49 protein-coding genes, 2 tRNA genes and 1 riboswitch (2 of these 52 cut by a window edge) are annotated in these 55,939 nt (G+C 67.7%); of the genes, 18 read left to right on the top strand and 33 right to left on the bottom strand.

Annotated elements, in window-relative coordinates; translation table 11 throughout:
• A protein-coding gene (locus C722_RS0124135) for a serine hydrolase (RefSeq protein ID WP_026084077.1) crosses the window boundary here: on the top strand, positions 1-931 show its 3' portion. The gene continues 266 nt to the left of window position 1, outside the view; only the last 931 of its 1,197 coding nucleotides appear in the window; the start codon falls outside the window, past its left edge; its stop codon occupies positions 929-931.
• Positions 932-1,076: 145 nt separating this feature from the next.
• Here C722_RS0124135 and C722_RS0124130 read toward each other — a convergent pair whose 3' ends face one another.
• The gene (locus C722_RS0124130) at positions 1,077-2,015 is read right to left on the bottom strand and encodes a class I SAM-dependent methyltransferase (RefSeq protein ID WP_017642958.1); all 939 of its coding nucleotides are present in this window, start codon (positions 2,013-2,015) and stop codon (positions 1,077-1,079) included.
• A gap of 245 nt (positions 2,016-2,260) precedes the next feature.
• On the opposite strand from C722_RS0124130, the gene C722_RS0124125 reads away from it, so the two are divergent.
• Positions 2,261-4,387 carry a TonB-dependent siderophore receptor gene (locus C722_RS0124125; RefSeq protein WP_017642957.1) on the top strand — a complete coding sequence of 709 codons (2,127 nt, stop codon included), beginning with the start codon at positions 2,261-2,263 and terminating at the stop codon, positions 4,385-4,387.
• 25 nt (positions 4,388-4,412) lie between these two features.
• Here the strand turns inward: C722_RS0124125 and C722_RS0124120 are convergent, their stop codons facing one another.
• From C722_RS0124120 to C722_RS0124100, 5 genes are all read right to left on the bottom strand, one after another.
• On the bottom strand, positions 4,413-5,210 hold the full coding sequence (locus C722_RS0124120) for an ABC transporter ATP-binding protein (protein ID WP_017642956.1): 798 nt from the start codon (positions 5,208-5,210) through the stop codon (positions 4,413-4,415).
• Positions 5,207-6,265 carry an iron ABC transporter permease gene (locus C722_RS0124115; protein ID WP_017642955.1) on the bottom strand — a complete coding sequence of 353 codons (1,059 nt, stop codon included), beginning with the start codon at positions 6,263-6,265 and terminating at the stop codon, positions 5,207-5,209. The genes C722_RS0124120 and C722_RS0124115 overlap by 4 nt, the downstream gene beginning before the upstream one ends.
• Positions 6,262-7,380, bottom strand: coding sequence for an ABC transporter substrate-binding protein (locus C722_RS0124110; RefSeq protein WP_017642954.1), 1,119 nt, complete (start codon positions 7,378-7,380; stop codon positions 6,262-6,264). The genes C722_RS0124115 and C722_RS0124110 overlap by 4 nt, the downstream gene beginning before the upstream one ends.
• A gap of 124 nt (positions 7,381-7,504) precedes the next feature.
• The gene (locus tag C722_RS0124105; RefSeq protein ID WP_017642953.1) at positions 7,505-8,881 is read right to left on the bottom strand and encodes an MFS transporter; all 1,377 of its coding nucleotides are present in this window, start codon (positions 8,879-8,881) and stop codon (positions 7,505-7,507) included.
• 118 nt (positions 8,882-8,999) lie between these two features.
• Complete coding sequence (locus C722_RS0124100) at positions 9,000-9,854, bottom strand: IclR family transcriptional regulator C-terminal domain-containing protein (RefSeq protein ID WP_017642952.1); 855 nt, start codon at positions 9,852-9,854, stop codon at positions 9,000-9,002.
• Positions 9,855-9,997: 143 nt separating this feature from the next.
• Here C722_RS0124100 and C722_RS0124095 point away from each other — a divergent pair, with 143 nt between their 5' ends.
• Positions 9,998-10,516, top strand: coding sequence for a DUF962 domain-containing protein (locus C722_RS0124095; RefSeq protein ID WP_017642951.1), 519 nt, complete (start codon positions 9,998-10,000; stop codon positions 10,514-10,516).
• Here C722_RS0124095 and C722_RS0124090 read toward each other — a convergent pair.
• From C722_RS0124090 to cobG, 7 genes are all read right to left on the bottom strand, one after another.
• Positions 10,501-11,265 (bottom strand): ABC transporter ATP-binding protein, encoded by a 765-nt coding sequence (locus C722_RS0124090; protein WP_017642950.1) that lies wholly within the window; start codon positions 11,263-11,265, stop codon positions 10,501-10,503. The genes C722_RS0124095 and C722_RS0124090 overlap by 16 nt on opposite strands.
• Positions 11,262-12,296, bottom strand: a complete 1,035-nt coding sequence (locus tag C722_RS0124085) for an iron ABC transporter permease (RefSeq protein ID WP_017642949.1) — start codon at positions 12,294-12,296, stop codon at positions 11,262-11,264. Before C722_RS0124085 ends, C722_RS0124090 begins: the two co-directional genes overlap by 4 nt.
• Positions 12,293-13,309 (bottom strand): ABC transporter substrate-binding protein, encoded by a 1,017-nt coding sequence (locus C722_RS0124080; protein WP_017642948.1) that lies wholly within the window; start codon positions 13,307-13,309, stop codon positions 12,293-12,295. The genes C722_RS0124085 and C722_RS0124080 overlap by 4 nt, the downstream gene beginning before the upstream one ends.
• A gap of 30 nt (positions 13,310-13,339) precedes the next feature.
• Positions 13,340-13,487, bottom strand: a riboswitch (cobalamin riboswitch).
• Between the two features lie 6 nt (positions 13,488-13,493).
• Positions 13,494-15,164 carry a precorrin-3B C(17)-methyltransferase gene (gene cobJ / locus C722_RS0124075; protein WP_026084074.1) on the bottom strand — a complete coding sequence of 557 codons (1,671 nt, stop codon included), beginning with the start codon at positions 15,162-15,164 and terminating at the stop codon, positions 13,494-13,496.
• A complete protein-coding gene (locus tag C722_RS0124070; protein ID WP_017642946.1) occupies positions 15,152-15,892 on the bottom strand; it encodes a precorrin-2 C(20)-methyltransferase in 741 nt (246 codons plus the stop codon). Before C722_RS0124070 ends, cobJ begins: the two co-directional genes overlap by 13 nt.
• A complete protein-coding gene (locus tag C722_RS0124065) occupies positions 15,892-16,518 on the bottom strand; it encodes a precorrin-8X methylmutase (RefSeq protein ID WP_017642945.1) in 627 nt (208 codons plus the stop codon). Before C722_RS0124065 ends, C722_RS0124070 begins: the two co-directional genes overlap by 1 nt.
• Positions 16,511-17,797: a precorrin-3B synthase gene (gene cobG / locus C722_RS0124060; RefSeq protein WP_026084073.1), complete on the bottom strand. Its 1,287-nt coding sequence runs from the start codon at positions 17,795-17,797 to the stop codon at positions 16,511-16,513. Before cobG ends, C722_RS0124065 begins: the two co-directional genes overlap by 8 nt.
• 98 nt (positions 17,798-17,895) lie before the next feature.
• Between cobG and C722_RS0124055 the strand changes: the two genes are divergently transcribed.
• The 3 genes from C722_RS0124055 to cobM all read left to right on the top strand — a co-directional run bounded on the left by C722_RS0124055 (position 17,896) and on the right by cobM (position 20,801).
• The gene (locus C722_RS0124055; RefSeq protein WP_017642943.1) at positions 17,896-19,098 is read left to right on the top strand and encodes a bifunctional cobalt-precorrin-7 (C(5))-methyltransferase/cobalt-precorrin-6B (C(15))-methyltransferase; all 1,203 of its coding nucleotides are present in this window, start codon (positions 17,896-17,898) and stop codon (positions 19,096-19,098) included.
• Positions 19,099-19,350: 252 nt separating this feature from the next.
• Positions 19,351-20,073, top strand: coding sequence for a cobalt-precorrin-6A reductase (locus C722_RS0124050; protein WP_017642942.1), 723 nt, complete (start codon positions 19,351-19,353; stop codon positions 20,071-20,073).
• On the top strand, positions 20,070-20,801 hold the full coding sequence (cobM, locus tag C722_RS0124045) for a precorrin-4 C(11)-methyltransferase (protein WP_017642941.1): 732 nt from the start codon (positions 20,070-20,072) through the stop codon (positions 20,799-20,801). The genes C722_RS0124050 and cobM overlap by 4 nt, the downstream gene beginning before the upstream one ends.
• Before the next feature lie 100 nt (positions 20,802-20,901).
• Here the strand turns inward: cobM and deoC are convergent, their stop codons facing one another.
• Positions 20,902-21,579, bottom strand: coding sequence for a deoxyribose-phosphate aldolase (deoC, locus tag C722_RS0124040; RefSeq protein WP_017642940.1), 678 nt, complete (start codon positions 21,577-21,579; stop codon positions 20,902-20,904).
• A 94-nt stretch (positions 21,580-21,673) separates the two neighbouring features.
• Between deoC and deoR the strand changes: the two genes are divergently transcribed.
• Positions 21,674-22,438, top strand: coding sequence for a DNA-binding transcriptional repressor DeoR (gene deoR, locus C722_RS0124035; RefSeq protein WP_017642939.1), 765 nt, complete (start codon positions 21,674-21,676; stop codon positions 22,436-22,438).
• Here deoR and C722_RS0124030 read toward each other — a convergent pair.
• The 4 genes from C722_RS0124030 to C722_RS0124015 all read right to left on the bottom strand — a co-directional run bounded on the left by C722_RS0124030 (position 22,431) and on the right by C722_RS0124015 (position 27,402).
• The gene (locus C722_RS0124030; protein WP_017642938.1) at positions 22,431-23,516 is read right to left on the bottom strand and encodes an aldose 1-epimerase family protein; all 1,086 of its coding nucleotides are present in this window, start codon (positions 23,514-23,516) and stop codon (positions 22,431-22,433) included. The two genes, deoR and C722_RS0124030, sit on opposite strands and share 8 nt — an antisense overlap.
• 13 nt (positions 23,517-23,529) lie before the next feature.
• Positions 23,530-24,861: an L-fucose:H+ symporter permease gene (gene fucP / locus C722_RS0124025; RefSeq protein ID WP_017642937.1), complete on the bottom strand. Its 1,332-nt coding sequence runs from the start codon at positions 24,859-24,861 to the stop codon at positions 23,530-23,532.
• Between the two features lie 47 nt (positions 24,862-24,908).
• Positions 24,909-25,835, bottom strand: a complete 927-nt coding sequence (gene rbsK / locus C722_RS0124020; protein WP_017642936.1) for a ribokinase — start codon at positions 25,833-25,835, stop codon at positions 24,909-24,911.
• 241 nt (positions 25,836-26,076) lie between these two features.
• Positions 26,077-27,402, bottom strand: coding sequence for a DUF3100 domain-containing protein (locus C722_RS0124015; RefSeq protein ID WP_017642935.1), 1,326 nt, complete (start codon positions 27,400-27,402; stop codon positions 26,077-26,079).
• A 329-nt stretch (positions 27,403-27,731) separates the two neighbouring features.
• Between C722_RS0124015 and C722_RS0124010 the strand changes: the two genes are divergently transcribed.
• The gene (locus C722_RS0124010) at positions 27,732-28,634 is read left to right on the top strand and encodes a LysR family transcriptional regulator (RefSeq protein WP_026084072.1); all 903 of its coding nucleotides are present in this window, start codon (positions 27,732-27,734) and stop codon (positions 28,632-28,634) included.
• 27 nt (positions 28,635-28,661) lie between these two features.
• Here the strand turns inward: C722_RS0124010 and C722_RS0124005 are convergent, their stop codons facing one another.
• From C722_RS0124005 to C722_RS0123995, 3 genes are read right to left on the bottom strand one after another with little or no spacing between them, the layout of a single operon-like run.
• On the bottom strand, positions 28,662-29,816 hold the full coding sequence (locus C722_RS0124005; RefSeq protein WP_017642933.1) for a M20 aminoacylase family protein: 1,155 nt from the start codon (positions 29,814-29,816) through the stop codon (positions 28,662-28,664).
• A 3-nt stretch (positions 29,817-29,819) separates the two neighbouring features.
• Positions 29,820-31,337, bottom strand: coding sequence for an aldehyde dehydrogenase family protein (locus C722_RS0124000; RefSeq protein WP_026084071.1), 1,518 nt, complete (start codon positions 31,335-31,337; stop codon positions 29,820-29,822).
• A 2-nt stretch (positions 31,338-31,339) separates the two neighbouring features.
• Positions 31,340-32,230, bottom strand: coding sequence for an NAD(P)-dependent oxidoreductase (locus tag C722_RS0123995; protein ID WP_017642931.1), 891 nt, complete (start codon positions 32,228-32,230; stop codon positions 31,340-31,342).
• A 341-nt stretch (positions 32,231-32,571) separates the two neighbouring features.
• Between C722_RS0123995 and urtA the strand changes: the two genes are divergently transcribed.
• From urtA to C722_RS0123960, 7 genes are all read left to right on the top strand, one after another.
• Positions 32,572-33,846: an urea ABC transporter substrate-binding protein gene (gene urtA, locus C722_RS0123990; protein WP_017642930.1), complete on the top strand. Its 1,275-nt coding sequence runs from the start codon at positions 32,572-32,574 to the stop codon at positions 33,844-33,846.
• 312 nt (positions 33,847-34,158) lie between these two features.
• Positions 34,159-35,727, top strand: coding sequence for an urea ABC transporter permease subunit UrtB (urtB, locus tag C722_RS0123985; protein WP_017642929.1), 1,569 nt, complete (start codon positions 34,159-34,161; stop codon positions 35,725-35,727).
• The gene (urtC, locus tag C722_RS0123980; protein ID WP_026084070.1) at positions 35,724-36,803 is read left to right on the top strand and encodes an urea ABC transporter permease subunit UrtC; all 1,080 of its coding nucleotides are present in this window, start codon (positions 35,724-35,726) and stop codon (positions 36,801-36,803) included. The genes urtB and urtC overlap by 4 nt, the downstream gene beginning before the upstream one ends.
• Complete coding sequence (urtD, locus tag C722_RS0123975; RefSeq protein ID WP_017642927.1) at positions 36,800-37,645, top strand: urea ABC transporter ATP-binding protein UrtD; 846 nt, start codon at positions 36,800-36,802, stop codon at positions 37,643-37,645. The genes urtC and urtD overlap by 4 nt, the downstream gene beginning before the upstream one ends.
• A 117-nt stretch (positions 37,646-37,762) precedes the next feature.
• Positions 37,763-38,461: an urea ABC transporter ATP-binding subunit UrtE gene (urtE, locus tag C722_RS0123970; RefSeq protein WP_017642926.1), complete on the top strand. Its 699-nt coding sequence runs from the start codon at positions 37,763-37,765 to the stop codon at positions 38,459-38,461.
• A 134-nt stretch (positions 38,462-38,595) separates the two neighbouring features.
• Positions 38,596-39,036, top strand: a complete 441-nt coding sequence (aroQ, locus tag C722_RS0123965; protein WP_017642925.1) for a type II 3-dehydroquinate dehydratase — start codon at positions 38,596-38,598, stop codon at positions 39,034-39,036.
• Positions 39,037-39,040: 4 nt separating this feature from the next.
• A complete protein-coding gene (locus tag C722_RS0123960) occupies positions 39,041-39,895 on the top strand; it encodes a shikimate dehydrogenase (protein WP_017642924.1) in 855 nt (284 codons plus the stop codon).
• A 166-nt stretch (positions 39,896-40,061) separates the two neighbouring features.
• On the opposite strand, the gene C722_RS0123955 is transcribed toward C722_RS0123960, so the two are convergent.
• Positions 40,062-42,329 carry a YgiQ family radical SAM protein gene (locus tag C722_RS0123955; protein ID WP_017642923.1) on the bottom strand — a complete coding sequence of 756 codons (2,268 nt, stop codon included), beginning with the start codon at positions 42,327-42,329 and terminating at the stop codon, positions 40,062-40,064.
• A 189-nt stretch (positions 42,330-42,518) separates the two neighbouring features.
• Between C722_RS0123955 and C722_RS0123950 the strand changes: the two genes are divergently transcribed.
• The gene (locus C722_RS0123950; protein ID WP_017642922.1) at positions 42,519-43,895 is read left to right on the top strand and encodes an amino acid permease; all 1,377 of its coding nucleotides are present in this window, start codon (positions 42,519-42,521) and stop codon (positions 43,893-43,895) included.
• Positions 43,896-44,107: 212 nt separating this feature from the next.
• On the opposite strand, the gene C722_RS0123945 is transcribed toward C722_RS0123950, so the two are convergent.
• The 10 genes from C722_RS0123945 to rnr form a co-directional block, all read right to left on the bottom strand.
• The gene (locus C722_RS0123945; protein ID WP_017642921.1) at positions 44,108-45,589 is read right to left on the bottom strand and encodes a glucosyltransferase domain-containing protein; all 1,482 of its coding nucleotides are present in this window, start codon (positions 45,587-45,589) and stop codon (positions 44,108-44,110) included.
• A gap of 80 nt (positions 45,590-45,669) precedes the next feature.
• Positions 45,670-46,686 (bottom strand): D-alanine--D-alanine ligase, encoded by a 1,017-nt coding sequence (locus tag C722_RS0123940; RefSeq protein ID WP_017642920.1) that lies wholly within the window; start codon positions 46,684-46,686, stop codon positions 45,670-45,672.
• Positions 46,686-48,080 carry a replicative DNA helicase gene (gene dnaB / locus C722_RS0123935; protein WP_017642919.1) on the bottom strand — a complete coding sequence of 465 codons (1,395 nt, stop codon included), beginning with the start codon at positions 48,078-48,080 and terminating at the stop codon, positions 46,686-46,688. The genes C722_RS0123940 and dnaB overlap by 1 nt, the downstream gene beginning before the upstream one ends.
• Before the next feature lie 150 nt (positions 48,081-48,230).
• A complete protein-coding gene (gene rplI, locus C722_RS0123930; RefSeq protein ID WP_017642918.1) occupies positions 48,231-48,677 on the bottom strand; it encodes a 50S ribosomal protein L9 in 447 nt (148 codons plus the stop codon).
• Positions 48,678-48,697: 20 nt separating this feature from the next.
• The gene (locus tag C722_RS0123925) at positions 48,698-49,588 is read right to left on the bottom strand and encodes a hypothetical protein (protein ID WP_017642917.1); all 891 of its coding nucleotides are present in this window, start codon (positions 49,586-49,588) and stop codon (positions 48,698-48,700) included.
• Positions 49,589-49,623: 35 nt separating this feature from the next.
• Positions 49,624-49,854, bottom strand: coding sequence for a 30S ribosomal protein S18 (rpsR, locus tag C722_RS0123920; protein ID WP_007161145.1), 231 nt, complete (start codon positions 49,852-49,854; stop codon positions 49,624-49,626).
• A 26-nt stretch (positions 49,855-49,880) separates the two neighbouring features.
• Positions 49,881-50,297, bottom strand: coding sequence for a 30S ribosomal protein S6 (rpsF, locus tag C722_RS0123915; protein WP_017642916.1), 417 nt, complete (start codon positions 50,295-50,297; stop codon positions 49,881-49,883).
• 182 nt (positions 50,298-50,479) lie between these two features.
• Complete coding sequence (locus C722_RS0123910; RefSeq protein WP_007161147.1) at positions 50,480-50,854, bottom strand: response regulator; 375 nt, start codon at positions 50,852-50,854, stop codon at positions 50,480-50,482.
• A gap of 130 nt (positions 50,855-50,984) precedes the next feature.
• Positions 50,985-51,737 carry a 23S rRNA (guanosine(2251)-2'-O)-methyltransferase RlmB gene (gene rlmB, locus C722_RS0123905; protein WP_017642915.1) on the bottom strand — a complete coding sequence of 251 codons (753 nt, stop codon included), beginning with the start codon at positions 51,735-51,737 and terminating at the stop codon, positions 50,985-50,987.
• The gene (gene rnr / locus C722_RS0123900) at positions 51,734-54,856 is read right to left on the bottom strand and encodes a ribonuclease R (protein WP_017642914.1); all 3,123 of its coding nucleotides are present in this window, start codon (positions 54,854-54,856) and stop codon (positions 51,734-51,736) included. Before rnr ends, rlmB begins: the two co-directional genes overlap by 4 nt.
• 210 nt (positions 54,857-55,066) lie before the next feature.
• Here rnr and C722_RS0123895 point away from each other — a divergent pair.
• Positions 55,067-55,153 (top strand) — tRNA-Leu (locus C722_RS0123895).
• Between the two features lie 112 nt (positions 55,154-55,265).
• Positions 55,266-55,352, top strand: a tRNA-Leu gene (locus tag C722_RS0123890).
• A gap of 91 nt (positions 55,353-55,443) precedes the next feature.
• On the opposite strand, the gene C722_RS27280 is transcribed toward C722_RS0123890, so the two are convergent.
• A protein-coding gene (locus C722_RS27280) for a methyl-accepting chemotaxis protein (protein ID WP_371099834.1) crosses the window boundary here: on the bottom strand, positions 55,444-55,939 show its 3' portion. Its footprint extends 239 nt past the window's final position; 496 of the gene's 735 nt are visible here — the last part of the coding sequence; the start codon falls outside the window, past its right edge; its stop codon occupies positions 55,444-55,446.

Below are 55,939 nucleotides of genomic sequence, written 5' to 3'. Positions count from 1 at the left end.
CACCTATGTGCCCGCCATCGGCAAGCTGCAGGTGCTCGAAGGCTTTGCCGACGATGGCCAACCGCGCCTGCGTGCGCCGCGGCGAGCCATCACCACCCGCATGCTGTTGCTGCACACGGCAGGCTTTAGCTACGACTTCTTCAATGCGCACTACCAGCGCCTCGCCATCGAGCACGGCCAACCCAGCGTCATCACCGCTACCCGCGCCGCCCTGGAAACGCCGCTGCTCTTCGATCCGGGCGAACGATGGGAATACGGCTCGAACATCGACTGGGCCGGTCTGGTCGTGGAAAGCATCACTGGCCGGCGCCTGGACGAAGTTTTCGCGGAGCGGATCTTCGCTCCCCTGAGGATGCATGATTCCGCCTTCGTGCTTACCGCCGACATGCGCGACAGGCTCGCCACCCTGCACCAGCGCGACGCCACCGGCCAACTCGTTCCCCTCGACGACTTCGTGCTACCGCAGGAGCCGGAGGTCTTCATGGGCGGGCACGGCCTCTACTCGACGGCACTGGACTACGCCAAGTTCATCCGCCTGTGGCTCAACGACGGCGACGGCCCCGACGGGCGGGTGCTCAGGCCGGAGACCGTGCGGATGGCCGCGGCGAACGGACTCGGCGCGCTGAAGATCAGGGGCCTGCCCGGTGTCATTCCCCACCTGTCCAACCCAGCCGAATTCTTTCCCGGCATGGCGAAGTCCTGGGGACTGACCTTCATGATCAACGACACCGATGCCCCGACCGGTCGCCCAGCCGGCTCCCTGGCCTGGGCCGGGCTGGCCAACCTCTACTACTGGATCGACCGGCAGAACGGCATCGGTGGCTTCTGGGCCACGCAGATCCTGCCCTTCGTCGATCCGCCTTCGGTCAAGGGTTACCTGGACTTCGAAACGGCCGTTTATGAGGCGCTCGCGGCTCACCGCAGAGCCTGAGAAGCGCGCCCTGGACGGCTCCTCGGCGCGATGGGGCTCTGGCAGTGGAGAGCGGTCTGCGGAGGGATTGCCGTAACGATGTGTGCCTGCGGTACCTGTGCCAGTGCCTGCCTCATCGGCGCCGGGTATCACGGCAACGCCAGGCTCAGGACTGTCCGAAGACCAGTACCTTGAGGCCGCCCTCGGGGTCCTCGTCGGCGAATTCCGGTGGATTGGCCAGGCGCTCGACGAAGGCCAGTCCCGGTGCTTCCTGGGCCATGCCGGCGATGAGGAAGTCCGCCCCCACACCGGGATCGTTGACGCAGGCCAGCACTCGCCCGCCAGGGGTGAGCAGCTCCGGCAACCGGCGCAGGATGCGCGCATAGTCCTTGGTCAGGGCGAAGCTGCCTTGCTGGAAGCTGGGCGGGTCGACGATCACCAGATCATAGGGCCCGAGCTTGCGCACCTTGCCCCAGGACTTGAACAGTTCGTGGCCGAGAAAGCTGACCTTGCCCAGGTCGTGGCCATTGAGGCGGTGATTTTCGCGGCCGCGGGTCAGGGGCCCGCGAGCCATGTCCAGATTGACCACCTGGGCCGCGCCGCCGGCCAGGGCCGCTACGGAGAAACCACAGGTGTAGGCGAACAGGTTGAGGATGCGCAGGCCGGCGGCCTGCTCGCGCACCCAGCGGCGGCCCAGGCGCATGTCGAGGAACAGCCCCATATTCTGGTGACGGGACAGATCCAGGCCGAACGTCAGGCCGTCCTCATGGATGACGTGCTCGCCCACCGGCGCGCCGATCAGCGCCTCGCTGGCGGCATCCAGGCGGTAACGATGCTGCAACAGCAGGCTACTGGCACCACTGGCGCGCCACGCCGGGGTCTCGCCCAGGGCCGTCAGGGTCGTGCGCAGGGCCTCCAGCTCGACCGCGGGCACTTCGCGGAACAGCCCTACCCGCACCACGCCTTCCAGCCAGTCGACGGTCAGTTGTTCCAGCCCCGGCAGCAACCGGCCACGGCCGTGCACCAGTCGGCGCGCCTCGGCAGGGGGCGGATCGAGGGCGACCAAGAGCAGGTCGGTAAGGCGGGCAAGGGTGGCGGTATTCATGGGCGATCACGACGGCAAAGGAGCGGCATGCTACGGCAAAAGCGCCGGCGTCGCCTCCCGAGGCCCGCTGCGGCAGGCCCGGCAACCGTCCTCTGCGACGCACCCTTCGTGCCCTTCGGCAAACAAGTTCCCCCCACGAACCGACCAGTCCGATGAAAATATGTCTCAGGCGGTAACGACTCGCAGTTGTATCCCCTTTGTCAGGCGCTCTAGAATCCGCCTCCCCGAATTCCAGGACAACAACAATGCGCCGGCTGGTTCCTGCCTTCTATCTGCTGCCCCTCTGTGCCCTCCCCCTCACTGGTCATGCCCAGGAGCAGACGGAAGATTCGCCTCAGGCCCTGTCCGAGCTCACCATCGTCGGCGCGGCCGAATCGCCCACCGGGCCGGTACAGGGCTACAAGGCGGAACGTTCCAGCAGTGCCACCCGCACCGACACCCCGCTGCACGAGACGCCCCAGTCGGTGAGCGTGGTCTCCCGCGAGGCCCTCGACGATCTCTCCGCCACCCGCCTGCAGCAGGCGCTGGACCAGGCCGGCGGCGTCGGCCGTGGCAACAACTTCGGCGGCCAGGGCCTGACCAGCTATACGGTGCGCGGCTTCACCAGCTCCGAGTATTTCCGCAACGGCTTTCCCATGAACCGCGGCTATCCCAGTGCGCCGGATGCCGCCACCCTAGAGCGGGTCGAGGTCCTGCGCGGCCCGGCGGCGACCCTCTATGGTCGCAGCGATCCGGGCGGCACCTTCAACGTGGTCACCAAGCAGCCAATGGGTGAGCGCAAGACCACCCTTGGCAGCCAGTTCACCGACCAGGGTCTGCGCCGCGGCACCCTGGACACCACCGGCCCGGTGGACGAGGACGGCCGCCTGGCCTATCGCCTCAACCTGATCGCCGAGGGCGGCGACACCTTCCGCGACGACGTGCACACCGAGCGCTACGAAGTCGCCCCGGTGCTGAGCTGGCAGGCCACCGACGCCACCCTCATCACCTTCGAGGCGGACATCATCCGCAGCAACGCCCCGCTGGATCGCGGCCGCACCAACTACCTGACTCAGCGCGCCGAGGCCAGTCGTTCCACCAATGCCTGGGAAAAGGGCACCACCAACCTGCTGCACAGCGACAGCGAGACCTATCAGCTGCGCTTCGAGCACCAGTTGAGCGACGCCTGGACCCTGGCGGGTGGTTTCCAGTACCTGGACGGCAGCCTCAAGGGCAATGCCGTGGAAGCCAACGGCGTGCAAGCCGACGGCGTGACCCTGGGCCGCAACTTCAACTACCGCAAGCTGGAGTGGACTGATCGCGACCTGCAGCTGAACCTGACCGGTCGCTTCGACACCTTTGGCCTGGGTCACACCCTGATCACCGGGATCGAGGTGGAAGACTATGACTATCAGTCGATCATCCAGCGCTCCCCCGGCGGCACCGGTGTCTATGCGGTCAACCTGGTCGATCCGATCCTTGGTCAGCCGCGTCCGGCCCTGACCCGTACGCCGACCCATGACCACGAGACCCTCAAGACCTGGGCCGCCTTCGTGCAGGACCAGATCGCCCTCACCGAGCGTTTCAAGGTGCTGGGTGGCGTGCGCCTGGAGCGCTTCGAGCACGATTACGACAACTTCGTCGCCGGTGGTCAGAGCTGGTCCAACGCCGACAACGCCGTCACCCCGCGCCTGGGCGTCAGCTACGACCTCACCCCGGAACTGGCGCTCTATGCCAGCGCCTCCAAGTCGTTCAAACCCAACACCGGCGCGGCGCGCCTGGGCGGCGGTTTCGACCCCGAGGAAGGCAAAGCCTACGAGGTAGGCATGAAGTGGGCGGCGCTGGACGGGCGCCTCAGCGTCGACACGGCGATTTTCCATACGGTCAAGGAAAACGTCCTGACCCTGGACCCGGTCGATCCGAATTTCAACGTCGCCGCCGGCGAGGTACGCAGCCGCGGCTTCGAGGTCAACGTGACCGGCGACCTGACGCCCAACTGGCGCATCCTCGGCGGCTACGCCTTCACCGATGCCGAGGTCACCAAGGACAACACCCTGGTCCGCGGTACGCGCCTGACCAATATCCCGCGCAATGCCGTCAATCTGCTCAACGTCTACGAATTCCATGACGGCGTGCTGCGCGGCCTGGGACTGGGCGCCAACCTCAAGTACGTGGGTGAACGCGAAGGCCAGAAAACAATTGCCAGCGACTACACCATGGACAGCTACACGGTCACCGACCTGTTGAGCTTCTACAAGGTCGACGAGCACCTGCGACTGAACCTGGACGTGCGCAACGTCTTCAACAAGGGCTACGACGAGAGTTCCTGGAACGCCTACAGCTATCCGGGCGAGCCGCGTACCGTGCAGGCCGGTTTCACCTACACCTTCTGACGCCCCACCCTCTGCAACCCTGCGGTCAGGCCTCGGTGAAGGCCTGGCCGGTCAGCGGCTGGACCACCGGACGGCCCTGGCGGTCCTGCAGGATGTCCACCGCCACGCCGTAGGTGGCCTCCAGCAGGTCGGCGGTGACGATGGCCGCGGGTCGCCCGGCGGCCAGCAGGCCACCGTTCACCAGCACCAGCAGGGAATCGGCGTACTGGCAGGCCAGGTTGAGGTCGTGCAGCACCACCACGGTCACCTGCTGGTGCAGCCGGGTCTCGTGGCGTACCTGATCGAGCAGGTTGATCTGGTGCCGCAGATCCAGCGCACTGACCGGTTCGTCCAGCAGCATCACCTCGGGTTCGCGCATCAGCACCTGGGCGAAGAACACCAGCTGCCGCTGACCGCCACTCAGGGCGCCCAGCTGGCGCGACGCCAGATGGCCGATCCCCACCTCGTCGAGCTTGCCCAGCGCCCGTTCCAGCAGCTCATCGTCCAGATGCAGGGTCAGCCGTTCCAGGCTGCCCATGGCCACCGTCTCCAGCACCGACAGCGCCGCCTCGGCATGGGAATCCTGGGGCATATAGGCCACGCCCTGGCGCCAACCCTCGCGCTGAGCGCGGAGCGAAGCACCTGCCACCAGCCGCCGCTCGCCGCGTTCGATATGGCCGGCCGCCAGCGGCAGGTCCCCGGCCAGGGCGCGCAGCAAGGTGGTCTTGCCGGTGCCGTTGGGGCCGAGGATCACATGGACCTGGCCGGGATGCAGCTCGGTGCTCAAACCGGAAATCACGGTGCGGTCGCCGCGCTTCAGCGCGAGGTCATGGAGGCGGATCATAGGCTGGACCTGCGCGGGGCGAAGATGAGCCAGAGCAGGAAGGGCACCCCGACGATGGCGGTGACGATGCCCACCGGAAACAGCGCCCCGGGCAGGATGGACTTGGACAGCACCGAGGCGAAGGACAGCATCAGGGCGCCGCAGATGGCGGACAGTGGCAGCAGGAAGCGCTGATCCTCCCCCACCTGCCAGCGGGCGATATGGGGCGCGACCAGGCCGACGAAGCCGATCACCCCGACGAAGCTGGTGGCCGTGGCGGTCATCACCGCCACCAGGATCAGCACCTTGAGGCGCAGGCGGCGGATGTCCACGCCCAGGCTCTCGGCCCGCGCCTCGCCCAGGCGCAGGGCAGCCAGTTTCCAGGCATCGCGCAAGAGCAGAATGCAGCACAGCAGGGTCACCCCGGCAACGATGGCCAGGGTGGTCCAGGTGGCGCGACCGAGGCTGCCGAACAGCCAGAAGAGGATCTGCTGGGAAAGCTCCGGCGAGGACAGGAACTGCACCAGCGACAGCAATGACTGGAACAGGAACAGCAGGGCGATGCCACCGAGGATGATGGTGTCGCTGCCGGTGCGCTTGAGCGAAGCCAGGGCGAAAAGGAACAGCGCCGCCAGCATGGCGAAGACGAAGGCGCCCAGCGGCACCCCGATCAGCGCGCCCAGGCCGAAGCTGCCCAGTGCCAGGCTGAGGGCCGCGCCACAGCCGGCGGCAGCCGCCATGCCCAGGGTGTAGGGACTGGCCATGGGATTGTTGAGCAGCGTCTGCATCTGCGCTCCGCCGGCGCCAAGGGCGGCGCCCACCGCCAGGGCCATCAGCGCCACCGGCAGGCGCAGGTCGCGGACGATGGCGTCGGTCATCGGCTGACGCTCGCCGAGGCCGGTCAGGGACTTGAGCACCTCCAGCGGTGAAAGCAGCGAAGGCCCGGTGGCGATGTCCAGCACCAGACCCGCCAGGGTCAGCAGCAGAAACACCCCGCAGGCCCGCCAGCGCCGCCGCTCGCGGGCGCGCTGGTCGGCGATGGCGTCCGCGTGGCTGGAGGGTGAGGAAGCGCTCATGGGTTCAGGCCTATGGCAAAGGTGCCCTGGGGCTGGATCGGCATGTAGCGGCGGTAGAACTCACGGTAGTTGGCCATGGGATCCATGTCCTGGAACAGATCCGGATAGAGCTGCTTGGCGATGAACTGCAGCATGGCGAAGTCTTCCAGGCTGCGCGAGGCACCCTGGTAGACACCATAGAGACGCCCGTCGCGGATCGCCGGCAGATTGCTCCAGCCCGGTCGCTGCATGAAGGCGCGCAGATGGCTGCGGGCGTCATCGGCGGTCACGCCGGGGCCCATGGGCAAGGCGGTGGGATTGCTGTTGTCTTCGCGCCCGGAGATGAAGATGACCTCCGGCTGGGCCATGAGCACCTGCTCCGGATTCATCACCCCCCACCATTGGATGAAGGGCGCGGCGATGTTGTCGCCGCCGGCCAGGGTGACCATGGCGCCCCACATGTTGCGGCCATAGGTGAAGGAGTACTCGGCCGGGCCCTTGTTGCCGAATTCGGCGTAGACCCGCGGTTTCGGCCGATGGGCCGCGGCGATGCGGGTCTGGATGTCCTGCACCACCTTGGCATAGAAGTCGGCCAGCTCGGCGGCCCGTGCCTCCTGGCCGGTGATGATGCCGAGCAAGCGGGTGGAGGCCAGGTGGCGTTCCAGGGTCTGGGCGTTGTAGTCGATCGCCACCACCGGGATGCCGAGCTGTTCGAGGCGCTTGACCTCGCTGTCCAGCGCCTGGAATTGCCAGGCGGCCAGCACCACCAGGTCCGGCTTTAGAGCGAGCACCTTCTCCACGGAAAAACTATTGTTTTCCGTCTCCCCCACATCGGGAAGGGTGGCCAGGGAGGGCCGGTGGGCGACGTTGAGCGCCCAGTTGGCCGGCACCTTGCGCTCCCAGGCACCGCGGGAGACACCGACCACGGCGTCGAAGGCATGCTCGCCCCCCACCGCCAGGTAGTCGCCATAGTGGAAGCCCAGCACCACGCGCTTGGCCGGCGCGTCGATGGTCACCGTGCGCCCGAGGACATCGGTGACCTGCCGCGTCTCGGCGAAGGCCGGAGCAATCAGAAAGCAAGCGATAAGCGTTACCAGCCGGACAGCCCACTGCCCGCGGCGAGCGAAACCTTTCATGGAACCCCTTGGACGTCTGCACCGCTCTAGCCGGGTGACTGCGGAGCGTGCAAAGGGTGCAACTTTACGCGGTGGCAGCGCCTGCGCCTAGCGCCCGCCACCGGCAAAGGGGAAGCCGTCGACGCTAGGTCGCATCAGCGTGACTGACCACGCCCTTGATCAGCACGGCCAGGGCGGCGAGACCGGCCGGCAGGAGCAGCGCGGTGAGTACCTGGGTGAAGGTCCAGCCCAGCCCCAGCAGGGTCGCGCCCATCCAGGCGCCGGTAATGGCGCCGAAGCGGCCGATGCCGAGCATCCAGGACACCCCGGTGGCGCGGCCATGGGTCGGGTAGTAGCGTGCCGCCAGCGAGGGCATGGCCGACTGGGCGCCGTTGATGCACATGCCGGCCACCAGCACCAGGGTGGCCACCAGAGCGACCTGGCCCAGGCTCTGGCCGACGCAGTAGGCGAAGATCCCAGCCAGGGCATAGAACAGGCCGATCACCTTGTGCGGATTGAGTCTGTCCATGGCCCAGCCGACGAAGACCGCGCTGAGCACCCCGCCGAACTGGAACAGCGCGCCGATCAGGGCGGCCTGCTCCAGGCTGGCGCCGGCGTCGCGCATCAGCGTCGGCAGCCAGCTGGTGAGCAGGTAGACGATCACCAGGCCCATGAAATAGGTCAGCCACAGCAGCAGGGTGCCGGCGCTGTAGTTGCGGTTGAAGATCACCGCGAAGACGTTGCCGGTCTTGACCGACTTCTGCTCGGGCACCACGAAGTGCCGGGCCTCGGCGGCCTCGCGGCCGATGGGCGCCAGCACCCGGCGGATGCGCTCGGCGCTCTTGCCGTGCACCACCAGATAGCGCGCCGATTCCGGCAGCCATAGCAGCAGCACCACGGCCAGCGCCAGGGGCAGCACGCCGCCCAGCACCAGCAGGCTGTGCCAGCCGTAGGCCGGGATCATCCAGGCCGAGACGAAGCCACCGCCGGCCATGCCCAGGTTGAAGCCGCAGAACATGCTGGTCACCAGCAGCGACTTGAGGCGCTCGGGGGTGTATTCCGAGAGCAGCGTGGTGGCGTTGGGCATGGCCGCGCCCAGGCCCAGCCCGGTGAGGAATCTCAGGATCACCAGCTGTTCGAGGTTGGCGCTGAAGGCCGACAGCAGGCTGAAGCCGCCGAAGATGAAGGTGGCGACCACCAGCACGCCCTTGCGGCCGAAGCGATCGGCCAGCGGGCCGGAACCCAGGGCGCCAAAGACCATGCCGCCCAAGGCCGCGCTCATCACCGGCCCCAGGCTGGCGCGTAGGATGCCCCACTCCACCGACAGCGCCGGGGCGATGAAGCCCATGGCCGCGGTGTCCAGCCCATCGAGGAAGACGATGAGAAAGCACAGGGCGACGATGCGCCACTGGTAGGCGGACAGTGCCTGGAGATTGATGAACTGCTGGACGTCCAGGGTGCCGACTGTCGCCGTGGCCGAGGAATCGGCCAGGGGCACGGCGCCCGCGAGGGTTTGCGTCATGGTGGTCTGCTCGTGTTGTTGTTATCGGCGTAGTGCGCCACTGCGCCGACGTTAAGCCCAACTCCGAACAGCTGACAATTCGATTATCGGCGATATGGCCGATAATCGACCAGATTCGCTAGTGAAACAGCCGGGTACTCAATTCCTGGCTGGCCGCCAGCAGCACCGGCAGGAAGCGCGTCTCCAGCTCCTGGCGACTGACCCGACTGGCGTGGGTGCCGACGTTGAGCGACGCCAGCACCTGGCCGGCGGCGTCTCTCAGAGGCACCGCCAGGGATCTCAGCCCCACCTCCAGCTCCTGGTCGACGATGACGTAGCCCTGCTGGCGCACCTGGCCCAGGCACTCGATGAGCGCCGGCGGCTGATAGAGGGTGCGGCTGGTCTTGGCCTGCAGGTCGGCGTGTTCCAGGTAGTCGTGCAGGGCGGCATCGTCCAGGGCGGCGAGCAGGATGCGGCCCATCGAGGTGCAATAGGCCGGCAGCCGGCTGCCGACGCTGAGGTCCACCGAGATCAATCGCTGCGGCGTCGCCGAGCGGGCGATGTAGAGGATCTCGTCGCCTTCCAGGGTGGCCATGGAGCAGGCTTCGTGCAGTTGCTCGCTCAAGCGATCGAGCACCGGCTGGGCGGTGACCGCCAGCGGCGTCGACGACAGATAGGCGTGCCCCAGGGTCAGCACCTTGGGCAGCAGCGAGTAGGTGCGGCCGTCGGTGGTGACGTAGCCCAGCTTCATCAGGGTATGCAGGCAGCGGCGCACCGCGGCGCGCGGGATCTCGGTGCGATGGCTGATCTGGGCGATGGTCAGCTGGCGCTTGCGCTCCTGGAAGGCATGGATGACCGCCAGGCCGCGGGCCAGGGAGGTCATGAAGTTGGGGTCGCCGGTGAAGGCTTCGATGCGCTTGGCCGGCGAGGCGATGATGGGCGGCGCGGCCAGTGGCGGCAGGCCCGTGGCGTGAGCGGTGCGGTTATCGTCCATCGGACCGGTCCTCGGCAGGCTTTTGATCGATTATCGAGCGAGGGGGCGATTATCGCAATCGCATTTCTCCTGGTGCCCGCTGACGCGCAGGGTCTTCCCGGTGCATGCTGAGGCTTCCCGCCCAGCCGCCTGGATGCCTGCCGATGAAGACCCTGGAAGATCATCTCAGCCATTACGCGAGCTACCACCGCGATCCGCGCAACATCGCCAGCCACTTTCCCGGCATCCTGCTGATCGTGCTGGCGGTGGCCATCCTGCTGTCGCGACCGGTTTTCAGCCTGGCCGGCTGGCCGCTGTCGCCCGCGGTACCGGTGGCCGGGGCGGTGGCGGTCTTCTACCTGCGCCTGGATCGGCCGCTGGGACTGCTGATGAGCGTGCTGCTTGGTCTTGCCCTCTGGCTGGGTGCCACGCTGGCGGCCCGGACCACGGGCGTCTGGCTGGGCTGGGGGCTGGGTCTGTTCCTGGTCGGCTGGGCCATCCAGTTCGTCGGTCACCACTACGAGGGGCGCAAGCCGGCCTTTCTCGACGACCTCACCGGCCTGGCCATCGGTCCGCTGTTCATCGCCACCGAAGCGGTCTTCTGGCTGGGTGGTCGCCCACAGCTCAGGCAGGCGATCGAAGAGCGGGCCGGCCCGGTGCGGCGCCGTCAATCCAGCCGATAGCGGATCGTCGGCCGACCGTCGGGGCCGTCCAGCGTCACCTGCGCCTTCACGCCCCAGACCTGCTGGATCAGCGCGGCCGTCAGCACCGCGGCCGGGGCGCCTTCGGCGACCAGGCGACCGTCGCGCAGCACCGCCAGGCGATCGCAGAACAGCGCGGCGAGGTTGAGATCGTGGATGGCCAGCACGCAGGTGGCCGGCAGGCGGCGGACCAGGTCGAGGATTTCCAGCTGGTGCTGGATATCGAGGTGATTGGTGGGTTCGTCCAGCAGGAGTTCGCTGGGCTCCTGGGCCAGGGCGCGGGCGATCTGGGCGCGCTGGCGTTCGCCACCCGAGAGGCTGTGCCAACGGCGGGCGGCCTTGTCGACCAGTCCCACCTGAGCCAGGGCGCGCTGGCAGACTTCGGCATCGCGCGCGCTCCAGGCGTCGAGCAGGCCCCGATGGGGTGTGCGGCCCAGGCGCACCACCTCGGCCACCGATAGATCGGCCTCGGTACCGGCCTGCTGCTCCACCAGGGCCACCCGGCGCGCCAGGTCGCGACGACGCAGGTCCTGCAGGGGCGTCTCGTCGAGGCTGACCCGGCCCTGCTCCGGGCGGCGCAGCCCGGCCAATAGCCGCAGCAGACTGGACTTGCCCGAGCCATTGGGGCCGAGCAGCCCCAGTACCCCGCCGGGCGGCACCGCCAGCGTCACCCCGCGGAGGATCGGCTGGCCGCCGGCGCTCCAGGCCACGTCCCGCGCGGCGAGGCTCATCGGACCTCCCGCGCGCGATAGAGGATGAAGGCGAAGGCCGGCGCGCCGACTAGGGCGGTGACCACGCCGATGGGCAGGGTCTGCTTGGCCACCAGGGTGCGGGCGACGATGTCGGCCAGCACCATGAAGAGGGCGCCGATCAGCGCGCAGGTGGGCAGCAGCCGGCCATGCCCGGGGCCGACCAGGAAGCGTGCCACATGGGGAATCACCAAGCCGACGAAGCCCACCGCGCCCACCAGGCTGACCAGGCAGGCGGTGATCAGGCCGGTGACCGCTAGCAGCAGGAGACGCAGCGGCCCCACAGCGACCCCGAGGCTGGCGGCGGCGTCCTCGCCAAAGGCGAAGGCGTCCAGCGCCCGGGCACAGGCTAGGCACACCAGCAGCCCGGCGAGCACCACCCCGGCGGCCAGCCAGACGTCCGGCCAACGCACCCCGGCCAGGCTGCCGAGCAGCCAGAACATCACGCTGCGTGCCTGCTCGGCATTGGCCGCGGTGGCGACGATATAGGCGGTCAGGGCATTGAACAGCTGGGAGGCGGCCACCCCGGCGAGGATGATGCGGGTGCTGCCGCCACTGCCGAGAAAGGGCAGCACCACGGCGAAGGCCAGCACGGCGCCGAGAAAGGCGCCGAGCGAGACCCCGAGCACCCCGCCGCCGACGCCCAGCAGCATCACCAGCACCGCGCCGGTGGAGGCTCCTGCCGACAGCCCCAGCACATAGGGTTCGGCCAGGGCGTTGCGCAGCAGCGCCTGGAGGATGGCACCCGAGACCGCCAGGCCGGCGCCGCAGCAGGCGGCCACCAGGGCACGACTGAGGCGGTATTCCCAGACGATGCCCTGGACGATGCGCTCCACCGGATAGGGCCCCAGGCCGAGGCCGTTGGCGATGGCCTGCAGACTGGTCAGGGGCGCGATGGGCATCTCGCCGAAGGAGGCCGCCAGCACCACGCTCGCCGCCAGCGCCAGCACCGCGGCCAGGCCCAGCAGCCAGCGCCAGGGCCGGGCACCCTCGGCCGCCAGAGGCAGGCTCATGGTTGCGGCTTGGCCAGGTCGGCGGCCAGGGTCTCGACGCTGTCCACCACCCGCAGCGAGGGATTGAGGGTCGGGGCGTCCACCACCAGCAGGTGGTTCTCGCGCACCGCGCGCAATTCGCGGGTCAGGGGATCGCTGCGCAGGAAGGCCAGCTTCTTGTCGACGTCATCGGCGGGATAGAGACGACGGTCCATACGCGCCACCACGATATAGTCAGGGTCCAGACTGGCGATGCGCTCCCAGCTCACCGCCGGCCATTCCTCGGCGCTGTCGACCACGTTGCGCAGGCCCAGGGCGCGAGCGATCCAGGCCGGTGCGCCGAGGTTGCCAGCGACCCAGGGATCGCCTTCCAGGCGCGGGCTGGAGAACCAGAACAGCACCGAACGCCCCTGGACCCCGGCGGCCTTGGCCTGCTCGCCGGCGGCGGCGATGCGGCGGTCCAGCTCGGCGACCAGCTGCTTGCCGGCCGGCTGCACATCGAGAATGGCCGCCAGTTCCCGGGCCTCGCGGGTCACCAGCTGCATGTCGAAGGGCGCACTGCGGCTGCCGTCGCTGTTGGAATCAGCGGTCACCGCCTTGCCCTCGCAATCGCTGGGCGCCACATAGGCGGGGATGCCCAGCTTGGCGAAGCGCGGGAAGTCCGCCACCTCGCCGCCCGGGCCGACGTGATAGGTGTACTGCGCCGCCACCAGGTCCGGCCGGGTGCCGACCACGGCTTCGAAGCTGGGGGCGTTGTCGGCCAGGCGCGGAATGCCCTTGCCCTCCTCCTGCAGGTCCTTCGGCAGGCCGCCGAACCAGACCCCGGTACCCACCAGGCGCGCGCCCACGCCCAGGCGCAAGAGCAACTCGGTACTGGCCTGGCCCAGGCTGACCAGCCGTTGGGGCGCGCGCTCGAAGACCAGGTCACGGCCGCAGTTGTGCACGGTCAGTGGATAGGCAGTGGCGGCTTGGGTGGCGAGGGGGGATACGGACAGCAGGCCGGCGGCGAGCAGCGGCAGAAGACGGCGAAACATGGACTCTCCTTGGGATGACGCGTCCCTTGTGGATGATGGATGTCCCCTGGCAAGGTCTGGCTCACTTCTCGCGAAGCTCACAGTGGCGCGACCGCGCCGGAGTTGCACCGGCTTCCCGCCAGGGAACGGAAAGGTCGCCGAGGGTGAGCCAGCGGCGACCAGGATTCAAGCACTAAATGTTACTTTATAACAATTCCGTATCGTACCAGCGCGGCGTATAGACCCATTCGCCGCCGTCGGCCCGCGGAAAGCGCCGGGTATGGCTGGAGCCGAGGATCACCAGGGTGCGCGAATCCACCATCTCGCTGCGCAGGGCGCCGAGGCTGGTGTATTCGAGACCGCCACCGGGACGGCCGACGTCGCGACCGAGGATCACCGGGGTGTTCGCCGAGCGGCAGCTGCGCAGGACGTCCAGCGCCCGGTCCAGCTGATGCGGTCGGGCCTTGGAGATGGGATTGTAGAAGGCCATGGCCAGGTCCGCCGCGGCGGCCTGGCGCAGGCGCTGCTCGATCACCGCCCAGGGCTTGAGGTTGTCGGACAGGGAGATCAGGCAGAAGTCGTGGCCCAGCGGCGCCCCGGCCAGGGCGGCGCTGGCCATGGCCGCGGTGATGCCCGGCAGGATCTCCAGCTCCACCGCCGCCCAGCGCGGATCATCGGCGCCTTCCAGCACCTCCAGTACCGCGGCGGCCATGGCGAAGACCCCCGGATCGCCGGACGACACCATGACCACCTGACGACCGCTGGCGGCCAGTTCGAAGGCATGGCGGGCACGCTGCAATTCTTCACGGTTGTCGCTGGCATGGGCCAGTTGGTCCGGGCGCAGGGGGCCGGCCATCTGCACGTAGGTCGCGTAGCCGAGCACGTCCTCGGCCTGGTCCAGGGCGCGGCGTACCACCGGTGCCATGAGTTCGGCCGCACCGGGGCCTAGGCCCACCACGCTGAGGCGGCCACGGCGCTGGCCGAGGTCATCGGCGTCCAGCGGCCGGTCATGCAGGTGCAGGGCAAGGCCCTGGGCCTGGGCCCGTACCACGGCCGCCCGGGCGAACTCCGGGGTGCGGGCGTCGACGAATCTCAAGGGTACGGCCAGCGCCTGGCTCAGCTCGGCCAGGCCGGGCGCGGCCATGTCTTCCGCCCGCGCCAGCAACACCGCCACGGCACCTGGCGCATAGCCGGTGCTGGCAAGGAGTTCGGTGACGGCGGCAGCGGTGGCATCGGCGCGTACCGCCACCAGCACGGCGCGGGGATGGATCAGCAGGGTATGGTCGTCGGCGCTGGTCATGGGCGAGACCAGGATGCGCTGCCGCGCCTCGGGATCGCGAGCCAGGGGTACCTCATCCAGCCAGGGCGCCTCGCCCTCGATGCGTACCGGGGCGCCGGCCAGCAGATCGGCCACCCGATGCTTGGCCACGTCGACGTCGGCTAGGGCATAGCCGGCCGGTGGATCGAGCAGGCAGGTGCCGAATCTCAGTTCGCCACTGGTGGTGATGGCCGGGGCCACGTCCAGCAAGGTACCCAGCTGGCGAGCCAGACGGTTGGCACCGGCCAGACCACCCAACAGCGGCACCACGGCGCTGCCGTCTTCGGCCACCGCCAGGACCGGCGGCTCGGCGGTCTTGTCATCCAGCAAGGACGCCAGGGTGCGGATGACGATGCCGGCGGCGCAGAGCACCACCAAGGGCCGCTGCTGGCGATAGAGGTCACGCAGGTGGTCGCCGAAGGCGTTGTAGCTGACATCGCCCTCGACCCGCCCGGCCAAACCATGCACCAGACTGCCCGGCAGGTCGTCCTGCAGGCGGCGGGCGGTGGCCAGGGCGCCGGGGCCGAGGATGACGATGGCCGGGCTCAACCCTTCCATTTCACCCCCGGCACCACCACCAGCGAGAAATACGGCGAGGCCATGGGCTCGACGGCGTCCAGCGCGACGATGCGCTGGTTGTCCATGGTGGCGCGCTCAATATAGCGGGCACGCTCGTCCAGGCCGAGCTCGCGCAACACCTGGCGCACCTTCTCGAAATTGCGCCCGAGCTTCATCACCACGGCGGCGTCGGCGCTGGCGAGGCGCGCCTTGAGTTCCTCGGCGGAGAGCACCCCGGAGAGCACCGTGAGGGTCTGGTTGCGATAGACCAGCGGCAGACCGAGCATGGCCACACCGCCGAGCATGGAACAGACCCCCGGCACCACCTGGGCTTCGTAGCGCTCGGCCAAGCGGTCGTGCAGGTACATGTAGGAGCCGTAGAAGAAGGGATCGCCCTCGCAGATCACCGCCACGTCACGGCCGGCGTCCAGATGGTCGGCCACCTGGGCGGCGGCGGTGTCGTAGAAGTCGGCGATCACCGTCTCGTAGGACAGCGGCGGCGCCAGCTTCTCGGTGGTCACCGGATAGACCAGTGGCAGGCGCTGCTGGCCGTCCAGCAGATAGCCCTCGATGACGCCATAGGCATTGCCGCCCTGGCCCGCGTTGGCCTTGGCCTTGGCGACGAAATAGGCCACCACCGGCGCGCCCTGCAGGAGGCGCAGGGCCTTCAGGGTGATGAGTTCCGGATCGCCGGGGCCGACGCCCAGGCCGAGCAGGCGGCCGGCCATCACTCCACCTCCGTGGCCAGGGCATTGACCGCTGCCGCGGCCATGGCGCTGCCGCCACGGCGGCCGCGGACGATGACGTAGGGCACGCCGCGACTGTCGGCGGCCAGGGCGTCCTTGGACTCCATGGCACCAACGAAGCCCACCGGCATGCCGAGGATCAGCGCTGGCCTGGGCGCCCCGGCATCGAGCATCTCCAGCAGATAGAACAGCGCCGTGGGGGCGTTGCCGATCACCACCACGCTGCCGGCCAGGTGCGGCCGCCAGCGCTCCAGGGCCACCGCCGAGCGGGTGTTGCCCTGGGCCACGGCCAGCTCGCGGATACCCTCGTCGTGCAGGGTGCAGATCACCTGATTGTTGGCCGGCAAGCGAGTGCGGGTAACGCCCTCGGCGACCATGCGGGCATCGCAGAGGATGGGCGCGCCGGCCGCCAAGGCCGCGCGACCGGCCGCGCCGGCACCCGGGGAAAAGGCCAGGTCCTGGACCACGTCGACCATGCCGCAGGCGTGGATCACCCGCACGGCGAGCTTTTCCAGGTCGGCGGGGATGGCCGAGAGATCGGCCTCGGCGCGGATGGTGGCGAAGGATTGGCGATAGATCGCCTGGCCGTCGCGTTCGTATTCAAGCATCACTAGGACTCCGGGCCAGCCAGGCGGCGGCCTCGTCGAGAGAAAGGTGGGTGGCGCGCCGCCGGCCCGGACCGGGCTGGGTGGCGTCGCGCACGAAGAGGTCATAGCGGCCGGGAGCCACCGCCAAGAGGGTATGGGGCGCCTGGCCAGCCAGGGCGCAACTGCGCGGGCAGCCGGAGAGATGCACCTCCACGTCCGCCGGCAGCCGCTCGGCCAGGCGTAGGGCATCGCCCTTGGTGTCGGCCTGGCCCTTGGCGCAGCCCTGGCTGCCGGTGCAGGCGATCAGCCGGGCCAGGGGCGCGGCGGGATCGGTGGTCAGCTCCAGGGTGGCCAGAGCGCCGAGCAACTCGGGGGCCCTGTCGACTGGCACATCGGGCAGCAGCAGGCCCTGCCAGGGGGTCAGGTGCACCGCGCCCTCGCCAAGGTGCTCGGCCAGGTCGGCGACGGCAGCCAGGCTGGTTGCCGGCAGTCGGCCCAGGGCGGGCTGGGCACCGACCCAGCAGCGACCCGGCTGAAGCTGGGGATGGCTGCCCAGGCGCAGCTCGGTTGCGGCCGCCGCGCGTGGGCTGCGCGGAACCGGCAGCAGGTCCAACCCCACCAGCAACTCTGCGGCCGGGCACTGAGCCAGCAGCTGGCGCATGCGGCTCTGCCCGGGACCGGCCAGGTCGAGAAAGCGATGCAGCAGCCGTGCGACGGTCGCCACCTCCTGGCCCGGGGCGATCAATCCAACCGGCGCATCCAGTGGGATACCGGCGAGACCAAGCGCATAGCCTTCGGGGCGAGCGGACAGCCAGACATCATGGGCATGGTCGAGCCGCGCCAGGCCCTCGCCGCCGTCCAGCTGCAGGGCGAACTTGGGCGACAGGCCATGCAGCCGGCGGTCGCCTTCCAACAGGGCGAGCAACTCGGCGGCCAGGGGACGGACATCCTGCAGCTGCTGCGGATCGCGCCCCGCCGTGGGGCTGAGCAGCAGATTGCGCACGTCATCGGCGGCCGGATCGCTCGGGCCCAGACCGGCGGCCTGCAAGGCAGCCACCAGGGCGTCGGCGCCGTCCGGGCGCACGCCGCGCAATTGCAGGTTGGCCCTATTGGTCAGCTCCAGTACCCCGTTCGCCCAGCGCTCGCTGGCGGCGGCGATCGCTCGCGCCTGGCCTGCCATGAGTCGCCCGCCCGGCAACTTCACCCGGCACAGGCCGCCATCGCGCGCGGGCACGATGCGCAGCAGGCCCGGACAGGCCGAAGGCCGCGGGACGAGGGCGGAAGGAGACGGAGGATTCACGGCGGAAGGTCGGGCTGAACGGGGAAAGACGTTATTATGCCCGCTTTGCCCGACCCCTTGAAAACGCCCGGTCGGCTGACGTTCGATGAGGTGTGTTCATGATCCCCTGGCTGACCGTGGTGGGTATCGGCGAAGACGGCTACCCCGGCCTCGGCAAGCAGGCCCGCCGCGCCCTGCTGGAAGCGCAGGTCGTCATCGGCGGTCCGCGCCAGCTGGCGCTGCTGCCACCCTGCATCCGCGCCACTCGCGAGCCCTGGCCGCAGCCCTTCGCCCTGGCCCCGGTCCTGGACCGCCGCGGCACCTCGGTCTGCGTGCTGGCCAGCGGCGATCCCATGCTGTTCGGCGTCGGCGCGAGCCTGGCACGCCAGCTGTCGGCCGACGAACTGCAGGTGCTGCCGGCGCCCTCTTCCTACTCCCTGGCCGCTGCGCGCCTGGGCTGGCCCCTGCAGGAGGTCGCGTTGCTATCGGTGGTGGCCCGGCCCCTGGCCGGGGTGGTGCGCCATCTCCATCCCGGCGCGCGCCTGCTGGTCTTGAGCAACGACGGTCACAGCCCCGCCGCCCTGGCCGCCCTGCTGGTGGACCAAGGCTTTGGCGCCAGCCAGCTGCAAGTGCTGGAGCACCTGGGCGGGCCCCTGGAACGCCGCATCGCCGGTCGCGCCGAGGCCTGGTCGCTGACCGAGGCGGCGGCGCTCAATCTGGTCGCCATCGAGGTCCTGAGCGAGACCGGTGAAGCGGGACTGCCGCTCACCCCCGGTCTGCCGGACAGCGCCTATCGCCACGACGGCCAGTTGACCAAGCGCGACGTGCGCGCCGTGACCCTGGCGCGTCTGGCGCCGCGTCCCGGCGAACTGCTGTGGGATGTGGGCGCCGGCTGCGGCTCCATCGGCATCGAATGGGCGCGCAGCCATCCCGGCTGCCGGGTGCTGGCCATCGAGGCCAATGCCGGTCGTCAGGCCCATATCCTCCATAACCGCGACCACCTCGGCGCCCCGGCGCTGCACCTGGTGGCTGGCCAGGCACCGGAGGCACTGGCCGGCCTGGCCACTCCGGACGCCATCTTCATCGGCGGCGGGCTCACAGCGCCAGGCGTGCTGGACGCCTGCTGGGTCGCCTTGCGGCCCGGCGGCCGCCTGGTCGCCAATGCCGTGACTCTGCAGACCGAAGCCGCTCTGGTGGCCTTCCGCGAGCACCACGGTGGTGACCTGACCCGGTTGCAGGTGGCCCAGGCCCAGCCACTGGGCGCCTTCGATACCTGGCGTGCGGCGCTGCCTATTACCTTGCTGGAAGTGGTGAAGCCGTGAGTCTTGGCTTGGGTTTGGCCCCCTCACCCCAGCCCTCTCCCCATGGGGGAGAGGGGGTGGTTGGGTGGTGGTTTGGAAGTCTGGCGTCTGGGCTACCGCCCGCTGCTCTGCTCAACAGAGAGACTAGCCGTCCTGCTCCCCGACTCGACGCCAAGCACCGCTCTTCCTCCCCTCTCCCTGGGGGAGAGGGGCCGGGGGTGAGGACACGCCATGCATGACGAAGCCTCCGCCGCTCTTACGGAAAAACCGCCCATGAAGATCCTCCTGCTCGGCGGTACTACCGAAGCCCTGGCCATCGCCCGCACGCTGCCGGCGGAGGCCATCTACAGCCTCGCCGGCCTGGGTCGGGTGCCCCAGGACCTGCCCTGCCAGGTACGGGTTGGCGGCTACGGCGGCGCCGCGGGGTTGGCCGCCTTTCTCCACAGTGAAGGCATCGAGCTGCTGCTGGACGCCACCCATCCCTACGCCGCCCGGATCAGCCACAACGCCGCCCAGGCCGCTGCTGACGCTGGCCTGCCCTGCTGGGCGCTGCGTCGCCCCGGCTGGCAGGCCGGACCGGGCGACGACTGGCGCGAGGTGGCCGACTGGGCCGAGCTGCAGCGAGCCCTGGCACCCTTCGCCCGCCCCTTCTTCACCCTGGGTCGCGAGCCGCTGGAGCATCTCCAGGAGATCCCGCCCCACCAGTTCTGGACCCTGCGCCTGCTCGATGCCCATCCCGGCACCGAACGGGCACGGATCATCGCCGACCGCGGCCCCTTCGCCCTGGAGGCCGAGCGTTCGCTCTTCGCCCAGGCCAACTTCGATGTGCTGATCAGCAAGAACAGCGGCAGTGCCGCTACCCAACCCAAGCTGCAGGTGGCCCGCGAACGCGGCCTGCCGGTGCTGATCCTGCGCCGCCCTACCCTGCCCAGCGTCGACCGCGAATTCGCCAGCGTCGCCGAATTGCTCGCCGCCCTGGCCGAGGAAACCCCATGACCGTCCATTTCATCGGCGCCGGCCCCGGCGATCCCGACCTCATCACCGTCAAGGGCCAGCGGCTGATCCGCCAATGCCCGGTGATCCTCTATGCCGGCTCCCTGGTGCCACAAGCGGTGCTGGAAGGTCACCAGGCCGAGACGGTGATCGACACCGCCAGCCTGGATCTCGACACCATCGTCGGGCATCTGGCCGCCGCCCATGCCCGAGGCCAGGACGTGGCCCGGGTGCATTCCGGCGATCCTTCGCTGTACGGCGCCATCGGTGAGCAGATTCGCCGCCTGCAGGCGCTGGGCATTGCCTACGAGATCGTCCCCGGCGTGACCGCCACCGCCGCCTGCGCCGCCCTGTTGGGTTGCGAGCTGACCCTGCCCGGCGTCAGCCAGACGGTGATCCTCACCCGCTACGCCAGCCGCACCGCCATGCCCGAGGGCGAGGCGCTGGCCGATCTCGCTCGCCACCGGGCGACCCTGGCCATTCACCTGGGCGTGGGCCAGCTGGAACGCATCGTCACCGACCTCCTGCCGCACTACGGTCCCGGCTGCCCGGTGGCCATCGTCCACCGCGCCAGCTGGCCGGATCAGGACAGCGTCCAGGGCACCCTGGCCGACATCGTCGAACGGGCGCGGGACAAGGATTTCCGCCGCACCGCGTTGATTCTGGTAGGCGAGGTGCTGGCACCGGGAGATTTCCAGGATTCCAAGCTGTACCGGCAAGGACCGGGGTAGCACCCGTAGGTTGGGCTGAGGCGGCTCCTCCGCCGAAGCCCAACACAAGGCGGCACTGTTGGGCTTCGCTGCGCTCAACCCAACCTACGTCGTACCTGCCTCAATACCCCGCCCCACCCTCGCCGCCGCTGACGATGGCCACGCCCGAGCTGGTCCCCAGGCGGGTCGCGCCGGCGTCCAGCATGGCCTGGGCAGTGGCTCGGTCGCGGACGCCACCGGAGGCCTTCACGCCCATGTCCGGGCCCACCTCCTCGCGCATCAGCCGCACGTCCTCCAGGGTCGCGCCGCCGTGGCCGAAACCGGTGGAGGTCTTGACGAAGGCGACCCCGAGGTCGCGGCAGATCCGGCAGGCCTGGCGCTTCTGGGTCTCGTCGAGCAGACCGGTCTCCAGGATCACCTTGAGCGGCACCGCGCCACAAGCCGCCTGCACCGCGGCGATGTCGGCGGACACCTCCTCCAGCAGGCCATCCTTCAGCCAGCCGAGGTTGAGCACCATGTCGATCTCCCCGGCCCCGGCGGCGATGGCCTGCGCGGCCTCGAAGGCCTTGGCCGCGCTCAGCCCGGCGCCGAGCGGAAAGCCCACCACCGCGCAGACCTTAACCGCACTGCCGGCCAGTTGCGCCGCGGCGTGAGGGACCTGGGCGGAATTCACGCACACCGAGTAGAAACCATGGGTACGCGCCTCCTGGCACAGGCGCTCGATCTGGGCGCGGCGGGCATCGGCGGCGAGCAGGGTGTGGTCGATGGTCTTGGCGAGTTCGCCGGGTTCAAGCTGCATGGGGCCTCCTCAGGCACGGGTAGCGTATGATCGGATCAGAATTCTTGGTTGGTGCGGCCTGCACCTCTAGTCGGACTCCCGTAGCGCACCCCTCATGGATAGCAAGAAAGCCGCTCGGCTCAAGCTGATGCACCAGGCGCTGCAGGATCAGCACGCCATTCACCTGCGTGAGATGGCCCAGCTGCTGGGTGTCTCGGAAATGACCCTGAGACGCGACCTGCGGCTCCCGCCGGACGGCCTGCGCCTGCTCGGCGGTCACGTCACCCGCGATGTCGGCGGCAGCGAGGCGCCCGGCTACCAGGTGGTGGAACAGGACCTGCGCCAGGTCGAGGAAAAGCGCCGCATCGGTCGGCTGGCCGCGGCGCAGATCCGCGCCGGCGACACCGTCTTCCTCGATTGCGGGACCACCACGCCTTTCGTGGTGGACTTCATTCCCGATGACCTGGAATTCACCGCCGTCTGCCATTCGCTCAATGTGCTGCTCAAGCTGCAGCAGAAGGTCAACTGCACCCTGGTGGTGTGCGGCGGGACCTTCCAGCGCAAGAACCAGATCTTCGAGAGTCGCCTGGAGACCGGGGTGCTCGACGGCGTGCGCCTCACCCACGCCTTCGTCTCGGCGGCCGGGGTGAGCGAGGACTTCGGCGTCACCTGCTTCAACTTCAACGAGGTCGAGGTCAAGCAGAAGGTCCTGCGCCAGGCCCAGCAGCGGCTGCTGCTGGTCGACCATACCAAGTTCGACGTGGTGCGCGCCGCGCATTTCGCGGCGCTCGACGACTTCGACTTGGTGGTCAGCGACGGGCGCATTCCGCGCAGCTATCGCGAGCGGATCGAGGCGAACGGCGCGCAACTGCTCACCTGATCCGCGTTGGGTCGGCCAGGCGCGTCAGCAGCGCCTCGCGTTCGGCGGCGGCGAGGTAGCCGGTGCGCACGCTGAAGGCCCGCCGTTCACCCGGTTGCAGCTGCTGCACCTGGCCCTTGGCGGTCTCGGCCAGATAGCCCTCCGGCTCGCAGGTCGCCGGCAGCACGAAGGCCGCCACCTGCTGGTCGGGGTTGTGCAGCACCCAGCGCGTGGCATGGGGCAAGCTCTCTGGGCGATAGGCCGTGTAGAAGGCCGCGCCGCCCGGATGCTCCAGCAGGAAGTGCGCCTCCCCTGCCGCGTCGGTACCCGGCGCATCGATGAAGCTGACGATTTCCGGCTGGTAGCGCTCAGGCGCATCCAGCACCCGCAGCCGTTCCGAATCTTCGGCCAGCTCGGCGATGAAAGCCTGCCAGTCGGCGGTCGGCCGCACATGGGCCGGCACGCTGGTGCGCACCCGGGTGCGGGTCACGCCCAGCGGCTCGTGGAAACGACCGCCGGGTACGTAGGCGTAGTTCATGTGGGCCATGTACATAAGGTCCATGGGCTGGCCGGCCTGGTTTTCCACCTCCAGGCCCAGTTCGAACACGGCGGTGTCCGGCCTCAGGGTCACGCTGGGTTGGGCGCGATAGCGATCGCCAAAGCCCATGGCGTAGTCATGGCGCCCGCCCAGGCGCAGGAAGTCACCCTCCGCGTCCCGGCCCAGCTCCAGCCAGGCCTCGTCCAGCGGCGCGCAGGGCAGTTCGCCGTGCAGCTCGTGGCTGTCCTCCGGCGCCGGGCAGCCGTTGCGCAGCACCCCGGCGTGGAACATGAAGCAGCCATAGGTCTCGATGATCCGCCGGGTCGGCCGCGGCTGGTCGAACAACCCGGGCATGGTCAGGCGGCAGCCGTCGAAGGTGGCATCCCAGATCATCTGCCCCTGATAGGGCAGCACGACCAGCCGGCCGCGGCGATTCTCCAGGGCCAGGGCGCGGACCCCGGAAGGATAGGTCCAGGCGCGCACCTGAAAGGCGTCGCTGGCGAGCAGGGTGCGCTCGCACGCGGTGAATTGCTCAGGCTGTAGGGGCAGGCGTACGGACATGGCGGCGCCCTCCTCAGGCGGTCTGGGCGGCGCCCACCGGCAGCCGCTCGCTGGCCGGATGACGCAGGCAGTAGAGGGCGTAGGCGACGATCACCGTGAAGCACAGCAGGGGCACCGAATAGGCCAGCTGCATGTTGCCGCCGGTGTAGTCCGACAGCAGGCCCTGGAAGATCGGGATCACCCCGCCGCCGACGATGCTCATCACCAGCAGCGAACCGCCGAATTCGGTGTCGCGACCGATACCGTCGACGGTCAGGCCATAGATGGTCGGCCAGCAGGGGCCAAGGAAGATGCTCACGCCCACGGCGGCGTACACCGCGGTGATGTTGGGCACCAGGATGGTGTAGGCCAGCAGGGCGATGCACAGCACGCCGTAGACGCCCAGCACCTTGGCCGGATGCCAGCGGCGCATCAGCAGGTTGGCGATCAGCTTGCCGACGAAATAGGCGGCGAAGGTGGTGAGCAGGAACCAGGAGGCGCTGCGCTCGTTCATGCCGCCGAGCTGCATGGCCAGGCGGATGGTGAAGCTCCAGACGCCGACCTGCGCGCCGACATAGAGGAACTGCGCCAGCACGCCAAAGACGAAGCGCGGATTGCGTCTCAGCCGACCCAGGCTGGCGGCCATGCCGTCGCCCTCGCTGCGGACGGCATCGTTGCCCTTGCAGGACGGATAGCGGGTACAGGCGATCAGCACGAAGATCAGCACCAGCACGCCGATCATCCACTGGTAGGGCGTCAGGGTGGCCTGGATCATCTGCAGCTGCTGGGCGGCGGCCTCGGCGGGATTCATCTGCAGCAGCTGCGCCTGGCTGGCGTCGCCGTCCTTGAACATCACGAAGCTGCCCACGTAGACGCCGGTCATGGCGCCGAAGGGGTGAAAGGTCTGGGAGATGTTCAACCGGCGGGTGCCAGTCTCGCGCGGCCCCAGCAGGGTCGAGTAGGTGTTGCAGGCGGTCTCCAGGAAGGACAGCCCCGCGGCGATCACGAACAGCGCCAGCAGGAACATGCCGTACTTGGCCATGGAGGCGGCCGGAAAGAACAGCAGGCAGCCGACCATGTAGAGGAACAGGCCGAAGAGGATGGTCGTCTTGTAGCTGAAGCGCCGCACCATCAGCGCGGCTGGCAGGGCCAGGAAGAAATAGCCGAGGTAGAAGGCCGACTGGACGAAGGCGGTCTGGAAGTCACTGAGCAGGAAGGCCTTCTTGAAGTGGGCGATGAGCACGTCGTTCATGCTCGCCGCGGCGGCCCAGAGGGCGAAGATGCAGCACAGCAGGATGAAGGCGAACCACGGTGTGCGGTTCAGGTAGTAGCCGTCGGCGCTGGGCCGCAGGGGTGACTGGCTCATTGTTGTTCTCCGTAGGGGTGCCAGGGTGGGGGATTGCCGACCTTGCGTCAGAGATCCAGGGACGCGAGGTAGTCTTCGAAGACCGCGGCCTCGGGATAGGAGGTCTGGGTGCCGCGCCCGGTGACCGACAGTGCCGAATAGGCCACGGCGCGCTGCATGGCGTCCCGCAGGCCGAGGCCCTGGACGCGGCCATGGGCGAAGCAGCCGATGAAGGCATCGCCGGCGCCGGTGGTGTCGATGGCCGCCACCGGCTGGCCGGGAAGGCTGAATTCGCCCTCCTCGCCCACGTACAGCGCGCCCTGGGCGCCCAGGGTGACCACCACGTGGCGGATGCCGCGACCGGCCAGCACCCGCGCGGCGGCGAAGGCGCTCTCGCGATCCCGCACGGGCAGACCGCTGACCAGGGCCAGTTCGGTCTCGTTGGGGACGAAGTAATCCAGCCGGGCGAGGTGCGCGGCGCTCAGGTCGGCCACCGCAGGGGCCGGATTGAGCAGCACGGGGATACCCAGGCGCTGGCCGCAGTCGATGGCGGCATAGACGGTCTCCAGGGCGATCTCCAGTTGCAGCACGATCAGCGCGCAGTCGCGCAGATCGGCTTCCGCGGCCTGGATGTCCGCCGGGCCGAGGGCGGCGTTGGCGCCCTTCACGATGAGGATGCTGTTGTGCGAGTCGGGCTGGACGAAGATCGGCGCCACCCCGCTGGAGCGACCCGGCGCACGAGTCACGTGACGGGTGTCGATACCGAAGCGGCGGAAGTTGGCCAGGGTGTTGTCGGCGAAGAGGTCGTCGCCGACCTTGGTCACCATCAGCACCTCGCTGCCCAGCTTGGCCGCGGCGACCGCCTGGTTGGCGCCCTTGCCGCCACAGCCGAGGGCGAAGTCCGGCGCTTCCAGCGTCTCGCCCTGCACGGGCAGTCGCTCGATGTAGGTGATGAGATCGACCATGTTGCTGCCGATGACCGCGATTTTGCCCATGCCGAGCACCCCTCCGTTTTTCTTGATGTTATTAAATTAACGGTTTTTGTTAATTTTCCATCATAGATACTGCAACTCGGGGCGCAGCTCAAGCGCCGGTGATCGCTCACGGACGACACCGGGCCGCCAGGACTCAAGGCTGGGAGCTGCGACACGAAATGCGGGAAGCGGAGAGATCAAGCGGCGGAGCGATACGGCAGCGGGCAGCGGCGCACCGGGGACCCGGTGCGCGCGGAGAGGATCAGTGAAACACTTCGGCGATGAAGGCCGCGCCGATGAAGGTGCCGAAGCTGGCGATCAGCGAAACCACCACGATGCGCCAGCCGAGGCGACGGAAGGCCGGGATGTCCTTGGCGATGGACAGGCCGGCGAAGGCCAGCATGGGGGTGATCAGCGCCATGATGCCGACCGCGTTGTGGGCGGCGGTGATCTGCGGCGCCAGCGGGCACCAGGGCGAGGTCAGGAACATGGCCACCAGCGATACCCAGCACACCGCCGGCACCTTGCGGCGAAACAGCTGGCAGAGCAGTTCACCGACGAAGGCCGCCAGGATCATCACCGCGACGCCCAGGAAAGCAGCCGGTGGCAGGGTCTTACTCATCACCAGGGTCGCCAGCAGCGCCAGGGCACCCGAGGCCAGCCAGGCGCTGAAGCGTGCCGACCAGCCCAGTTCCACGGGCTCGTCCACCACGGCGGCATCCACCGAACTCTGCTGGAAGGAGGCCTTGGTGGTACGGCCGATGCGCGGCTCCATCACCCGGTAGCCCCAGACCGCCAGCGGCAGGGAGATGAACAGGGTGAAGTAGGTGCCCAGGGTCAGGGTGATGAGGTTGGCGGCGGCGGCCAGCGCCATGACCTCCGTGGCCACCTCGGCGGTCTGCTGGGCCGCGATGGCACCGGCCGCGGCGGCCATGATGCTGCCCGAGCCCAGGCCGGCGCCCATGGCCAGGGAATAGGGGTGAAAGATGTTCAGGCTGGCGATGAAGCCGGCGACGATGGCCATGAACACTGCGCCGAACAGGGTGCCGGTCAGGTACTCGGCGAGCACGCCACGACCTTCCGGGGAGTCCATGCCATAGCGTTCGCTGATGATCGCCAGACTCGGTTCGCGCCCCACCGAGAAGGTGGCGCCGATGGCCTCGCGCTTGATGCCCAGCAGCAGGGCCACCGGCAGGCCGAGCAGGATGGTGCCGACGAAATGCCCCAGCTCCTGGAAGGCCAGTGCCCAGCCGGCGGCGATCACCGTGGGCAACGAGCCACCCACCACCAGGCCGAGCTTGGCGATGAACACCAGCAAGGCGTATTGCAGAATGGCCGCCGAGCGCACCTGGGCGCCGCGGTCGATACCCAGACCCAGCGGCATGCGCTTGCCGACCTGCCCCACCGCCGCACCCAGCAAGAGCGCCCAGATCATCGGCAGCAGCACCACCTTGCCCGGACCCAGCGGTATGGTGAGGGAGCCGATCAGCTCGGCGATCAGCAGCACCAGCGCTGCCCAGATGTAGAGTCTGACGGTATTGCTGACGGCTCGGTCCTGGCCCACGGCCAGCGTCGGATTGGCGCTCATTCTTCCCCCTGCGGCCCGCTCGCGGGCTCGGTTGTTGGTATGGTTGGCAGTCGCGGGCGGCGAGGCTCGCTGGGCAGAAACGAAGGCTCCTCGAAGGAGCACGACCCGGTCGTTCTAGGTGCCTAGGCAAAGTTGCATGCGCGTTTTCCGAAGGGTGGAACGCCTGCAGGAACGCCATCCTGCGCGGCCCTTTCCGCCTTCCGAGGCCTTGCGCCGCGGGCTTCGCCCAGGCCGGGGCGGCCGTGGTCTTGGCCCGAGTATGGACAGCGGCCTGTTCTCTCTCCAATACTGGAAATGGCCTTTTCCGTTGCCTTTAAGAGAACACACGGATGCGTGGAATTCACGAACAGCGCTTGCATTATTTCGTCGAAGCGGTGCGCCTGGGGAGCGTGCGCGCCGCAGCTGACGCCCTGGATATCGCCCCTTCCGCGGTCAGCCGGCAGATCGCCCAGGTCGAGGCGGAGCTGGGCGTCGACCTCATCGAGCGACACCGCCGCGGCATCACCCCGACCGAGGCCGGGCGCCTGGTGCTGGACTATTTCCGCCAGCGCCAGACCCAGCTCGACGGCCTGAGAGACGCCATCTCCGACCTGCAGGGCCTACGCACCGGCCGCGTGGTGCTGGCCATCGGCGAGGGCTTCATCGGCGACCTGTCGTGCACCCTGGGCGACTTTTCCGCGCGGCATCCGGAGATCGAGGTCAGGGTCAATGTGGTGGGCACCAACGAGGTGATTCGCCAGGTGATGGAAGACGAGGCGCAACTGGGGCTGGTGTTCAATCCGCCGCGCGATCCGCACCTGCGCGTACATGGCAGTCGCGAGCAGCCGCTTTATGCGCTGGTGGCACCAGGGCATCCGCTGGCCGGAGCCCGGGCGCCCGTGACCCTGGCTGAGCTGGGCCAGCACCGCCTGGCGCTGCCGGATATTTCCTACGGCATCCGCCAGATGCTCGACGCCGTGGAGCAGGCCGCCGGCCAGCGCCTGGCACCAACCCTGACCTGCAACACCTTCGCCCTGCTTAAGCACTATGCCCAGCAGGGCGGCGTAACCCTGCTGCCGCTGTTCGCCGCCACCCAGGAGCTGGATAGCGGCGCCTTATGCGCCCTGCCCCTGGCCGATCCGGGTTTCGCCCGCGCCCACGTCGAGCTGGTGACCCGCCTGGGGCGCAAGCTCAGTCGCGCCGCGGACGAGTTGCGCACGGCCATGGTGCAGCAGATGACTGCCTTTCGCTGAGCGTCGGCGGCCGTCGCTGTAAGAGGCCTAGACCGGCAACTCCTGGCGCACCAGCTCCGCCCACAGCCGCACGGCCGGCTCGATGATGGCGTCGTTGAAGTCGTAGGCCGGGTTGTGCAGCGGCGCCGAGGGTCGCTCACCATCGACACCCAGCCAGAGATAGGCCCCCGGACGCGCCGCCAGCATGAAGGCGAAGTCCTCGGAGGCCATGGACGGTGGCACGCCGTCGCTGACCCGCTCGGTGCCAAAGACGGTCACCGCCGCCTGACGCACCCGCGCCGCCTGCTCGGGATGGTTCTGGGTCACCGGATAGCCGCGGGTGAATTCCAGCTCGCCGCGTACCCCCTGGGCCAGCGGCGCCTGGGCGACGATCTCGCCGATCAGCCGCTCCACCTCGGCACGTACCGCGCCATCCAGGCAGCGCACCGTGCCCCTGAGCCGTGCCACCTCGGGGATGACGTTGATGGCCTCCCCCGCCTCCAGCATGGTCACGCTGACCACCGCGGCAGCCAGCGGCGAGATCCGTCGGGCGACGATGGTCTGCAGCTGCAGGATCAGGTCCGCCGCGGCGACGATGGGATCGCGCCCGCGCTCGGGCATGGCCGCGTGGCAGCCCTTGCCGGTGAGGGTGATGGCGAAGGTATCCAGCGAAGCCATCATGGCGCCCGGATTGACCACCACCTGGCCGGCCGGCAGCCCCGGCCAGTTGTGCAGGCCGTAGAGGGCGTCCATGGGAAAGCGTTCGAACAGGCCGTCCTCGATCATCTTCTGGGCGCCGCCAAGATTTTCCTCGGCGGGCTGGAAGACGAAATAGAGGGTGCCGCGGAAATCGCGGTTTTCGCTCAGGTGGCGGGCGGTGGCCAGCAGGATGGCGGTGTGGCCGTCATGGCCGCAGGCGTGCATGCGCCCGGCGGCGGTGGAACGGTGGGGAACGTCCCCCACCTCCTGCATCGGCAGGGCGTCCATGTCGGCACGCAACCCCAGGCTCGGGCCCTCGCCGTGGCGCAACACCCCGACCACGCCGGTGCCGCCGAGGCCGCGATGGACCTCCAGGCCGAAGCCTTCCAGCAATTCGGCCACCCGCGCCGCGGTGCGGTGCTCGGCGAAACCCAGCTCGGGGTGGGCGTGGAAATCGCGACGCCAGCTGCGGGCGTCGTCCAGTAAGGCTTGATGGATGGTCATCTGTTACTCCAGGCTGGCGCCGTAGCCGAAGCCGGCGGCGGGCACCGCGGCGGTTTCCACCCAGACGCTCTTCACCTCACTGTATTCGCGCAGGGCATCGAGGCCCGAGGAGCGACCGTAGCCGCTCTCGCCGTAGCCGCCGAAGGGCGAGCTGACGTGGATGGTCTTGTAGCCGTTGACCCAGAAGGTACCGGCGCGCACGCCCCGGGCCACCCGGTGGGCGCGACCGACATCGCGGGTCCAGACCGCCCCGGCCAGACCGAAGCGGCTGTCGTTGGCGATGCGGATGGCGTCGGCCTCGTCCTTGAAGGGGATAGCCACCACCACTGGCCCGAAGATCTCTTCCTGGGCGCAACTCAGGCCGTTGTGACCGGCCAGCACCGTGGGATTGACGTAGTAGCCGGTCCCGGCGGGCAGCGGCTCGACGCCATTGGCGACATGCCGCGCGCCTTCACCCAGGGCGCCTTCCACCATGTTGCGCACATGGGCGAATTGCTTGGCGTTGTGGATCGGGCCGATCTGGGTCTCGGGATCGCTCGGATCTCCCACCTTGAACTGGCTGGCGGCGCGGGCCACCGCCTGGATGAAGCGCTCGTAGATGGATTCCTGCACCAGCAGCCGCGAACCCGAGACGCAACTCTGACCGGCGCCGGAAAAGATCGCCGCCTGGGCGCCGCGTACGGCCAGGTCCAGGTCGGCGTCTTCGAAGACGATGTTGGCCGACTTGCCACCCAGCTCCAGCACCACCGGGATGCAGCGCTGGGCCGCGGCGGCGGCGATGTGCCGGCCGGTGGCCGGCGAGCCGACAAAGACCACCTTGCGGATGTCGGCGTGGGCGATCACCTGCTGGCCGACGGTATGGCCCTGGCCGGCGAGCACGTTGACCAGGCCCTTGGGCGCACCGGCGCGTTCCACCAGCACGCCCAGCAGCAGCGAGGTCACCGGAGTCAGCTCGGAAGGCTTGAGGATCACCGCGTTGCCGGCGGTGATGGCCGGGGCGATCTGCCAGCCACCGGTAAAGATGGGTGCGTTCCAGGGGGTGATCTGCAGCACCGTGCCCAGGGGTTCGTAGGTCACGTAGTTGAGGTGGCTGGTGGGCACCGGGATGACTTCGCCATGCAGCTTGTCGGCCCAGCCGGCGTAGTACTCGAACATCTCGGCGACCTTGAGCACCTCGACGCGGGCATCACGGATCGGTTTGTTGGCGGTCAGCGATTCCAGCTGCGCCAGGACCTCGGCCTCCTCGCGGACCAGGGCGCCAACCTTGTAGATGATGCGCCCGCGCGCCTGGGCGGTCAGGGCGCGCCACTCCTCGCGTGCCCGGCGGGCGGCGGCATCGGCGCGCTCGACCACCGCCAGGTCGGCATCGGGGTAGCTGTAGGCCGGGCTGTCGTCATGGGCGCTGCGCACGGTGATCCGCTCGCCGCTGCCATCGACGAAGGCGCCGTCCACAAAGCTGGCGACCTGCTGGCGGTCGCCCCAGAAGGGCTTGAGCAATTCCAGCGTCTTGGCATTCATCATGATCATTCCCCCTTGCCGAACAGGTCTTCGCTGGTGCGTCGCGCGATGGCGCAGAAATCCTCGCCATCGGCCAGGGTCTCGGCGCTGGCCTTCCAGGCCTGGGCCGTGGCCGCGGCCAGTGGCAGGTCGAGGCCGAGTTCGGCGATGAGCTGCTGGGCCAGGCCCACGTCCTTGCGCATCAGGCCCATGGTGAAGCCGGAGTCATAGGCCTTGTTCAGCACCCAGGTAGGGAACATGCTCTGGCTGGCGGCACTGCGCCCGGAACCGGCATTGATGCCTTCGAGCAGCTTCTCCGGGGCGACGCCGGCACGGGCGGCCATGGTCACCGCCTCGGCGGTGGTGATCAGGTGCGCCGCGGCGAGCAGGTTGTTGGCGATCTTGGCGATGTTGCCGGCGCCCACGGCGCCGATGTGTACCCGGGTCGCGCTCATGGCTTCCAGCGCCGGCAGCGCCTTGGCCAGGGCCGCCTCGCTGCCGCCGATGACCATGGTCATGGTGCCGGCCGCGGCACCGGCGGGGCCGCCGGAGACCGGGGCATCGAGGAAATCGGCACCGACCTCGGCGAAGGCCGCCGCTACGCGGCGGCTGGTCTCCGGGGTGGAGGTGGTGGTGTCGACCACCACGGTGCCCGGCCGCACGCGGCTGACCAGGCCCGCCTCGCCCAGGCACACGGCCTCGACGTGCTCGGCCTTGGGCAGCGACAGCACGATGACGTCGCTGCTGGCGGCCAGGGCCACCAGATTGCCGGCGATGGCCACGCCCTGGGCAGCGACCCGCTCGCAGGCGGCGCTGGAGGGATCCAGCCCGGTGACGGCAACGCCCTTGCGCGCCAGGGTGATCGCCATGTTGCCGCCCATGTTGCCGAGTCCGATGACCCCGACCTGCCTGCCCATGCCTTGTTCCTCTTCTTCGAATGGGTGGTGACCGACCCGGTGGCCGGCCCCTTGCGATCGAGTATGGGAGGCCCAGGCATCACCACCAATACGGCATTCGGACTTTCATGTTGCGCAAAAGGCAACGGCGAAAGAGGGCACCAGCATCGTGCAAAGGCGCCGTCGGCGGGCACTGGCAAGCCCCAGGCTGGTGCAAGGCAACTGGCCGCAAGAGCCCGGTTTAGAGGCAAGAGGCCAGTCGCCATGCGCCTTGCCGAGGTCTGGCACAGTTCCTGATAAGCGCCCTGGCGGGCCAGCAGCCCAGCCCAACAACAGCGCACGTTCGCTTAGGAGCCTTTCGCATGAAGCGCCGCCCTCTACTGAAGACCACCCTCGCCGCCTCCGCCCTGCTCATGAGCGGCCTGTTCCCCTGGAGCGCCGCCCACGCCGCGGACACCATCAAGGTCGGCATCCTGCATTCGCTGTCCGGCACCATGGCCATCTCCGAGACCTCGCTCAAGGACATGGCGCTGATGACCATCGACGAGATCAACGCCAAGGGCGGCGTGCTGGGCAAGAAGCTGGAGCCCGTGGTGGTGGATCCGGCCTCCAACTGGCCACTGTTCGCCGAGAAGGCGCGCCAGCTGGTGACCCAGGACAAGGTCGCGGTCACCTTCGGCTGCTGGACCTCGGTCTCGCGCAAATCGGTCCTGCCGGTCTATGAAGAACTCAACGGCCTGCTGTTCTACCCGGTGCAGTACGAAGGCGAAGAGATGTCGCCCAACGTCTTCTACACCGGCGCGGCGCCGAACCAGCAGGCCATCCCGGCGGTGGAATACCTGATGAGTGAAGAAGGTGGCGGCGCCAAGCGCTTCTTCCTGCTGGGCACCGACTACGTCTATCCGCGCACCACCAACAAGATTCTCAGATCCTTCCTGCACAGCAAGGGCGTGCAGGACAAGGACATCGAAGAGGTCTACACCCCCTTCGGCCACAGCGATTACCAGACCATCGTCGCCAACATCAAGAAGTTCGCCGCCGGCGGCAAGACCGCGGTGGTCTCCACCATCAACGGCGACTCCAACGTGCCCTTCTACAAGGAACTGGGCAACCAGGGCCTGAAGGCCACCGACGTGCCGGTGGTGGCCTTCTCGGTGGGCGAGGAAGAACTGCGCGGCATCGACACCAAGCCACTGGTGGGCCAGCTGGCCGCCTGGAACTACTTCGAGTCGCTGGATAACCCGGTGAACAAGAAGTTCGTCGAGGCCTGGAAGGCCTACGCCAAGGCCAAGAACCTGCCTAACTACCAGACCGCCGTGACTAACGACCCCATGGAAGCCACCTATATCGGCATCCACATGTGGGCCCAGGCAGTGGAAAAGGCCGGCAGCACCGACGTCGACAAGGTCCGCAAGGCCATGGCCGGCCAGACCTTCGCCGCACCGGACGGCTATACCGTGAAGATGGACGAGAAGAACCACCACCTGCACAAGCCGGTGATGATCGGCGAGGTCCAGGACGACGGTCAGTTCAACGTCGTCTGGCAGACCGAGGGCCCGGTCCGCGCTCAGCCCTGGAGCCCCTACATCCCCGGCAACGACAAGAAGTCCGACGAACCGGTGAAGAGCGGCAAGTAACGGCCAGCCCTCCCCCCCCGGCCCCTCTCCCGGAGGGAGAGGGGCGCAAAACGCCGCCCAGCCTGCAGCTCTTACCCCCCCTCCCTCAGGGAGAGGGTTGGGGTGAGGGCAAAAGGCGTTCCGCAGCCAACAGGAAACACCCGCACCACCACCGCTCCGCTCCTCCCCCTCTCCCCCTGGGAGAGGGCCGGGGTGAGGGCTCGCCAGCGCACCCGGTCAGACCGCCAGACGCCCGGCACCAGAAACGAGGCCACGCCCGCCCTCCCCCGGGAGACGTCGTGCAGGAGCCTTTACCCATCGACGAGGCCGAGTATGTCCCTACGCCTTTTTCTTCTGCCCCTGCTGTTGCTGCTCGTGGGCACCGCCCAGGCCGGTCCCGCCGCCGAGCTGGCCGCCGCCAGCGCCAACGACCAGGCCAAACTCCTGCAAGCATGGGCCGCCGAACCCGACACCGCCCAACTCCCGGTCCTCCAGGCGCTGCAGGACGGTCGCTTCTATGTCGACGAAGACAAGCGCCCCTTCTACAAGACCGGCGACAGCTACAGCGCCGCCGAAGGTGACGCCACCGCCCCCACCGGCACGCCCAAGCCGGTGCGCCTGAACAACCGCCTGCGCATCCTCATCGGCGCCGCCCAGGCCAGCGGCGGGTTGCTGTCCGCGGATGCCAGCGTTCGCCTGGCCGCCGCCCAGGCCCTGCGCCAGGAGGCCAAGCCCGAGCAGCGACCCTTCCTGGAAAAGCGCCTGCAGAGCGAAGCGGACAAGGACGTGAAAGGCGCCCTCGCCGCCGCCCTGGCCAATCTGCAGCTGACCGATCCCGATCCCGCCGTGCGCCTGGCCGCGGTGCGGCTGCTCGGCGAATCCGGCGAGCCCCAGGCCAAGACCCGCCTGCAGGCCCTGCTCGATCCTGCGGTGGAAGCCAACGAAGACGTCCGCAAGGCCGCCGCCACCGGCCTCGCCCAGGTCGAGCGCAAGCTGCTGCTGGGCGACCTGCTCGGCCAGGCCTTCACCGGGCTGTCGCTGGGCTCCATCCTGTTGCTCGCCGCCCTGGGCCTGGCCATCACCTATGGCCTGCTCGGCGTCATCAACATGGCCCACGGCGAGATGCTGATGCTCGGCGCCTACAGCACCTATGTGGTACAGCTGACCCTGCAACGCCTGGCCCCCGAGTGGCTGGCCTGGTATCCGCTGCTGGCACTGCCGGTCGCCTTCGCCGTCACTGCCGCCATCGGCATGGCGCTGGAGCGCACCGTGATCCGCCATCTTTATGGCCGACCGCTGGAAACCCTGCTGGCCACCTGGGGCATCAGTCTGATGCTGATCCAGGCGGTGCGGGTGCTGTTCGGCGCCCAGAACGTCGAGGTGGCCAACCCCGCCTGGCTGTCCGGCGGCATCCAGGTGCTGCCCAACCTGCTCCTGCCGTGGAACCGGGTGATCATCCTCGGCTTCGTGGTCTTCGTGCTGGTCCTGACCTGGGCCCTGCTGAACAAGACCCGGCTGGGCCTCAACGTGCGCGCCGTGACCCAGAATCGCAACATGGCCGCCTGCTGCGGCGTCCCCACCGGGCGCATCGACATGCTCGCCTTCGGCCTTGGCTCCGGCATCGCCGGCCTCGGTGGCGTGGCCCTGTCGCAGATCGGCAACGTCGGCCCGGACCTCGGCCAGAGCTACATCATCGACTCCTTCCTGGTGGTGGTGCTCGGTGGCGTCGGCCAATTGGCCGGCAGCGTACTGGCGGCCTTCGGCCTGGGCATCGTCAACAAGATCCTCGAACCCCAGATCGGCGCCGTGCTGGGCAAGATTCTCATCCTCGGCCTGATCATCCTGTTCATCCAGAAAAGGCCCCAGGGCCTGTTCGCCCTCAAGGGGAGGGTCATCGATTGAACCAGCCACTCGCGCTTACTGCTGTGCAGAAGGCCGGCCCGCGCCTGAGCCTGGCCGTGCTCGGCCTGGCCCTCGCCGTGCTGATCGCCCTGCCGCTGCTGTCCCTGCTGCCGGCCGACAACCCCTTCCAGGTCTCGGCCTACACCCTGACCCTGGTGGGCAAGATCCTCTGCTACGCCATCGTCGCCCTGGCGCTGGACCTGGTCTGGGGCTATGCCGGGATGCTCTCCCTCGGCCACGGGCTGTTCTTCGCCCTCGGCGGCTACGCCATGGGCATGTACCTGATGCGCCAGGCCGCCGGCGACGGTCTGCCGCCGTTCATGAGCTTTCTCTCCTGGACCCGCTATCCCTGGTTCTGGGCCGGTACCGACCATTTCCTCTGGGCGCTGTGCCTGGCGGTGCTGGCCCCCGGCCTGCTGGCCCTGGCGTTCGGTTTCTTCGCCTTCCGCTCGAAGATCAAGGGGGTCTATTTCTCGATCATGACCCAGGCGCTGACCTTCGCCGGCATGCTGCTGTTCTTTCGCAACGAGACCGGCTTCGGCGGCAACAACGGCTTTACCGGCTTCACCACCCTGCTGGGCTTTCCGGTGGCCGCCCAGGGCACCCGCGCGGTGCTCTTCCTGCTCACCGTGGCCCTGCTGGTGGCCAGCCTCTGGCTGGGCTGGCGCCTGGCGCAGAGCAAGTTCGGCCGCATCCTCACGGCGATTCGTGACGCCGAGAACCGGGTGACCTTCTGCGGCTACGATCCGCGCGGCTTCAAGCTGTTCGTCTGGGTGCTCTCGGCAGTGCTCTGCGGCCTGGCCGGGGCGCTCTACGTACCCCAGGTGGGCATCATCAACCCCAGCGAGATGGCCCCGACCAACTCCATCGAAGCGGCCATCTGGGTCGCCCTCGGCGGACGCGGCAGCCTGATCGGCCCGGTACTCGGCGCCGGCATCGTCAACGGTGCCAAGAGCTGGTTCACCGTGGCCTTTCCCGAATACTGGCTGTTCTTTCTCGGTGCCCTGTTCATCGTCGTCACCCTCTACCTGCCGCGTGGCGTGATCGGCCTCATCAAGAAGGAGCGCGACGCATGAAAGCCGCCCCCATACCTCCTACCGCCGCGGAAGTGCTCGACCCTGGCATCGGCGCCGAAGCCAGCGGCCTCGGCCATCGCGCCGGTAAGGGCCTGGATACCCACCACGGCACCATCCTCAGCCTGGAAGGCATAGAGGTCAGCTTCGACGGCTTCAAGGCCCTGCGCGACCTCAATCTCTACATCGGCGTCGGCGAACTGCGCTGCATCATCGGCCCCAACGGCGCCGGCAAGACCACCATGATGGACGTTATCACCGGCAAGACCCGCCCCGATCGCGGCAGCGCCTGGTTCGGCGAGACCCTGGACCTCACCCGCCTGCAACCGGTGCAGATCGCCCAGGCCGGCATCGGCCGCAAATTCCAGAAGCCCACGGTGTTCGAGGCCCTGACCGTCTGGGAAAACCTGGAGCTGGCGCAGCGGACCGACAAGTCGGTCTGGGCCAGCCTGCGCGCGCGGCTCTCCGGCGAACAGCGCGATCGCCTGGAAGAGGTGCTCGGCACCATCCGCCTGCAGGAGTCGCGCGGGCGCACTGCCGGGCTGCTGTCCCACGGCCAGAAGCAATTCCTCGAGATCGGCATGCTGCTGGTGCAGGAGCCGCAACTGCTGCTGCTCGACGAACCCGTGGCCGGCATGACCGACGCCGAGACCGAATTCACCGCCGAGCTGTTCAAGTCGCTGGTGCCCCGGCACTCGCTGATGGTGGTGGAGCACGACATGGGCTTCGTCGGCAGCATCGCCGACCACGTCACCGTGCTGCACCAGGGCCACGTCCTGGCCGAAGGCTCGCTGGACCAGGTCCAGGCCAACGACCAGGTGATCGAGGTGTATCTGGGGCGCTAGCGCCCCTGCTTTCAATTGATCGCGGCCATGGCGGTTCGCCGCTGCGACCGCTCCTACAGGTGCCGATGTCGCCGTAGGAGCGGCCCATGGCCGCGATAAAATCTTTACGAGGCGCCCATGCTCCAGGTGAACGAACTCCATCAATACTACGGCGGCAGCCACATCCTGCGCGGCCTGTCCTTCGAGGCCCCCATCGGCGAGGTCACCAGCCTGCTCGGCCGCAACGGCGTCGGCAAGACTACCCTGCTGCGCTGCCTCATGGGCCTGATCCCGGCCAAGCGCGGCAGCATCACCTGGGAAGGCCAGGACATCACCGCCCGCAAGCCGCACCAGCGGGTGCAATCCGGCATCGCCTACGTGCCCCAGGGCCGCGAGATCTTTCCGCGTCTCACCGTCGAGGAAAATCTACTCATGGGCCTGTCGCGCTTTCCCGCCCGGGAGGCCCGCGAGGTGCCGGAGTCCATCTACGAACTCTTTCCGGTGCTCCGGCAGATGCGCCAGCGTCGCGGTGGCGACCTCTCCGGCGGCCAGCAGCAGCAACTGGCCATCGGCCGCGCCCTGGCCAGCCGCCCGCGGCTGCTGATCCTCGACGAACCCACCGAGGGCATCCAGCCCTCGGTGATCAAGGAGATCGGCACCGTCATCGCCCACCTGGCCAAGCGTGGCGACATGGCCATTCTGCTGGTGGAGCAGTTCTACGACTTCGCCAGCGAACTGGCCGACGGCTACCTGGTGATGTCCCGCGGCGAGATCGTCCAGCGCGGTCGCGGCGCCGACATGGAGGCCGAAGGAGTGCGCGGACTGGTGGCGATCTAGGTCACCAGGGTCGATAATCGAACGCTTCCGGCGCAACACCCCGGCGGCGGATTGACGAAATTAACCAGCTGGTACATTTTCTCTGCAACGCCGGGTGCTGGTCCGCCCGGCTAGACAACAACAGAGAGAACGCCATGTCCCGCCGCATCCTGGTCCTCAACGGCCCCAACCTCAATCTGCTCGGCACCCGCGAGCCCGCCACCTACGGCCACGAAACCCTGGCCGACGTCGCCCGGCTGTGTACCGAGACCGCCGCCGCCGAGGGTTACGAGGTGGACTTCCGCCAGACCAACCACGAGGGCGAATTGCTCGACTGGATCCACGCGGCCCGCGGCGCCTATGCCGGGGTGGTGATCAATCCCGCCGCCTGGACCCACACCTCGGTGGCCTTGCGCGACGCCCTGGTGGCCAGCGAGTTGCCGGTCTACGAGGTGCACCTGTCCAACGTGCATCGCCGCGAAGCCTTCCGTCATCATTCTTATGTCTCGGGCATCGCCGTCGGCGTCATCTGCGGCCTCGGCAGCCAGGGCTATCGCGCCGCCATCGCCGCCCTCATCGCCCACCAGGGAAACTAACGCCATGACCGCATCGAAATCCGTCCTCGCCGGCCTCATCGGCGCCGGCATCCAGGCTTCGCTGACGCCCGCCATGCACGAACGCGAAGGCGACGCCCAGGGCCTCAGATACCTCTATCGCCTGATCGACCTGGACGTGCTCGGCCTCACCGCCGACGCCCTGCCCGAACTGCTGCAGGCCGCCCAGCGCACCGGCTTCACCGGTCTCAACATCACCTTTCCCTGCAAGCAGGCGATCATCCCACTGCTCGACGACCTCTCCCCCGAGGCGCGCGGCATCGGCGCGGTGAACACTGTGGTCCTGGCCGACGGCCGCACCGTGGGCCACAACACCGACTGCCTGGGCTTCGCCGAAGGCTTCCGCCGCGGCCTGCCGGACGTGGCCAAGCGCCTGGTGGTGCAACTGGGTGCCGGTGGCGCCGGTAGCGCCGTGGCCCACGCCCTGCTCGCCGAGGGAGTGGACCAGCTGTTCATCTTCGACGTCGAGGCCGAGCGCGCCCAGGCGCTGGTAGACAACCTGACCCGCCACTTCGGCCCCGGTCGCGCCGCGGTCGGCACCGACCGGGCCGCCGCGGTCGCCGCTGCCGATGGCCTGGTCAACACCTCGCCGGTGGGCATGGCCAAGCTGCCCGGCATGCCACTGCCGGCCGAACTGCTGCACCCCGGCCTCTGGGTCGCCGAGATCATCTACTTCCCGCTGGAAACCGAACTGCTGCGCCAGGCCCGCGCCCTCGGCTGCCGCACCCTCGACGGCGGCACCATGGCCGTGTTCCAGGCGGTCAAGGCCTTCGAACTCTTCAGCAGCCGCAGCGCCGACGCCGAGCGCATGCAGGCCCATTTCGCCGAATTGCGCGGGTAGTCCTAAGCGTTGGGCTTCGCTGCGCTCAACCCAACCTACACCGCTAACCCGTAGGTTGGGTTGAGACAGCTCCACCGTCGAAGCCCAACGAGCCCGAGCGCTGCTGCCTCCTGCTTACCCCATAAAAAAGGGGAAGCCTCGGCCTCCCCTTTCTCATCCCCTCGCCTCAGCGCGGCATGTTCGGCTGGCGCCGCGACTTCTTGCGCGGACCGCCCTTGGCGTAGCCGGCGGCCTGGCCTTCCTGGCCCTTGTCCCAGGCCTTGCTGCCATCGCTGGCGCGGGGCGGCAGGCCGGTGTGCTGGGTGAGGATGCGGCCAGCGCCGGTGCCGGCCTTCTTGCTGCCCACCGGGGTGGAATTCTTGCGCCGCGCGCTCTGGTAGCCCGCGTCGCCCACCGGCTGGGTGGCCGGGATCAACTGGTGCTTGCCCGGCCCGATCAGGTCGGCGCGGCCCATCTCCTTGAGCGCCTCGCGCAGCAGCGGCCAGCCCTTGGGATCGTGGTAGCGCAGGAAGGCCTTGTGCAGGCGGCGCTGCTGGTCGCTCTTGACGATGGTCACGCCGTCGCTCTTGTAGGTGACCTTGCGCAGCGGATTCTTGCCCGAGTGGTACATGGCCGTGGCGGTGGCCATCGGCGAGGGATAGAAGGCCTGGACCTGATCCGCACGGAAGCCGTTGCGCTTGAGCCACAGCGCGAGGTTCATCATGTCCTCGTCGGTGGTACCCGGGTGCGCGGCGATGAAGTAGGGGATCAGGTACTGCTCCTTGCCCGCCTCCTTGGTGTACTTCTCGAACATCTGCTTGAAGCGGTCATAGCTGCCGATGCCCGGCTTCATCATCTTGTCCAGCGGACCACGCTCGGTGTGCTCGGGCGCGATCTTCAGGTAGCCGCCGACATGGTGGGTGACCAGTTCCTTGACGTACTCGGGCGACTCCACGGCCAGGTCGTATCTCAGCCCCGAGGCGATCAGGATCTTCTTCACCCCCGGCAGCGCCCGCGCCTTGCGGTACAGCTCGATCAGCGAGGAGTGATCGGTGTTGAGGTTCTCGCAGATGCCGGGGAAGACGCACGACGGCTTGCGGCAGTGGCGCTCGATCTCCGGGTCCTTGCAGGCGATGCGGTACATGTTGGCGGTCGGCCCGCCCAGGTCCGAGACCACCCCGGTGAAGCCCGGCACCTTGTCGCGCATCTCCTCGATCTCGCGGATGATCGAGTCGTGGGAGCGATTCTGGATGATCCGGCCTTCGTGCTCGGTGATGGAGCAGAAGGTGCAGCCACCGAAGCAGCCGCGCATGATGTTGACCGAGAAGCGGATCATCTCGTAGGCCGGGATCTTTTCCTTGCCATAGGCCGGGTGCGGCACGCGCGCATAGGGCATGCCGAACACATAGTCCATTTCCTCGGTGGTCATGGGGATGGGCGGCGGCGTGAACCAGACGTCCACCTCGCCATGCCGCTGCACCAGCGCGCGGGCGTTGCCCGGATTGGTTTCCAGGTGCAGCACGCGGTTGGCGTGGGCATAGAGCACCGGGTCGTTGCGCACCTTCTCGAAGGACGGCAGGCGGATCACCGTCTTGTCGCGGGTCATGCGCGGGCTTTCCAGCAGCTGCACCACCTTGGCTTCGTTGGGATCCTCGACCTCACCTTTCGCCTGCTCGATGGCACAGGCCTCGGTGTCCTGCGTATTCACGTAGGGATTGATGATCTTGTCGACGCGACCGGGACGGTCGATACGGGTCGAGTCGACCTCGAACCAGCCCGCGGGCGTGTCCCGCCGGATGAAGGCGGTACCGCGTACGTCGGTGATGGCCTCGACGCGCTCGCCACGCGACAGCCGCTGGGCGATCTCCACCACCGCCCGCTCGGCGTTGCCATAGAGCAGGATGTCGGCGGTGGCGTCCATCAGGATCGAGCGGCGGACCTTGTCCTGCCAGTAGTCGTAGTGGGCGATCCGGCGCAGCGAGGCCTCGATGCCGCCGAGCACGATCGGCACGTGGCTGTAGGCTTCCTTGCAGCGCTGGCTGTAGACCAGGCTGGCGCGATCCGGACGCTTGCCGGCGACGTTGCCCGGGGTATAGGCGTCGTCGGAACGGACCTTCTTGTCCGCGGTGTAGCGGTTGATCATCGAGTCCATGTTGCCCGCGGCCACACCGAAGAACAGATTCGGCTCGCCGAGCTTCATGAAGTCGTCCTTCGAATGCCAGTCCGGCTGGGCGATGATGCCCACGCGGAAGCCCTGGGCCTCCAGCAGCCGGCCGATGATGGCCATGCCAAAGGACGGGTGATCGACGTAGGCGTCCCCGGTGACGATGATGATGTCGCAGCTGTCCCAGCCGAGTTGCTCCATCTCCGCCCGACTCATGGGCAGGAAGGGTGCAGGACCAAAGCACTCGGCCCAGTATTTCGGATAGTCGAACAGCGGCGTGGCGGCTTGCATGGCAGCTTCCGGGAAAGGGGTGTTTTTGGGAGGGCGCGAAGAATAGCACAAAAAATGACCAGTTCAGCCCCCGGACATCGATTGCCTTTGGCTATCGACGGCAGCTCTGGACCCACCCTCAATGCCGCCTCCACCAGGAGTGCTACCATAGCGCCCCGCTCCTTCCTCACCACCGAGACACCCTCCTCCATGTCCCAGCCCCAACCCGCCGCCGGCCAGTTGCAGCGCGGCCTGAAGAATCGTCACATCCAGCTGATCGCCCTCGGCGGAGCCATCGGTACCGGTCTGTTCCTCGGCTCGGCCGGGGTGCTCAAGTCGGCCGGTCCGGCGATGATCCTCGGCTACGCCATCGCCGGCTTCATCGCCTTCCTGATCATGCGCCAGCTCGGCGAGATGATCGTCGAGGAACCCGTCGCCGGCTCCTTCAGCCACTTCGCCAGTCGTTACTGGGGTCGCTTCCCGGGCTTTCTCTCCGGCTGGAACTACTGGGTGCTCTATGTGCTGGTGGGCATGTCGGAACTCACCGCGGTGGGTAAGTACGTGCAGTACTGGTGGCCCGAGGTGCCGACCTGGGCCAGCGCCCTGGTGTTCTTCGTGCTGGTCAACCTGATCAACCTGTTCAACGTGAAGGCCTTCGGCGAGACCGAATTCTGGTTCGCGCTGATCAAGGTGGTGGCCATTCTCGGCATGATGGCCTTCGGGCTCTGGCTGCTGGTCAGTGGCAGCGGCGGTCCTGAAGCCTCGGTGAGCAATCTCTGGAGCCATGGCGGTTTCCTGCCCAACGGCTGGAGCGGCCTGTTCGCCGTGCTGGCGATCATCATGTTTTCCTTTGGCGGCCTGGAGCTGGTGGGCATCACCGCCGCCGAAGCCGACCAGCCGCGCACCGTGATTCCCAAGGCCATCAACCAGGTGGTCTGGCGCATCCTGATCTTCTATGTTGGCGCCCTGACTATCCTCTTGTCGCTGCACCCCTGGGACGAACTGGTGCGCAGCATCGGCGCCGGCGGTGACGACTATGCCGGCAGCCCCTTCGTGCAGACCTTCGCCCTGCTCGGCAGCGATACCGCCGCCCACCTGCTCAACTTCGTGGTGCTGACCGCGGCGCTGTCGGTCTACAACAGCGGCGTCTACTGCACCAGCCGCATGCTCTATGGCCTGGCCGAACAGGGCGATGCCCCGCGCGCCCTGCTGCGCACCAATCGCCGCGGCGTGCCCCTGCTGGGCATCGCGGTGTCCTCGGCGGTGACCCTGCTCTGCGTGGTGGTCAATTACCTGCTGCCGCAGAATGCCCTGGAGTTGCTGATGTCGCTGGTGGTGGCCTCGCTGGTGATCGCCTGGGCGCTGATCAGCCTGACCCACCTGAAATTCCGCGCCGCCCAGCGTCAAGCGGGGCGCACCTCGCACTTCCCGGCGTTCTGGTCGCCGGTCGCCAACTGGCTGTGCCTGGCCTTCGTCGGCATGATCCTGGTGCTGATGCTGCGCATCCCCGGCATCGCCGTCTCGGTCTACGCCATTCCGTTCTGGCTGGCCTTCCTGTTCCTCTGCTACAAGCTGCGCCGCGGCTGATCGCCCTCGCACCCGTAGATTGGGCTGAGATGGCTCCATCGTCGAAGCCCAACAGTCCGCGCACGACCTGACAATGTTGGGCTTCTCTGCGCTCAACCCAACCTACCGACCCGCGTAGGTTGGGTTGAGACGGCTCCACCGTCGAAGCCCAACAGCCGCGTCACCACGTTGGGCTTCGCTGCGCTCTGCCCAACCTACCCCTCAAGCCCCCCCTACTCGAACGGCACCCAGGGTCGCTGTGGCTTCATGATGATGCAGCCGTCCTCGCCCAGCGCCCAGATGTCATAGAAACGGTTGTCCACCAGCCGCGTGGCGGCCCCGGGCACGGCTACGCGCTGGCTGCAGCTGTCGCTGTCGGCATCGTCGATCACCCCCAGGTCCAGCAGCCGCTCGGCGATCATGAAGTTGCCCGGCGACAGGCCGAGGATGAAGGGCAAGGCCGGCACCTGCTCGAAGGTCTTCTGCGCCAGCGGCAGCCAGGCCACCTCCAGCGGACCACCGGTCCAGAGCAGGCGCTTGAGCGACCGCAGCTCCGGACGACTGCTGAGGTCATGGTGCAGCTCCTGGACGAAACCGCGCTCGAAGGTCTTCTGCGCCGAGAGCACCTGCCCATAGGCATAGGCCAGGGACAGCATCCACAGCACCGGCAGCACCAGCAGCCAGGTCAACCGAGGCTGGAGGCGCTCCAGCAGATCGTGGGCCAGCAGCAGCGCCAGGGTCAGGACGACCGCCAGCCCCATCAGGGTGCGGGCTTCGAGGATGAAGTCGCTGAACAGCAGGGTGATGCCGGCCACGCAAAAGGCCAGTACCGGCAGGGTCGCGCCGTACAGCAGCAGGGGCAGCAACGCCCGGCGGCCGTAGGCGCGGGCATAGGCCAGGCCGCCCAGGCCGTAGCCGAGCGCGGCCAACCCACCGAACAGCCACCACAGCCAGAGATTGCCCGGGGTGATCAGCAGCCCTACGCTGTGTAGCACCTCGCCCAGCCGGTGCCAGAGCTCGGACAGCACCTGGCCGCCCACGCCGGCGTGCCGCGTGGTCACCATCAGCTGGTAGGCCGTCAGGTAATAGAGCACGCCACCCAGCAGCAGCTGCAGACCCTGGCGCAACACCAGCCGCCGCGCCTGCTCGGGCGCCTCGCGGCGCTGTACCGTACGGATCAGTTCCAGGCAGCAGAGCCCGATGAAGACATTGAGCGCCACCTGGTAGAAGGCCATGGCTGCAGCCAGCAGCGCCGCCGGCACCAGCAGCGCCAGCGCGGTATGACGACTACGAAAGATCACCGCGTAGATCACCGCCACCAGACTCAGGGCCATGGTCGGGCCATCGTACTGATAGGTCAGATTGCCCAGCCAGAACGGCGAGAACCATAGCGGCAGGAGCGCCAGACACTGGGTCGGTCGCGGCGCGCCGAAGTAATGGCGGGCCAGATCGGTCAAGGCCCAGGCGGCGGCGGCGCAGGCGATCAGCAGCGGCAGGGGAAAGAGATTGAGGGTGCTGTCACTGAAGGTCAGCAGCCGGTAGAAGACCTCGGTGAGCACCCGTCCCTGCTGGCGCCACTCGGGGCCGTTCTCCAGCTGGATGCGCCAGTTGTCATCGACATAGGGAAAGTCGACCAGGATGAAGGGCAGGACGAACAGCAACAGCGTGGAAAGGAACAACGCCCGGGTCTGCACCGGGGTGAGCGTCTTGGGCATGGCGGCGGATCCGGATCCGGCTTCGACAGGAGACGCAGCCGCCACCACCCGAAGCGATAGCGGCGCCGGCTGCGTAGCGGTCAGTCTTGCAGGGCCAGCTGGCAGATCCGCTCGCAGAGTTCGTCGAAGTCGATGCCCATGGCCGCCGCCGATTGCGGTAGCAGACTGGTAGCGGTCATGCCCGGCAGGGTGTTGACCTCCAGGCACCAGAGCCGCCCCTCGGCGTCCAGGCGGAAGTCGGCGCGGCTGTAGCCGTCGAGCTTGAGCGCCCGATGCGCGGCCAGGGCCAGCCGCCGCGCTTCCTCGGCGATCTCGGTCGAGACCTCGGCCGGAAACACTTCCACCGCGCCCTTGGGCTGGTACTTGCTGGTGTAGTCGAACACGCCGCTCTGGCCAAGGACGATCTCGCCCACCGCCAGTGGCTGTTCGCCCAGCACCCCAACGGTCAGCTCACGACCGGCAACGAAGCGCTCGATCATCACCTCGCGGTCATAGCGCAGCGCCAGCTCGATGGCCGGTTGCAGGTCCTCGGCGCGGCTGACCTTGCTCAGACCCACGGTGGAGCCCTGCTGGCTGGGTTTGACGATCACCGGAAAGCCCAGCGTCGCGGCTACGGTCGCGGCGTCCGCGGGCGCCATCAGCCAGTCGGCGGTGGGCACCCCGGCAGCACGGAACAGCCGCTTGCTGAGATCCTTGTCCATGGCCACGGCGCTGCCCACCCGGCCGCTGCCGGTGTAGCGCAGCTCGGCCAGGTCGAGCAGGGTCTGCAGGGTGCCGTTCTCGCCGGTCCCGCCATGCAGGGCGAGGAACAGCAGATCCTGGTCGCCCAGCTGGGCGCGGCTGAGCACCGCACCGGCATCCTGGCCGCGCATCCGCACCAGGGCGGTCCGCTCCGGCGGTTCGAGGCCGACGCGGGCTTCCAGCAGCGCGCGCTCGGCGTCTTCGTCGAGCAGGCCCAGGGCGGTGTCCACGGTCACCACCTGGTGCCCGCGCCGGCGCAGGGCCGCCACCACCTGGGCACCGCTGGCGATGGACACGTCGCGTTCTTCGCTGGTGCCACCGAGCAGGACTGCGATCTTCAGCTTGTCCTTGACCATCATTCGTCCTCGAAAACGTAGCTGCCGGGCGCGAGATTCTCGAACCGGGTGTATTTACCGATGAAGGCCAGCCGCGTGGTGCCGATCGGACCGTTACGCTGCTTGCCGATGATGATTTCCGCCACGCCCTTGTACTCGGTCTCCGGGTGATACACCTCGTCCCGGTAGACGAACATGATGACGTCGGCGTCCTGCTCGATGGCGCCCGATTCACGCAGGTCGGAGTTCACCGGCCGCTTGTTCGGCCGCTGCTCCAGCGAGCGGTTAAGCTGGGAGAGCGCCACCACCGGGCAATTGAATTCCTTGGCCAGGCCCTTGAGCGAGCGGGAGATCTCGGAGATCTCGTTGGTGCGGTTCTCGCCGCTGCTGCCACCGATCTGCATTAGCTGCAGGTAGTCCACCATGATCAACGCCAGGTCGCCGTGCTCGCGCACCAGGCGCCGGGTCCGGGCGCGCATTTCCGAAGGACTGATGCCGGCGGTATCGTCGATGAACAACTTGCGGTCGTTGAGCAGGTTGACCGCCGAGGTCAGGCGCGGCCAGTCGTCATCGTCCAGCTTGCCGGAACGCACCTTGGTCTGGTCGATGCGACCGAGGGACGAGAGCATCCGCAGCACGATGGAGTCGGCGGGCATCTCCAGGGAGAACACCAGCACCGCCTTGTCGGTGCGCAGCACCGCGTTCTCCACCAGGTTCATGGCGAAGGTGGTCTTGCCCATCGACGGGCGGCCGGCAACGATGATCAGGTCCGCCGGCTGCAGGCCGCTGGTCTTTTCGTCCAGGTCGGCGAAACCGGTGGAGACCCCGGTGATGGCGTCGCTGGAGTTGAACAGGGTATCGATGCGGTCGATGGCCTTGGTCAGGATGTCGTTGACCCCGATCGGACCGCCGGATTTCGGCCGCGCCTCGGCGATCTCGAAGATCTTGCGTTCGGCTTCGTCGAGCAGCTCGTTGGCGCCACGCCCTTCCGGGTTGTAGGCGCTGTCGGCGATGTCGGCACTGATACCGATCAACTGGCGCAGGGTGGCCCGCTCGCGCACGATCTGCGCATAGGCCTTGATGTTGGCCACCGAGGGGGTGTTCTTGGCCAGCTCGGCCAGATAGGCCAGGCCGCCCACCTGGGGCAGTTGGCCTTCATTGTCCAGCTGTTCGGACAGGGTCACCACGTCGAACGGCTGATTGCGCTCGGCCAGACGGGCCACGGCGCGGAAAATGAGTCTGTGGTCGTGGCGATAGAAGTCGCCATCGGACACCTGATCGAGCACGCGCTCCCAGGCATTGTTGTCCAACATCAGACCACCCAGCACGGCCTGCTCGGCCTCGATGGAGTGCGGCGGGACCTTGAGGGCAGCGGTCTGCAGATCGTACTGCTCGGGCAGGGAAATCTCGTTCATGCGCAGGTCTTGGGCCCCCATTGCGGGCGGCGAAATGATTTTCGATAGGGCAGAAAAGACAAAGGGCACGTCACTGCCTTGGCAATGACGTGCCCGATTGTCGACAGACCGGCGCCGGGGCGCAAGTCCGCCAGTCAGGCGACGGCGCGCTTATTCAGCGACGACGACAACCTTGACCGTAGCTTCGACGTCGGTGTGCAGGTGCACTTCGACGTCGTATTCGCCAACACTGCGCAGCGCGCCGTTGGGCAGGCGAACTTCGCTCTTGTCCAGCTCGACGCCAGCGGCGCTGACGGCTTCGGCGATGTCGCGGGTGCCGATGGAACCGAACAGCTTGCCTTCGTCGCCGGAGTTGGCGGCGATGGTTACGGTCAGTTCAGCCAGCTTGGCGGCACGGGCATCAGCCTCGGCCTTCTTCTCGGCAGCCTGCTTCTCGAGCTCGGCACGACGAGCTTCGAAAGCCTCGACGTTGGCAGCGGTGGCTGCGGTGGCCTTGCCCTGCGGCAGCAGGAAGTTACGGGCGTAACCGCCCTTGACGTTCACTTTGTCGCCCAGGTTGCCCAGGTTGGCGATCTTTTCCAGCAGGATGACATCCATTGAGTCTTTCCTCTTAACTTTTAACCTTCACCGTCCGCGGGCCCCTGCGGCTCTTGCGCGGACCGCCCACGGAAATCGAACACGCTATCGATCACAGCCAGAATCACCAACAACGGATAGATCAGCTGCCCAAACAGCAGCAGCGTCACGTACAGCCCCACCAGCCAGAATCCTGCCAGGCGCTTGGCCGCCACCAGCCCGTGTAGCAGGGCGATGCCGGCAAAGGCCAGCGGCACGCTGCACAGCGGGGTCAGCAGGCCAAGCCCACTGCCCAGGTTCGGCGCCAGCACCAGCAGGGCCAGGAGGCCGAGCGCGATGGCTGGACGCAGACGCAGGGCGCGAAATTCGCGACCGAACCCCTGGGGGTTGTACAGCGCCGCCTGCCAGTACCGCCCGAGCATCAGGCACAGCAGGCAGGTGATCTGGAAGAACGCCGCCATCAGGCCGGTCAGCACGGGCAGCAGCAACTGCTGCAACTGCGCCTGCTTTTCCGGCGGCAACTGCGCCGCGCTCGGGCCCAACACCTGGGGCAACAACCGACGGATTTCCTCCGCCAGCTGCGCGATGCCCTCGGCATAAACCTGACCCAGCACCAGGGCGAAGACCAACCCCAGCGGGACACTGGCCAACAGCACCCGTGTCCAGGATCGGCTCTGGCGCAGTAGTGCCGCCAGCAGCGTCGAACCCAGCATCACCAGCACGATGCTGGCATCTCCCAGATACAGCCAGAACAGCGCCGGCAGCAGGGCCCAGACCAGCACCCCGGCCGCCGCGGCAGGTCCCCGGCGCAACAGCACCAGGCTGCCACCGGCAGCGGTCATCCAGTACAGCAGCGGCACGACTGCACCCAGTACCACCACGAGAGTGGCTTGGGTGCGGCCGCGCATGATGAACTCAGCCAGAGGCCGCATGCCGTGTTTATCCGTTATCCGTGATCAGGCGTCGATCAACGACCGTGGCTGTCGGTGTAGGGCAGCAGGGCCAGGTAACGGGCACGCTTGATGGCGGTGCCCAGCTGACGCTGGTACTTGGCCTTGGTGCCAGTGATACGGCTCGGGACGATCTTGCCGGTTTCGGAGACGTAGGCCTTCAGGGTGTTGAGATCCTTGTAGTCGATCTCTTTCACGCCTTCGGCGGTGAAACGGCAGAACTTACGACGACGGAAGAAACGTGCCATGACAATGATTCCTCGCTAGATCCAGATTACTCGGCGCTGTCGGCGTCGTCGGAGTTGCCTTCGGCGGACTCGGACTCGGACTCGGCAGAACGCTCGCGACGCTCGCGACGCTCGTTGCGGTTTTCTTCGGCCTTGAGCATCTCGGATTGACCGGTGACGGCCTCGTCACGGCGCAGGATCATGTTACGGATCACGGCGTCGTTGTAGCGGAAGTTGTCTTCCAGCTCGGCCAGGGCCTTGGCGCTGCACTCGATGTTCATGAGTACATAGTGAGCCTTGTGAACGTTGTCGATGGCATAAGCCAGCTGACGACGGCCCCAGTCTTCCAGGCGATGGACTTTGCCACCGTCTTCTTCGATAGCCTTGGTGTAGCGCTCGACCATGCCGCCCACCTGTTCGCTCTGGTCCGGATGAACCAGGAACACGACTTCGTAATGACGCATTTAATGCTCCTTACGGGTTGCAGCCTGCCGCGGAAACGCGGTCAGACAAGGAGTGAATAGTTCGGATGACTTGCCCAGCGGAATGCGGACGCACTCCGGGCAAGGGGCAACATTCTAGAGAAGGGCGCCGAGGGGCGCAACCGCAGGCATGACCGGCGCGACCGCCGGGCAGCCACAGGCACTCAGCGTTGCACGTCGGCCAGGGCTTGGCGGATCTTGTTCAGGTCATAGGGCTTGATCAGCACCCCGACCCGCGCCTCCATGCCGGGCTCGCGCTCGAAGGCATAACCCGAGGCGACGACGATGCGCAGCGTCGGATCCATCGCCAGGGCACGCCGGGTCAACTCGATCCCGGACATGCCGCCCAGCCCGATATCGGTGAACAGCACATCGTGCTCGCGTTGCGGCAGCAACTCGAGGGCAGCCTCCGCCGAGGCGACGGCCGTGACCTGATGGTCCAGCTCCTCGATGACTTCGGTGGTCAGCATGCGCAGCGTGGCATCGTCTTCGACGAGCAGCACTCGCAAGCCTACCGGCTCTTGGATCTCCTGACTCACGCGGGCATCCTCTTGTTGACAGGTCTCGCCCCGGGCTTTCCCAGGGCGAGGCCGGTATTTTGCGCACTGCAGCGCGATTCGTATAGTGCGATACGCGCCAGGTCGGTACCCAGACGTTTCCTGGGGCAGTCTATCTGGACGCAGAGGCGCGTCTTTGACGCACGGCCTCGAACAGGCAGACGCCAGTCGCCACCGAGACATTGAGACTGCTGACGCTGCCGGCCATGGGCAGGCGGGCCAGATGATCGCAATGCTCGCGGGTCAGCCGGCGCATGCCCTTGCCCTCGGCACCCATGACCATCACGGTCGGGCCGCTCATGTCGACGTCATAGATCTCCTGGGTCGCCTCACCGGCGGTCCCAACGATCCACAGCCCGCGCTTCTGCAGCTTCTCCAGGGTCCGCGCCAGGTTGGTGACGGCCACCAGCGGCAGCACCTCGGCGGCGCCGCAGGCCACCTTGCGCACCACCGCGGTCAGGGTCGCCGACTTGTCCTTGGGCACGATCACCGCCAGGGCCCCGGCGGCATCGGCGCTGCGCAGGCAGGCGCCGAGGTTGTGCGGATCGGTGACACCATCGAGCACCAGCAGCAGCGGCGGACCTTCGGCCCGATCGAGCAACTCCTCGAGCATGGCCTCGCCCCAGACCTGGCTGGGACTGACCTGGGCCACCACGCCCTGGTGGACGCCCTCGGCCAGTTCGTCGAGCAGTGCCCGCGGCTTGGTTTCCACCGCCAGGCGTTGACCAGCGGCCAGCTCCAGCAGGGCCTCGACCCGCGGCTCACGCCGTCCTTCGGCGATCCAGAGCTGCTTCACCCGCCGCGGATGGAAGCGCAACAGCGCTTCCACGGCGTGGATACCGTAGACGGTTTCCAACTGGCTCATGCGTCATCCTTGGGGCGCGACTGACCCTTGCGATGGGGCTTCTTCGCCTTGGCCTTGGTCTTGGTCTTGGTCTTGGCTGCAGCCTTGGCCTTGGCCTGGTCTTCGGTCTTGGGCTTGCCTGCCGATTTCTTCTTGGCACCTGCAGCCTTGGCCTTCTTGACCCTGGCATCCACCGCCGCGGCACCTTCGGCAGCCGCCCCCTTACCCTGACGGGCTGGCGCGGTCCGCGTCTTGGCCGTGTCGCTGGCCTTGCCCTTGTCGGCATTACCCTTGGCTTTGCCATTGGCCTTGCCTACGGTTTTGGGCTTGCCGCCCTCGACCTTGGCTTCGGCCAGCAGGGCCTGCTTTACCGCGCGACTACGTCTGACGTCGGTATTACCGAGCAACTGATCGTCCTGCCTGGACGATTTCGACGGAGTCGCCTCAACCGAAGCTGGCATAGGCGTACTGGCGTTCTGCTGTTGCGCCGAGGAGGTCGCGCGCCGACGCTCGCTCCGCGAGCGACGCGGCTCAGACTCCGGTTCTGGCGAAACGCTCGCAGGCGCTGCCTCGACCGTTGCGGCAACACCCTGCTCCTGCGTCGGCGCATCACGACGACGACCATTACGCGAACGGCGGGGCTCACGCTCCGGCTCCGGCGAGACGGTCTCAGTGGCGGTCTCGGCGTCCGGAAGAGCGCTTGGTTCCTGCGCTGGCGCCGGCGTACCGCGACGACGACCGTTACGCGAGCGACGGGACTCACGCTCTGGCTCCGGCGAAACGGTCTCAGTCGCGGTCTCGGCGACCGGAAGAGCGCTTGGTTCCTGCGCTGGCGCTGGCGCACCACGGCGACGGTTGCCACGCTTCTGACGCGGCTCGCGCTCTTCCCGCACACGCGGCGCCCCAGCGCTGGCCGGCAGCACGAAGTCGATCTTGCGCTCGTCCAGGTCGACCCGGGCCACCACCACCTCGAGGGGATCGCCCAGTCGATAGCTGCGACCGCTGCGCTCGCCGGAGAGGCGATGGTGAACGCTGTCGAAGTGATAGTAGTCGTCCGGCAGCGCGGTGACGTGCACCAGGCCCTCGACGAAGACTTCGGACAACTCGACGAACAGGCCGAAACCGGTCACCGCGGTGATGACGCCGGCATAGGTCTCGCCGACGCGATCCTTCATGAACTCGCACTTGAGCCAGTTGGACACATCCCGCGTGGCTTCGTCGGCGCGGCGCTCGGTCATGGAGCACTGCTCGCCGAGCTGATCCAGGCGCAGTTCGTCATAGGGATAGATGCGCGCCTTGGCCATGCTCGTGGCGCCTGCGCGCTTGACGTGCTTGGTCTCCAGCTTGGAGCGGATGACGCTGCGGATCGCCCGATGCACCAGCAGATCCGGATAACGGCGGATCGGCGAGGTGAAGTGGGTATAGGCCTCGTAGTTGAGACCGAAGTGACCGTTGTTGTCCGGACTGTAGACCGCCTGGCTCAGGGACCTGAGCATCACCGTCTGGATCAGCCGGAAATCCGGTCGCTCGCGGATCTGCTGCAGCAGCGCCTGGTAGTCCGAGGGCACCGGATTGGCCTTGCCCTTGGTCAGCGACAGCCCCATCTCGCCGAGGAACTGACGCAGATTGGTCTGCTTTTCCAGGGGTGGAGCGTCGTGCACCCGGTAGAGTGCCGGCACCTTGTGCTTTTCGAGGAATTTGGCAGTGGCCACGTTGGCGCACAGCATGCATTCCTCGATCAGCTTGTGGGCATCGTTGCGCTGGGTCGGGCGGATCTCGGAGATCTTGCGATCGGCGCCAAAGACGATGCGCGTGTCCTGGGTCTCGAAATCGATGGCGCCGCGAACGTGACGGGCGGCCAGCAGTACCTTGTACAGGCTGTAGAGCTGCTCCAGGTGCGGCACCACCTCGCCGAGCTGCTTGCGCAACTGCTTGCCTTCAGCCGACTTGGGCTGCTCCAGCACCGTGGAGACCTTGTTGTAGGTCAGGCGCGCATGGGAGTGGATGACCGCTTCGTAGAACTGGTAGCCGGTCATGCGCCCGGAGCCGGCGATGGTCATCTCGCAGACCATGGCCAGGCGATCCACCTGGGGATTGAGCGAGCAGAGGCCGTTGGAGAGGGCCTCGGGCAGCATGGGGATCACGCGCTCGGGGAAATACACCGAGTTGCCGCGCTTTTCCGCTTCGGCGTCCAGCGCCGAACCCACCTTGACGTAGTGGGAGACGTCGGCGATGGCGACATACAGCCGCCAGCCACCGGACTTCTTGGCTTCGGCATAGACGGCATCGTCGAAGTCACGGGCGTCTTCGCCATCGATGGTGACGAAGGGCAACTGGCGCAGGTCGATGCGCTTCTGCTTGTCCTTTTCCTCCACCTCAGGCTTAAGCTTGGCGGCTTCCTTCTCGACGGCCTTGGGCCATTCGTTGGGGATGTCGTAGCTGCGCAGGGCGACCTCGATCTCCATGCCCGGCGCCATATAGTCGCCAAGGATCTCGACCACTTCGCCCTGGGCCTGACGGAAGGTGGTGGGCCATTCGTCGATGCGCACCTGCACGAACTGGCCGTGGGCGGCGCCGCCATGCTTGCCCTCGGGCACCAGCACCTGCTGGCCGATCTTGGGATTGTCCGGCACCACGTAGGCCAGACCGCTCTCCTGGAAGAAGCGCCCGACCAGGGATTCGTGCGCCCGGGTGACCACCTCGACCAGGCCGCCTTCGCGACGACCGCGCCGATCATGGCCGGCGACTCGCGCCAGGGCGATGTCGCCGTCGAACACCAGGCGCATCTGCGCCGGGCTGAGGAAGAGATCGTCGCTGCCGTCGTCGGGGATCAGGAAGCCGAAGCCATCGCGATGGCCGGCGATGCGACCACGCACCAGATCCAGCTTGTCGATGGGGGCATAGGCGCCGCGGCGGGTATAGATCACCTGGCCGTCGCGCTCCATGGCGCGCATGCGCCGCCGCAGGGCTTCGAGTTGGTCTTCGGTGACCAGGCCAAATTCCTCGGCCAGCTGGGGCCGTGTGGCCGGAGCACCGCGATCGGCGAGATGAGCCAGAATGAGTTCGCGACTCGGAATGGGGTTATCGTACTTTTCCGCTTCCCGGGCGGCCTCGGGATCGAGGGATTGCCAATCGGCCATCAGTCTGGGGTTACCTTCTAAGTCTGGGTTCGGTAGGAACTGCCATAAAGCCTATTGAAACGTGAAAACCGCGCAATAGTTAGCCTGGCATGCTCAATAAAAATATTTTTCACAGCAGGGGTTTACAAGCAAACGCCCCCTGAGTAAAGTGCCGCCCCACGACGCCGTGAGCAATCGCGACGCCGGAGATGAGCAATCATCGCCTTGAGTGCCCAGGTGGCGGAATTGGTAGACGCACTAGGTTCAGGTCCTAGCGGTGGCAACACCGTGGAAGTTCGAGTCTTCTCCTGGGCACCACTCATTATAGTCGATCGATTTGCAGATCGGTCGACGAAAAGCCGGCGCTAGCCGGTTTTTTAATCCTGAAATCCGCAAGGATGACGGGAAGCGATCAGAAGTCGCACTGCAGGCCCAGGTGGCGGAATTGGTAGACGCACTAGGTTCAGGTCCTAGCGGTGGCAACACCGTGGAAGTTCGAGTCTTCTCCTGGGCACCAATACCAAGCGGACGATCCCAGATCGGACGCAACAGAAAAAACCGGTTTCGGCCGGTTTTTTCTTGCCCGCGAAAAGGCGCGGGCCCCTCCCCTACGCCTTGAACTGCCCCAGACTGCCGCGCAACTGGGCGGCCAGCTCCGCCAGGGTCCGACTGCTGTGCGCGGTGGCCGCCACCGATTCGGCTGCACGCAGCGTCTCGCCATGGATGACCTCGACCCGCTGGCGCACCGCCGCGGCGCCCTCCGCCTGACGCTGGGCCGCCTGGGCAGCCGTGCTCATGCTGGCATGCACCTGATCCACGGCGCGGTGGACATCCTGCTGGATGCGCTTGCTGTCGCGCAGCACGGCCAGCCCGCTGCTGGCCTGCTGGCGCGCTTCGCCGATGGCGGCGACGGCTTCGCGCGCGCCCTCCTGCAGTCCGGCGATGTGCGTCCGGATGCTGCCGGTGGATTCCTGGGTCTTGCTGGCCAGCGCCCGCACCTCGTCGGCGACCACCGCGAAGCCACGCCCGCTCTCGCCGGCCCGGGCCGCCTCGATGGCAGCATTGAGCGCCAGCAGATTGGTCTGCTCGGCGATGCCGCGGATC

Source organism: Pseudomonas sp. 313 (assembly GCF_000316965.1).
Lineage (GTDB): Bacteria > Pseudomonadota > Gammaproteobacteria > Pseudomonadales > Pseudomonadaceae > Chryseomonas > Chryseomonas benzopyrenica.
Note: the sequence above shows the minus strand (reverse complement) of the source record. Positions and strands in the feature narration are given on the sequence as shown.

What these genes read in the sequence shown, in the direction of transcription:
- C722_RS0124130 (WP_017642958.1), bottom strand. Translation starts at nt 2,015, where the DNA reads ATGAATACCGCCACCCTTGCCCGCCTTACCGACCTGCTCTTGGTCGCC.
- C722_RS0124125 (WP_017642957.1), top strand. Translation starts at nt 2,261, where the DNA reads ATGCGCCGGCTGGTTCCTGCCTTCTATCTGCTGCCCCTCTGTGCCCTC.
- C722_RS0124120 (WP_017642956.1), bottom strand. Translation starts at nt 5,210, where the DNA reads ATGATCCGCCTCCATGACCTCGCGCTGAAGCGCGGCGACCGCACCGTG.
- C722_RS0124115 (WP_017642955.1), bottom strand. Translation starts at nt 6,265, where the DNA reads ATGAGCGCTTCCTCACCCTCCAGCCACGCGGACGCCATCGCCGACCAG.
- C722_RS0124110 (WP_017642954.1), bottom strand. Translation starts at nt 7,380, where the DNA reads ATGAAAGGTTTCGCTCGCCGCGGGCAGTGGGCTGTCCGGCTGGTAACG.
- C722_RS0124105 (WP_017642953.1), bottom strand. Translation starts at nt 8,881, where the DNA reads ATGACGCAAACCCTCGCGGGCGCCGTGCCCCTGGCCGATTCCTCGGCC.
- C722_RS0124100 (WP_017642952.1), bottom strand. Translation starts at nt 9,854, where the DNA reads ATGGACGATAACCGCACCGCTCACGCCACGGGCCTGCCGCCACTGGCC.
- C722_RS0124095 (WP_017642951.1), top strand. Translation starts at nt 9,998, where the DNA reads ATGAAGACCCTGGAAGATCATCTCAGCCATTACGCGAGCTACCACCGC.
- C722_RS0124090 (WP_017642950.1), bottom strand. Translation starts at nt 11,265, where the DNA reads ATGAGCCTCGCCGCGCGGGACGTGGCCTGGAGCGCCGGCGGCCAGCCG.
- C722_RS0124085 (WP_017642949.1), bottom strand. Translation starts at nt 12,296, where the DNA reads ATGAGCCTGCCTCTGGCGGCCGAGGGTGCCCGGCCCTGGCGCTGGCTG.
- C722_RS0124080 (WP_017642948.1), bottom strand. Translation starts at nt 13,309, where the DNA reads ATGTTTCGCCGTCTTCTGCCGCTGCTCGCCGCCGGCCTGCTGTCCGTA.
- cobJ (WP_026084074.1), bottom strand. Translation starts at nt 15,164, where the DNA reads ATGGAAGGGTTGAGCCCGGCCATCGTCATCCTCGGCCCCGGCGCCCTG.
- C722_RS0124070 (WP_017642946.1), bottom strand. Translation starts at nt 15,892, where the DNA reads ATGGCCGGCCGCCTGCTCGGCCTGGGCGTCGGCCCCGGCGATCCGGAA.
- C722_RS0124065 (WP_017642945.1), bottom strand. Translation starts at nt 16,518, where the DNA reads ATGCTTGAATACGAACGCGACGGCCAGGCGATCTATCGCCAATCCTTC.
- C722_RS0124055 (WP_017642943.1), top strand. Translation starts at nt 17,896, where the DNA reads ATGATCCCCTGGCTGACCGTGGTGGGTATCGGCGAAGACGGCTACCCC.
- C722_RS0124050 (WP_017642942.1), top strand. Translation starts at nt 19,351, where the DNA reads ATGAAGATCCTCCTGCTCGGCGGTACTACCGAAGCCCTGGCCATCGCC.
- cobM (WP_017642941.1), top strand. Translation starts at nt 20,070, where the DNA reads ATGACCGTCCATTTCATCGGCGCCGGCCCCGGCGATCCCGACCTCATC.
- deoC (WP_017642940.1), bottom strand. Translation starts at nt 21,579, where the DNA reads ATGCAGCTTGAACCCGGCGAACTCGCCAAGACCATCGACCACACCCTG.
- deoR (WP_017642939.1), top strand. Translation starts at nt 21,674, where the DNA reads ATGGATAGCAAGAAAGCCGCTCGGCTCAAGCTGATGCACCAGGCGCTG.
- C722_RS0124030 (WP_017642938.1), bottom strand. Translation starts at nt 23,516, where the DNA reads ATGTCCGTACGCCTGCCCCTACAGCCTGAGCAATTCACCGCGTGCGAG.
- fucP (WP_017642937.1), bottom strand. Translation starts at nt 24,861, where the DNA reads ATGAGCCAGTCACCCCTGCGGCCCAGCGCCGACGGCTACTACCTGAAC.
- rbsK (WP_017642936.1), bottom strand. Translation starts at nt 25,835, where the DNA reads ATGGGCAAAATCGCGGTCATCGGCAGCAACATGGTCGATCTCATCACC.
- C722_RS0124015 (WP_017642935.1), bottom strand. Translation starts at nt 27,402, where the DNA reads ATGAGCGCCAATCCGACGCTGGCCGTGGGCCAGGACCGAGCCGTCAGC.
- C722_RS0124010 (WP_026084072.1), top strand. Translation starts at nt 27,732, where the DNA reads ATGCGTGGAATTCACGAACAGCGCTTGCATTATTTCGTCGAAGCGGTG.
- C722_RS0124005 (WP_017642933.1), bottom strand. Translation starts at nt 29,816, where the DNA reads ATGACCATCCATCAAGCCTTACTGGACGACGCCCGCAGCTGGCGTCGC.
- C722_RS0124000 (WP_026084071.1), bottom strand. Translation starts at nt 31,337, where the DNA reads ATGATGAATGCCAAGACGCTGGAATTGCTCAAGCCCTTCTGGGGCGAC.
- C722_RS0123995 (WP_017642931.1), bottom strand. Translation starts at nt 32,230, where the DNA reads ATGGGCAGGCAGGTCGGGGTCATCGGACTCGGCAACATGGGCGGCAAC.
- urtA (WP_017642930.1), top strand. Translation starts at nt 32,572, where the DNA reads ATGAAGCGCCGCCCTCTACTGAAGACCACCCTCGCCGCCTCCGCCCTG.
- urtB (WP_017642929.1), top strand. Translation starts at nt 34,159, where the DNA reads ATGTCCCTACGCCTTTTTCTTCTGCCCCTGCTGTTGCTGCTCGTGGGC.
- urtD (WP_017642927.1), top strand. Translation starts at nt 36,800, where the DNA reads ATGAAAGCCGCCCCCATACCTCCTACCGCCGCGGAAGTGCTCGACCCT.
- urtE (WP_017642926.1), top strand. Translation starts at nt 37,763, where the DNA reads ATGCTCCAGGTGAACGAACTCCATCAATACTACGGCGGCAGCCACATC.
- aroQ (WP_017642925.1), top strand. Translation starts at nt 38,596, where the DNA reads ATGTCCCGCCGCATCCTGGTCCTCAACGGCCCCAACCTCAATCTGCTC.
- C722_RS0123960 (WP_017642924.1), top strand. Translation starts at nt 39,041, where the DNA reads ATGACCGCATCGAAATCCGTCCTCGCCGGCCTCATCGGCGCCGGCATC.
- C722_RS0123955 (WP_017642923.1), bottom strand. Translation starts at nt 42,329, where the DNA reads ATGCAAGCCGCCACGCCGCTGTTCGACTATCCGAAATACTGGGCCGAG.
- C722_RS0123950 (WP_017642922.1), top strand. Translation starts at nt 42,519, where the DNA reads ATGTCCCAGCCCCAACCCGCCGCCGGCCAGTTGCAGCGCGGCCTGAAG.
- C722_RS0123945 (WP_017642921.1), bottom strand. Translation starts at nt 45,589, where the DNA reads ATGCCCAAGACGCTCACCCCGGTGCAGACCCGGGCGTTGTTCCTTTCC.
- C722_RS0123940 (WP_017642920.1), bottom strand. Translation starts at nt 46,686, where the DNA reads ATGGTCAAGGACAAGCTGAAGATCGCAGTCCTGCTCGGTGGCACCAGC.
- dnaB (WP_017642919.1), bottom strand. Translation starts at nt 48,080, where the DNA reads ATGAACGAGATTTCCCTGCCCGAGCAGTACGATCTGCAGACCGCTGCC.
- rplI (WP_017642918.1), bottom strand. Translation starts at nt 48,677, where the DNA reads ATGGATGTCATCCTGCTGGAAAAGATCGCCAACCTGGGCAACCTGGGC.
- C722_RS0123925 (WP_017642917.1), bottom strand. Translation starts at nt 49,588, where the DNA reads ATGCGGCCTCTGGCTGAGTTCATCATGCGCGGCCGCACCCAAGCCACT.
- rpsR (WP_007161145.1), bottom strand. Translation starts at nt 49,854, where the DNA reads ATGGCACGTTTCTTCCGTCGTCGTAAGTTCTGCCGTTTCACCGCCGAA.
- rpsF (WP_017642916.1), bottom strand. Translation starts at nt 50,297, where the DNA reads ATGCGTCATTACGAAGTCGTGTTCCTGGTTCATCCGGACCAGAGCGAA.
- rlmB (WP_017642915.1), bottom strand. Translation starts at nt 51,737, where the DNA reads ATGAGCCAGTTGGAAACCGTCTACGGTATCCACGCCGTGGAAGCGCTG.
- rnr (WP_017642914.1), bottom strand. Translation starts at nt 54,856, where the DNA reads ATGGCCGATTGGCAATCCCTCGATCCCGAGGCCGCCCGGGAAGCGGAA.